This is a genomic window from Nocardia brasiliensis NBRC 14402 (assembly GCF_000308475.2).
GTDB lineage: Bacteria > Actinomycetota > Actinomycetes > Mycobacteriales > Mycobacteriaceae > Nocardia > Nocardia brasiliensis.
Genome location: NZ_BAFT02000109.1, coordinates 1 through 44,683 on the forward strand (window position 1 = coordinate 1; position 44,683 = coordinate 44,683).

Annotated in this window: 37 protein-coding genes; 18 read left to right on the forward strand and 19 right to left on the reverse strand. The window is 69.0% G+C overall.

Going from position 1 to position 44,683, the window contains the following annotated elements:
- Nucleotides 1-181 precede the first annotated feature (181 nt).
- The gene (locus TY25_RS36085) at nt 182-1,633 is read right to left on the reverse strand and encodes a phytoene desaturase family protein (RefSeq protein WP_042264100.1); all 1,452 of its coding nucleotides are present in this window, start codon (nt 1,631-1,633) and stop codon (nt 182-184) included.
- Nucleotides 1,634-1,707: 74 nt separating this feature from the next.
- Nucleotides 1,708-2,298, reverse strand: coding sequence for a TetR/AcrR family transcriptional regulator (locus TY25_RS36090; protein ID WP_042264102.1), 591 nt, complete (start codon nt 2,296-2,298; stop codon nt 1,708-1,710).
- Between the two features lie 106 nt (nt 2,299-2,404).
- Here TY25_RS36090 and TY25_RS36095 point away from each other — a divergent pair, with 106 nt between their 5' ends.
- The 3 genes from TY25_RS36095 (at nt 2,405) to TY25_RS43040 (ending at nt 4,780) form a co-directional block, all read left to right on the forward strand.
- Nucleotides 2,405-2,830 carry a DUF4267 domain-containing protein gene (locus TY25_RS36095; RefSeq protein WP_042264103.1) on the forward strand — a complete coding sequence of 142 codons (426 nt, stop codon included), beginning with the start codon at nt 2,405-2,407 and terminating at the stop codon, nt 2,828-2,830.
- A gap of 164 nt (nt 2,831-2,994) precedes the next feature.
- Complete coding sequence (locus tag TY25_RS36100) at nt 2,995-3,210, forward strand: DUF4287 domain-containing protein (protein WP_042264105.1); 216 nt, start codon at nt 2,995-2,997, stop codon at nt 3,208-3,210.
- Between the two features lie 973 nt (nt 3,211-4,183).
- On the forward strand, nt 4,184-4,780 hold the full coding sequence (locus TY25_RS43040) for a hypothetical protein (protein ID WP_146154149.1): 597 nt from the start codon (nt 4,184-4,186) through the stop codon (nt 4,778-4,780).
- Between the two features lie 101 nt (nt 4,781-4,881).
- Here TY25_RS43040 and TY25_RS36105 read toward each other — a convergent pair whose 3' ends face one another.
- Nucleotides 4,882-6,249: a cation:dicarboxylate symporter family transporter gene (locus TY25_RS36105; RefSeq protein WP_042264139.1), complete on the reverse strand. Its 1,368-nt coding sequence runs from the start codon at nt 6,247-6,249 to the stop codon at nt 4,882-4,884.
- Nucleotides 6,250-6,439: 190 nt separating this feature from the next.
- Between TY25_RS36105 and TY25_RS36110 the strand changes: the two genes are divergently transcribed.
- On the forward strand, nt 6,440-7,927 hold the full coding sequence (locus tag TY25_RS36110; protein ID WP_042264141.1) for a sensor histidine kinase: 1,488 nt from the start codon (nt 6,440-6,442) through the stop codon (nt 7,925-7,927).
- Nucleotides 7,924-8,622 carry a response regulator gene (locus TY25_RS36115; protein WP_014987843.1) on the forward strand — a complete coding sequence of 233 codons (699 nt, stop codon included), beginning with the start codon at nt 7,924-7,926 and terminating at the stop codon, nt 8,620-8,622. Before TY25_RS36110 ends, TY25_RS36115 begins: the two co-directional genes overlap by 4 nt.
- A 47-nt stretch (nt 8,623-8,669) precedes the next feature.
- Here TY25_RS36115 and TY25_RS36120 read toward each other — a convergent pair whose 3' ends face one another.
- The 3 genes from TY25_RS36120 to TY25_RS36130 all read right to left on the reverse strand — a co-directional run bounded on the left by TY25_RS36120 (nt 8,670) and on the right by TY25_RS36130 (nt 12,386).
- Nucleotides 8,670-9,977 (reverse strand): cytochrome P450, encoded by a 1,308-nt coding sequence (locus TY25_RS36120; RefSeq protein WP_042264107.1) that lies wholly within the window; start codon nt 9,975-9,977, stop codon nt 8,670-8,672.
- Nucleotides 9,978-10,169: 192 nt separating this feature from the next.
- On the reverse strand, nt 10,170-10,892 hold the full coding sequence (locus tag TY25_RS36125; RefSeq protein ID WP_042264143.1) for a TIGR03089 family protein: 723 nt from the start codon (nt 10,890-10,892) through the stop codon (nt 10,170-10,172).
- 18 nt (nt 10,893-10,910) lie between these two features.
- Complete coding sequence (locus TY25_RS36130; protein ID WP_439650351.1) at nt 10,911-12,386, reverse strand: LCP family protein; 1,476 nt, start codon at nt 12,384-12,386, stop codon at nt 10,911-10,913.
- A gap of 259 nt (nt 12,387-12,645) precedes the next feature.
- Here TY25_RS36130 and rfbD point away from each other — a divergent pair, with 259 nt between their 5' ends.
- The 4 genes from rfbD (at nt 12,646) to TY25_RS36150 (ending at nt 16,193) form a co-directional block, all read left to right on the forward strand.
- A complete protein-coding gene (gene rfbD / locus TY25_RS36135; protein WP_042264147.1) occupies nt 12,646-13,557 on the forward strand; it encodes a dTDP-4-dehydrorhamnose reductase in 912 nt (303 codons plus the stop codon).
- Nucleotides 13,511-14,452, forward strand: a complete 942-nt coding sequence (locus TY25_RS36140) for a glycosyltransferase family 2 protein (protein ID WP_042264109.1) — start codon at nt 13,511-13,513, stop codon at nt 14,450-14,452. Before rfbD ends, TY25_RS36140 begins: the two co-directional genes overlap by 47 nt.
- Before the next feature lie 180 nt (nt 14,453-14,632).
- Nucleotides 14,633-15,712, forward strand: coding sequence for a mannose-1-phosphate guanylyltransferase (gene manB / locus TY25_RS36145; protein ID WP_042264111.1), 1,080 nt, complete (start codon nt 14,633-14,635; stop codon nt 15,710-15,712).
- 148 nt (nt 15,713-15,860) lie between these two features.
- Nucleotides 15,861-16,193: a hypothetical protein gene (locus tag TY25_RS36150; protein ID WP_042264112.1), complete on the forward strand. Its 333-nt coding sequence runs from the start codon at nt 15,861-15,863 to the stop codon at nt 16,191-16,193.
- An 18-nt stretch (nt 16,194-16,211) separates the two neighbouring features.
- On the opposite strand, the gene TY25_RS36155 is transcribed toward TY25_RS36150, so the two are convergent.
- Entirely contained in the window at nt 16,212-17,810 is a 1,599-nt protein-coding gene (locus TY25_RS36155; RefSeq protein ID WP_081869334.1) for a carboxylesterase/lipase family protein, read from the reverse strand.
- Nucleotides 17,811-18,008: 198 nt separating this feature from the next.
- Between TY25_RS36155 and TY25_RS42235 the strand changes: the two genes are divergently transcribed.
- On the forward strand, nt 18,009-18,185 hold the full coding sequence (locus tag TY25_RS42235; RefSeq protein ID WP_228832546.1) for a zinc ribbon domain-containing protein: 177 nt from the start codon (nt 18,009-18,011) through the stop codon (nt 18,183-18,185).
- Between the two features lie 18 nt (nt 18,186-18,203).
- Here TY25_RS42235 and TY25_RS36165 read toward each other — a convergent pair whose 3' ends face one another.
- From TY25_RS36165 to TY25_RS36180, 4 genes are read right to left on the reverse strand one after another with little or no spacing between them, the layout of a single operon-like run.
- Nucleotides 18,204-18,479 carry an Rdx family protein gene (locus TY25_RS36165; protein ID WP_042264152.1) on the reverse strand — a complete coding sequence of 92 codons (276 nt, stop codon included), beginning with the start codon at nt 18,477-18,479 and terminating at the stop codon, nt 18,204-18,206.
- 16 nt (nt 18,480-18,495) lie between these two features.
- Nucleotides 18,496-18,885, reverse strand: a complete 390-nt coding sequence (locus TY25_RS36170; RefSeq protein ID WP_029901494.1) for a YchJ family protein — start codon at nt 18,883-18,885, stop codon at nt 18,496-18,498.
- 26 nt (nt 18,886-18,911) lie between these two features.
- A complete protein-coding gene (locus TY25_RS36175) occupies nt 18,912-19,388 on the reverse strand; it encodes a hypothetical protein (RefSeq protein ID WP_042264114.1) in 477 nt (158 codons plus the stop codon).
- A gap of 13 nt (nt 19,389-19,401) precedes the next feature.
- Nucleotides 19,402-21,945 carry an AAA family ATPase gene (locus TY25_RS36180; RefSeq protein ID WP_063602791.1) on the reverse strand — a complete coding sequence of 848 codons (2,544 nt, stop codon included), beginning with the start codon at nt 21,943-21,945 and terminating at the stop codon, nt 19,402-19,404.
- Nucleotides 21,946-22,408: 463 nt separating this feature from the next.
- Between TY25_RS36180 and TY25_RS36185 the strand changes: the two genes are divergently transcribed.
- The 4 genes from TY25_RS36185 to TY25_RS36200 are packed head-to-tail and all read left to right on the forward strand — an operon-like array spanning nt 22,409 to nt 29,941.
- Nucleotides 22,409-25,282: an SWIM zinc finger family protein gene (locus TY25_RS36185; protein WP_042264116.1), complete on the forward strand. Its 2,874-nt coding sequence runs from the start codon at nt 22,409-22,411 to the stop codon at nt 25,280-25,282.
- Nucleotides 25,279-26,379, forward strand: a complete 1,101-nt coding sequence (locus tag TY25_RS36190; protein ID WP_042264118.1) for an ATP-binding protein — start codon at nt 25,279-25,281, stop codon at nt 26,377-26,379. Before TY25_RS36185 ends, TY25_RS36190 begins: the two co-directional genes overlap by 4 nt.
- 38 nt (nt 26,380-26,417) lie before the next feature.
- Nucleotides 26,418-28,778 carry a DUF5682 family protein gene (locus tag TY25_RS36195; protein ID WP_042264155.1) on the forward strand — a complete coding sequence of 787 codons (2,361 nt, stop codon included), beginning with the start codon at nt 26,418-26,420 and terminating at the stop codon, nt 28,776-28,778.
- Nucleotides 28,775-29,941, forward strand: a complete 1,167-nt coding sequence (locus TY25_RS36200; RefSeq protein ID WP_042264120.1) for a VWA domain-containing protein — start codon at nt 28,775-28,777, stop codon at nt 29,939-29,941. Before TY25_RS36195 ends, TY25_RS36200 begins: the two co-directional genes overlap by 4 nt.
- Nucleotides 29,942-30,197: 256 nt before the next feature.
- Here the strand turns inward: TY25_RS36200 and TY25_RS36205 are convergent, their stop codons facing one another.
- The 4 genes from TY25_RS36205 to TY25_RS36220 form a co-directional block, all read right to left on the reverse strand.
- Nucleotides 30,198-30,968, reverse strand: coding sequence for a phosphatase PAP2 family protein (locus TY25_RS36205; protein ID WP_042264160.1), 771 nt, complete (start codon nt 30,966-30,968; stop codon nt 30,198-30,200).
- Between the two features lie 215 nt (nt 30,969-31,183).
- A complete protein-coding gene (locus TY25_RS36210) occupies nt 31,184-33,715 on the reverse strand; it encodes an ABC transporter permease (RefSeq protein ID WP_042264122.1) in 2,532 nt (843 codons plus the stop codon).
- The gene (locus tag TY25_RS36215; RefSeq protein ID WP_014987863.1) at nt 33,715-34,491 is read right to left on the reverse strand and encodes an ABC transporter ATP-binding protein; all 777 of its coding nucleotides are present in this window, start codon (nt 34,489-34,491) and stop codon (nt 33,715-33,717) included. Before TY25_RS36215 ends, TY25_RS36210 begins: the two co-directional genes overlap by 1 nt.
- 80 nt (nt 34,492-34,571) lie before the next feature.
- Nucleotides 34,572-35,009, reverse strand: coding sequence for a MarR family winged helix-turn-helix transcriptional regulator (locus TY25_RS36220; RefSeq protein ID WP_042264124.1), 438 nt, complete (start codon nt 35,007-35,009; stop codon nt 34,572-34,574).
- Nucleotides 35,010-35,060: 51 nt separating this feature from the next.
- Between TY25_RS36220 and TY25_RS36225 the strand changes: the two genes are divergently transcribed.
- The 4 genes from TY25_RS36225 to cqsA all read left to right on the forward strand — a co-directional run bounded on the left by TY25_RS36225 (nt 35,061) and on the right by cqsA (nt 39,246).
- Entirely contained in the window at nt 35,061-36,155 is a 1,095-nt protein-coding gene (locus tag TY25_RS36225; protein WP_042264126.1) for a substrate-binding domain-containing protein, read from the forward strand.
- A 94-nt stretch (nt 36,156-36,249) separates the two neighbouring features.
- On the forward strand, nt 36,250-36,528 hold the full coding sequence (locus TY25_RS36230) for an FmdB family zinc ribbon protein (protein WP_042264129.1): 279 nt from the start codon (nt 36,250-36,252) through the stop codon (nt 36,526-36,528).
- Between the two features lie 17 nt (nt 36,529-36,545).
- Nucleotides 36,546-37,799 (forward strand): formamidase, encoded by a 1,254-nt coding sequence (gene fmdA / locus TY25_RS36235; protein WP_042264131.1) that lies wholly within the window; start codon nt 36,546-36,548, stop codon nt 37,797-37,799.
- A gap of 223 nt (nt 37,800-38,022) precedes the next feature.
- The gene (gene cqsA, locus TY25_RS36240) at nt 38,023-39,246 is read left to right on the forward strand and encodes an alpha-hydroxyketone-type quorum-sensing autoinducer synthase (RefSeq protein WP_052383423.1); all 1,224 of its coding nucleotides are present in this window, start codon (nt 38,023-38,025) and stop codon (nt 39,244-39,246) included.
- A gap of 19 nt (nt 39,247-39,265) precedes the next feature.
- On the opposite strand, the gene tuf is transcribed toward cqsA, so the two are convergent.
- The 4 genes from tuf to TY25_RS36260 all read right to left on the reverse strand — a co-directional run bounded on the left by tuf (nt 39,266) and on the right by TY25_RS36260 (nt 44,471).
- Nucleotides 39,266-40,444, reverse strand: a complete 1,179-nt coding sequence (tuf, locus tag TY25_RS36245; RefSeq protein WP_042264133.1) for an elongation factor Tu — start codon at nt 40,442-40,444, stop codon at nt 39,266-39,268.
- Between the two features lie 316 nt (nt 40,445-40,760).
- Complete coding sequence (locus tag TY25_RS36250) at nt 40,761-41,684, reverse strand: hydroxymethylglutaryl-CoA lyase-like TIM-barrel protein (protein WP_042264135.1); 924 nt, start codon at nt 41,682-41,684, stop codon at nt 40,761-40,763.
- Nucleotides 41,685-41,835: 151 nt separating this feature from the next.
- Complete coding sequence (locus TY25_RS36255; RefSeq protein WP_042264137.1) at nt 41,836-43,056, reverse strand: CaiB/BaiF CoA transferase family protein; 1,221 nt, start codon at nt 43,054-43,056, stop codon at nt 41,836-41,838.
- A gap of 485 nt (nt 43,057-43,541) precedes the next feature.
- On the reverse strand, nt 43,542-44,471 hold the full coding sequence (locus tag TY25_RS36260; RefSeq protein ID WP_042264163.1) for a TauD/TfdA dioxygenase family protein: 930 nt from the start codon (nt 44,469-44,471) through the stop codon (nt 43,542-43,544).
- Nucleotides 44,472-44,683 lie beyond the last annotated feature (212 nt).

A 44,683-nucleotide genomic window follows, 5' to 3' on the forward strand; every position in this document is an offset into this window, starting at 1 on the left:
ATCCAACCCAACCAACCCGGTGTTGCAATAACCGCCTGAATCCGCCCCGCTACGGCGGGTCGTACCGGGTGCGGGAACGCAGAACTGGTGCGGCAACGCAGAACTGGTGCAGCAGCGCAAAACCGGTCCGACGGCGCAGAACCGTTGTGACGGAGCAGAACTGGTGCGGCGCTCAGGCCGGCTACGCGCGGAGCAGGTCCAGTGGGTCGGTCGTGATGCCGAAGCGCTGACGCAGCGCGTGCCTGGCGGCGTGCACGCCGGACATACCGTGCACGCCGGGGCCGGGCGGGGTCGACCCGGAACACAGGTAGACGCCGGGAAGTGGTGTCGCGTACGGGTTCCAGCCGGCGATCGGGCGGAAGGCGAACTGGCGCAGCGTCATCGCGCCCGCCGAGATATCGCCGCCGACGTAATTCGCGTTGTGCGAGGGCATCTCGGCCGCCGTGTAGACGTGCTTGGCCAGGATCAGGTCGCGGAAGCCGGGCGCGAAGCGTTCGACCTGCGCGATCACCGTCTCGCTGACATCCCGCGTGGAGCCGTTCGGCACGTGCGCGTAGGTGTAGAAGGTGTGCTGTCCGGCGGGGGCGCGCGACGGATCGACCACGCCGGGCTGAATAGACAGCACGTAGGGCCGCGCCGCGTGCTGCCCCGCGGCCACCGCGCGTTCGGCGGCCATCGCCTCGGCCCGCGTGCCGATCAGGTGCGCGGTGCCCGCCTGCGCCATCCCTTCCGCCTGCCAGGGCACCGGCCCGGCGAGCGCGAAGTCGACTTTGCAGGCGGCGCCCCCGTAGCGAAACTTGTTCAGCCGCTGCACATAGCGGTCCGGCAACCGATGCCCGGCGAGCCGGATCAACTCGGCGGGCGCGAGGTCGAGCAGCACGGCGCGGGCGCTGTCGAACTCGCCGAGCGAGTCGATCCGGGTCTTGGTGTGCACTCGGCCGCCGAGGCGTTCGAGTTCGGCGCTGAGCGCGTCGGGAATCGCCTGGCTGCCGCCGCGCGGGATCGCCCAGCCACCGGCATGCGCCAGCGTGCCGAGCATCAGCCCGGCCCCCGCGGCGGGGATGGCGCGCGGCGGCGTGATGGCGTGCGTGGCCACGCCGGTCAGCAGCGCGGCGGCGGTCTCCTCGTGAAACCTGATGTTCCACAACGGCGTTCCCTGTTCCAGGGTGCGCAGGCCGAAACGGGTCGCGGTCAGCAGATCCTTCGGCAGCCGGCGCAGGTCCGACATCGCCAGGTCGACCACCGAGTCCCAGTTTTCGACCAACGGACCGAACAGTTTTCGCCAGGTCGAGCCGTCCCGGCCCAGGCCCGCGGCGGTGCGGTCGAGATCGCGCCACGCGATGCCCGCCGTGCCGCCGTCCATGGGGTGCGCGTAGGACGCCTCCGGGATCAGCAGCTCGACGCCGTGCGCCGCGAGGTCGAACGCGCGAAAGAACGGTGACGCCAAGGCCATCGGATGCGCACCGGCGCAGATGTCGTGCCAGAAGCCGGGCAGGGTCAGTTCCGCCGTGCGCGATCCGCCGCCCGCGGCGTCCTCCGCCTCGTACACCTCCACCGCGAGCCCGGCTTTCGCCAGGATCACCGCGGCGGCGAGTCCGTTGGGTCCGGAGCCGACTACCACAACATCAGGCATGCCTCCACGCTACCGGCCCGGGAATCGGGCGCACGGAATCGTGTTTCGGCACACCGTCGCACTCGACGCGGCGGCTACGCCGAATCGGCGCCCACCGCGCTCAGCCATTCGGCGACGAGAATCTCGAGCCGCTGATCGCGCAGCTCCGGCCGCAGCCGATGGCCGCGGTCCAGGGTCGCCAAACCGTGGATCGCGCTCCAGGCCACCTCCGTGCGGGCGCCGAGTTCGGCGTCGTCGACGAATGGCCGGAACATCGCCTCCAGTTCGGCGAACGCGTCCTTGAGCGGCTGCGGGGCGTCGAGGCCGAAGACCAGATCGATGTTCATCGAGAACATGGCGTCGTAGCGGGCCGGGTGGGCGGCCGCGAAATCCAGGTACGCGCGGGCCACTCGGGCCATCGCGTCGGCGGGGCCGGCGGCGGCGGCGTGGGCCCGGCGCATCTCGCCGGTCAGGTCGATGATGCCCTGCTCCGCGACCGCGGCCACGATCGCCGACTTTCCCGCGAAGTGGCTGTACAGCACGGGCTGGCTGTATTCGATGCGCTCGGCCAGCCTGCGCACCGTCACCGCCTCCCAACCCTGCGTTTCCGCCAGCTCACGCGCGGTGTCGATGATCCGCTGATGGCGTTCGGCTCTTTCACGTTCCTTGCGCGTCTGGGGGCTCACAAACAGAAATCCTAGCAGCGCTAGACAAGCTCGGCGGGAATACTCTATCGTCGCTATTGGATCTAGCGACGCTAGACTTCAGAGCATCACCAAGGAGTCACCCGCCATGACCATCTCCCGCATCGCCACCGCGTTCTCGCTCGCCGGCGCGGCGTTCATCCTCTACATCGGGATCAGCTACCTGTTCACGCCCGGCGTCATCGCCCCCGGCTTCGGCCTGCCCGCCTGGCCAGACGGCGAGGAGGCCGCGTTCCTGAACCTGAAAGGCGTGCGCGACACCGTGTTCGGCGTGCTCATCCTGGTGCTGCTCGCCATGCGGCAGCGCTACGCGCTCGGCATCGTCACGCTGGTCGTCGCCTTGGTCCCGGTCGGCGACATGCTCACCGCGCTGCGCTGGCACGGTTCCACGGCCGCGGCCTTCGGCATCCACGGTCTCACCGCCGTCTTCGTCGCGGCCACCGGCGCGCTGCTGTTGCTCGAGCACCGGCTCGCGCGCCGCTCGGCCCCGGCGCGCGCACTCGTCACCGCCTGACCCCGCACACAACAGCCCGGCACCGCGCGGTGCCGGGCTGTTGTGCTCGCGCAGAACAGCATTCGACGCCGCGGTGACCCGCACCACAATCCGCACCCCGGCGATGAATTCCGCAGGTCTCCCCCGTCCATACCTTCGAACACCGCACGAGCCCAGGAGAGACCATGGCAACCAAGCCGCACGGCCCCGCGTCCTACTTCCCCTCGATCGAAGCCAAGTACGGCCGCAGCATCGACGAGTGGCTGAGCACCCTCCGCGATTCCGGCATCACCGCACACAAGGCCCTGGTCGAATGGCTGAAGTCGGAGCACGCCATGGGCCACGGCCACGCCACCGCGCTCGCCCAGTACCACCTCAACCCGGCGAAGTGGGCCTCCTGAACCACCCTCGGACAGCGCGTTGTCAGCACGCAGGCGCTGCCAACTGCGGCCGCACAGCTAAACCCTCGCAACGGCAGGGAAGTTCGCGCGAACAGTAAGATTGCCTAAGCGTCTGACAAATTGAGATACACCACAACCTTTTAGCAATCAAATGGCTACTGCCAGACCAGCATTAACCCTTTGCAGCTTCCTCCCTTCAGGCTAGCGTAGATTGCACGCGATGGTTCGCACGACCGGGGGTTTACATATTCACCAGTTGAAATACGCCGATCACGGCGCCCAGCGCAGCACTACTTCATCGAAGCGCAATTTCGCAAGGTAGATGCGTCAACGTCGAGCAGGACTCGAAACCCTTGCCTTGACTACGTACACAGGTGGTTGATACGGAATGACACGCACATTTTCCATCAAGGCCAAACGAGCAGCACTAATTACCTTTACATTCTTTACGCTTTCTCTGGGGATTAGCACCGGCGTAGGACACGCCGGGTATGTCCCATACGGCTATTACCCAACGAGTTTGGAATGCAACAACGCCGGCCTGGCGTTTATCGAGGGAGGACCACATGAATTTAACGGATATCACTGCTATCTTGAACGAAATGGCCTCTATCACTTGTACATGGACGAGCGAGACTGATATCAATTCAAACCCGCGAATCCCACTCGAAGGATGATATATTCAGATGACTCGTCTTATCAGAATAGCGACCGGCGCACTGCTTATCGCTTCCGCAGCTACGATATTCAACGCTGGAACCGCTTCGGCGTCTACCGTCTGGAAAGGCAACTACCCTGACGCCAGGAGCTGCGCATACGCAGGCGTCGCTTTGAATACCGTATACTGGCGGTGCCACGAAGATACGCGGGACGGGTCGTATAATCTTTGGGCAGACGATGGTGTCACAGATTAAATACATACCTTCCTGAGCACCTATAAATACACAATACCGCCGTTTGTGGGAGGAAAGAGATGCTGGAAGAAATGATTTTCGCAGATCTCGACCATGTTTTCGCCACGGGGTCGGTCATCGCAGATTCATCCGGCATCTTTTTCTGTCCCGCGACACCACTACTCCCCACGGAAACTCCGGAGTATGCCGTACGACTTGCCGGAGTGAACGCTAAATTACTTCGGCCTGAACGAAAGAGCGTTGCGTCATGGTTCACCGTGTCAGGCAGGTGGGAAGATGGGATGATCTTCGCCGAGGATTTCCAACCACTGGATTCATCACCAGTCGAGACTGCAATGAGCATCACCTCGGCCTACAGGCCCGATACTGGTCCGCCGATCCCTTCCGGCAAGCTCGGGACGTCCCATGACGATTTCAGGGGAATAGCCGCACAGAAATGGTCAGAGGACCAGGTATCCGATGCGTTGAATGACATCACGACCGAATATTCGTGGCACAGGTGGGTCTATGGGTCCGGCCGGAGCATTGACCCTACCGGACTGTTCCACGTCGACATATCGGTTGTACGTCTGACACGTGAACTTCTCGACTGGATACAGAGCCAGCCCCAAGACATGGTCCGTCCGAGAATATCTATCGTGAAAAAGAGTAACTAGGCCTGCCTCATTATCGAGCCGACCTCGGAAACCGTTCCCTAATTCCTGTGAAACACGAAGGACCCGCAGATCCTGCGGGTCCTTCGTGTTTCACAGAGCAACTACGCCCGTACCAGGTCATTGGTGCCGGGCTCCTGCTGCGGCTGTGCATCGTGGTCGTTGTCGACCATGGTCTTCTCATCGAAAGGCAGTTTCCGGTCAAGGACCTCCCTGACGCGGTCAGTATCGATCGTCTTGGTCCAGGTTCCGATTAGTACGGTGGCGACCGCATTACCGGAGAAGTTCGTGAGGGCTCGAGCTTCAGACATGAAGCGGTCGATACCGACTATGAGACCCACCCCGTCCAGGAGCTCTGGGCGGTGGCTCTGCAAACCACCAGCCAACGTGGCAAGACCCGCACCGGTCACCCCCGCCGCTCCCTTGGAGGCCACAATCATGAACAGCAACAAGCCGACCTGTTCCCCGAGATTCAGCGGTTTGCCCATTGCATCGGCGATGAAGAGCGAGGCCATTGTCAGGTAGATGGCCGTACCATCGAGGTTGAATGAATACCCTGTTGGCACAACAACACCCACGGTTGTACGTTCGATGCCTAGATGCTCCATCTTGGCGATCAGTCGCGGCAATGCGGGCTCTGAAGATGAAGTCGCTACGATCAACAAGTACTCACGCGCCAGATAGCGGCACAACTTCAGTATCGAGACTCGTGATACTGCCCAAATCAGAACGCCGAGGAGACCGAATACGAACACCAGGCAGGTCAAATAGAACGCAAGCATCAGTGTCGCTAGCTTCACCACCGCATCGAGCCCTGTCTTGCCGACTACGTTTGCGATCGCTCCGAAGGCACCGATGGGGGCCAGCCAAAGAACCATCGACAAGATGCGGAACACGAGCTTCTGGATAGTGGACACCGCACGGATTACCGGCTCACCGGCCTTGCCCATAGCCTGCACCGCGAACCCGACCAGCAACGCAACGAACAGAGCCTGAAGCACGCTGCCTGCAGTCAAGGAAGAGAGCAGCGACGTGGGGACAATGCTCTGGATGAAATCCCACGTTCCACCCGCGCTGTGCGCCGTCTTGGCGAGATCCTGGCCAGCTTTCGCAGAGCTCGCGATGTTTAGGCCGGTGCCCGGCTGTACCAGATTGCCGACCACCAGACCTATGCCGAGCGCTGCGGTCGACATGATGAGGAAGTACCCGATGGTCAGTCCGCCCACCTTGCCGACTGTGGCAGCGGTGCGGATCGAACCGATCCCTAGAACGATCGTGCAAAAAATGACCGGCGCGATCATCATCTTGATCAAATTGATGAACATGCTGCCGAGCGGAGCAACAGCCACCCCGAAGCCGGGCGCCAGCCAACCGACGAGAATGCCCGCGACGACCGCCACGATGACGGCCAGGTACAGCCAGTGGGTACGGTCGCGCTTCTTCGGTGCTGCTTGTGGTGTTGCTTCGCTCATGCGATTGGTGTCCTCCGAGGTGGTGCCGACGTGAGGTGCCTCACGACCCCCAGGCAGAATGATGGCCGTGCAGGTGACACCGGTCACGGTTTGGTGCATTACGTTCAGCGGCGGAAGGCAGTAATTGAGACGCGGTCGGCTATCCCTGGCCGGTCAGGCCTTCGCGCTGCAGCTGATCGTGTTGACCCTGATGGTCATCGTCGGCGCGGTGCTCGCGGTCGTCGACGCGCGCCATCACAGCGACGTGACCACCACCCGCGAGGTGAGGGATGTCGCGGTGAGCATCGCTGAGGCACCGTCCACGCTCTCCGCTGTCTACACCACCGACCCGCCCCGGTTACTGCAGCCGGTCACCGAGCGGATCCGGCGGGCGACCGGAATGGACTTCATCGTGGTGATGGCGCCGGACCGGACGCGGTACACCCACACCAACCCGGACATGATCGGCAAGCCGTTCAGCGGGAACATCGATCGCGCGCTGGCCGGGGAGACCTTCACCGAGACGTTCACCGGCACCCTGGGCCCCTCGATCCGCGCGGTGGCGCCGGTCTACGACGGCAACCGGGTGGTCGCGCTGGTGTCGGCCGGGGTGACCCGGGCCAAGATCGGCGATCAGGTCGCCACGCAGCTGCCGCTGATCCTCGGCGTCGCCGCGGCGGGGCTGATCGTCGCGGGCAGCGGCTCGTTTCTGCTGAGCCGCAGGCTGCGCAGGCAGACCCACGGACTCGCACCCGCCGAACTGCGCGCACTCTACGAACAGCACGACGCCGTACTGCACTCGATCCACGAGGGTCTCGTGGTGTTCGGCATGGCGGGCGAACGCGCGGAGGTGGTGAACGATCAGGCCCGCGAGCTGCTCGGGCTGCCGGCTGGCGAGGTGCGCCGCGCTGACCTGCCGGTCTCCATGCAGCAGATGAGCTGGGGCGTGGTACGCGACGAGATGCACGTGACCGGGGACCGCATCCTGCTCATCAACCAGGACATCGTCACCTGGGAGGGCAGGCCGATCGGCACCGTGATGACGATCCGCGATCACACCGAATTGCGGGAGGTGATGGGCGAACTCGACTCGGTGCGCAGTTTCGCCGAATCACTGCACGCGCAGGCGCACGAATCGGCCAACCGGCTGCACACCGTGGTCACCATGGTGGAGCTCGGCCGCTACCGGGAGGCCGTCGCGTTCGCCACCTCGGAACTCGAACTCTCCCAGACCCTCATCGACCGGCTGTTCGCCGCGGTGGGCGCGCCCGCGCTGGCCGCGCTGCTGCTCGGCAAGGTGAACCAGGCCAACGAGCGCAGCGTCGAATTGACCGTCACCGAGGAGACCGCGCTGGACTCGATCGAGCCGCTCTCGCCGCAGGAGATGGTCACCCTGGTCGGCAACCTGACCGACAACGCCATCGACGCCGCCGCGGAGAGTCCGAACGGCTGGGTGGAAGTCACCCTGCGGCAACAAGATTCGGCACTGTACCTGCGGGTCGCGGACAGCGGCCCCGGCATGTCCGAGGAGATATTCAACCGCGCGTCCCAGCGCGGCTATTCGACCAAGGCCGACCATCACGGACTCGGCCTCGCGCTGGTGCACCGCCTGGTGGCCCGGCACGGGGGGACCATTCGTACCGACCTAGATCCGGAAAGCGCGGTTACCGTGACGATTCCGCGAAAGGACGCACAGTGATCCGAGTGCTGATCGTCGAGGACGAGCCGCTCATCGCCGAGGCGCACCGCGCCTACGTGGACCGCATCGAGGGCTTCGTCCCCGTCGGCGTGGCGCACACCGGCCGGGAGGCGATGCGGGCCGCCGCCGACAACGCGGCCGAGGGCACCCCGATCGACCTGGTGCTCATGGACATCGGCCTACCCGACGCGAGCGGTCTCGATGTCGCGGCGGCGCTGACCGGCCTCGCGCCGCGTCCGGACGTCATCGCCATCACCTCCGCTCGCGACCTCGCGATGGTGCGCACCGCGGTCTCCCACGGCGTGGTGCTGTATCTGCTGAAGCCGTTCACCTTCGCGGCCTTTCGCGACAAGCTGGACCGCTACCGGGAATTCCGCACCGCGCTGCCCGCCGGCGAGACCGCGGTGTCCCAGCACGACATCGACCGGGCGCTCAGCGCCCTGCGCACCCCGGACCAGCGCGCGACCACGCCCAAAGGCGTTGCGCCGCAAACACTCGACGAGATCTCCCGGACGGTGCGCGCGGCCCCGGAGGGCATCACCGCCGCGGACACCGCGACCACCATCGGCGTCTCCCGCATCACCGCGTGGCGCTACCTGGAGAAGCTCGCCGACGACGGCCTGGTGACCCGCCGCTCCGACTACGGCCGCGCGGGCCGCCCCAAGACCCGCTACGTCTGGAAATCCAAGACCTGAAACGGGTTTCGCCGACCAGACCGGCGCGACACGCTTTCTCGATGACCTCAGACCGCCGCGGGTTCCGTGGCGGAGACGCTGCGGCCGAGGCGGACCGGCAGTTGCTCGTAGCCGTGCAGCGTGAACAGCTCCCTGCGCTGCGGCGTGCCGTCCAGCCGCAGGTCGGGAAAGCGTTCGAACAGGGCGCGCAGGGCGTGCACCCCTTCCATCCTGGCCAGGCTCGCGCCGAGACAGACGTGGATGCCGCTGCTGAAGGTCAAGTGCTCCTTGGCATTCGGCCTGCCCACATCGAAGCGCTGCGGTTCGGTGAACATCGCGGGATCGCGGTTCGCACCCGCGAGCGACAGCACGATGGTTTCGCCCGCCCGGATCGGCACGCCGCCGACCTCGGCGTCGCGCACCGCGGTGCGCGCGGTGGTCTGCACCGGGGCGTCGAAGCGCAGCACCTCTTCGACGGCGTTGGGCCACAGCTCCGGCTCCTCGCGCAGCCGGGCCAGCTGGTCGGGGTGGGCGATCAACTGGACCACGCCGTTGCCGATGAGGTTGACCGTGGTCTCGAAGCCCGCGCCCATCAGCAGGCTGGCGGTGGCCTTGAGTTCCAGGTTGTTCAGTTCGCCCGCGCTCACCAGGGTACTCAGGATGTCGTCGCCGGGTGCGCGGCGCAGCCGGGCGATGTGCTCGTCGAGGTAGCTGTTCATCACCTCCATCGCCGCCATCGCGCGCCGGTGCGCGCGCCAGGAGATGCCGAGGTCGAGCAGCGGAGTCGTCAGGTCGCCCCAGCGCAGGAACAGTTCCCGGTCCTGGTCGGGGAAGCCGAGCATCTCGGAGATGATCGCGATCGGCACCTGCGCGGCATACGCGCCGATCAGGTCGGCGGACCCGCCGGAGGGCAGCGTCGCGAGCAACTCCGCGGTGACCGTCTCGACGCGCTCGCGCAGTCTGGCGATGGCCCGCGGCGTGAACGCGGAGGCCACCGGCTTGCGCATCCGGGTGTGTTCCGGCGGGTCGATCACCAGCATCGAGGGCGGCTCCACCGGATTCGGCGGCAGCGGGAAATACTTGGCCAGCTTCTGGATCGGGCCGGGGATGTCGAAGTTCTCGGTGGTGCGCACGCCGAATCGGCTGTCGCGCAGGACGCCTCGGCACAGTTCGTAGTCGAAGGTGGCCCAGGACAGCGCGGTGCGGATGATCCGGCCCTCGCCGCGCAGCTGTTCGATCAGCGGATACGGATTGCCGAAGCCGGTGGGCCCGCCGAGCAGTTCGGCGAACGGCTCGCCGCGTTTGGCCTGCCTGCGTAGCACCAGGCGGGGCGCACCCTGCACGGACAACCAGCGGAACCAATACTGCGGCTTCATAGTTCACCAACTCCGTCGTTGTGCCTGAGGACCACCGTACGGAACCCGGTCAGAATGTGGAACGTGCCCCAGTCGGACTTCGACCTATACCGCGGTAGGAGTCCATCGACAGCAGAGCGCCAGATCCCGCAGAACCACACCCAAAGTACTGCGCCCACCCCGCGCCGCGCACCGGTCCGGCGAAATCCGGGCTCACCCCCGCTGCGCGGTGACCTTCTCCGCCTCGATGCGCCGCTCGCGCAGCGCCGGATCGGGATTGGCGACCTGGACCAGGCTCGCGCCCGCGGCCAGCACGGCGACGAAACCGTCGATCAGCTCGACGGGGGTGTCCCACGGCGTGCTGGACAGCACCCGGTCCCCTTCGGAAATGCCTTGGCGCATAGCGGATTTCTTCGCCTCGGCGAGGACCTCCGGGACGGTCATGCCATCGAGCGCCGCGCCCGCGCCCGCGGGCCGGAACTGGTCGCCGTGCACACGCACCGAGGTGGCGAAGTCGGTCACGCCGATCGGCAGGTCGCGCACCGGGGCGCCGAGCGCGTCCAGCGACAGCGCCGCGACCTCGGCCACCTGCTGGGTATCGTCGAGCCGATCGGGCGTCACCAGGGCGAGTTCGGCGTCGTCGTCCGGGCGCAGCACCACCTCGGTACCCGCCCACCAGCAGCCGAGCAGAACGGCGGCGGTCTGCCAGTGCGCGGGCAGCAGCACCGCGATCCGGGCGCCGGGGCTGAGCCCGAATTCGTCCCTGATCAGGTTGGCCGTCTTGGCGGCCCAGTTCGCCAGGGTCAGCCCGGACAGTTCGATCCGGGCGCCGGTGGCGTCGTCGTAGTAGGTCACGCGCGGGCCGGCCGGCTCACGCTCGAGAATCGGGTCGAGCACCCGCTCGGTCAGGGTGAGCGACTCTTGGAATTCACGCATCGACTGATTCACGCCTGTCTAGTTCACGCATTTCGGTCCGTTCTGGCCTGCGTCGATCGGTGGGGCGGGCGGGACTGGCGTGGCGGTGGCGCTCGACGTTCCGGAGAAGTCGAACATGCTCCCAGCCGCCGAACCCGGACCAGAATAGTCGCTCGCCAGCACGACGCTCACCGAATCCGGGGACAGGGAGGTGTCGGCCAGCACCGGCAGACCGCCGAGTGCCTTCGCCACCGCCTTGGCCTTGGCGTCGCCGGCGTTCGCGGCGAGCACCCGGCTGCCCGTCACGTTCGGGCCGGTGTAATTGCCGACCAGCCCCTCGTGAAACCCCTTGCCGGTCAACGCCTGTGCCACCTTGCCCGCCAGGCCGCCGATCCCGCTGGCGTTGTACACGCTGACGGTCACCGTGGCCGGATCCAGGGCGGGCTCGGCGGCCGCCTCGTCGGCCTTGCCGTCGACCAGCGAGGACACATACGACTTGACCGCGGCGGGATCGACCCGCACCACCGATTCACCGCCCGAGGTCATGTAGTTCAGATCGGTGACCGGAATGGTCTCGAACTTCACCTGACCACCCGAAAGATCTTGCAGCTGTTGCAGGAACGCGAGCACGTCCCAGTCGTCGTCGAGCACCACCGTGCGGCCGACGGCGTCGCTGAGCTGCTTCATCCGTCCCGGATTGCTGAGCGTCTTGGCGCTGAGCACCTGACCGACCAGCTGGGCCATGAACACCTGCTGGCGCACGATCCGGTCCAGGTCGCCGCGCGGCAGATTGTGCCGCTGCCGCACGAAACTCAACGCCGCGGGGCCGTCCAGGCGCTGGCGTCCGGCCGGGAAGTCGGCGCCCGACATCCACTCGTCGACCGGGTTGTTCAAACAGACCTCGACGCCGCCGACGGCATCGGTGAGCAGCACGAAGCCGAGCAGGCTCACCTCGGCGTAGTGGTCGACGCTGATGCCGGTGAGATTGGCCACGGACTTGATCAGTGCCTGCCGGCCGGCCTTGGTGGACTGCTTGTCCGCCTCGTCCTCCGCGACACCCTGGTTGATCAGCTTCAGCCGCTGGGTCTCCTTGGTGGCGCCGTAGGCCGAATTGATCTTGCCCTTGCCCAGATCGGGGATGTCGACGTAGGAGTCGCGCGGGATCGAGATCGCGGTCGCGGAGCGCCCGTCGTTCGGCACCCGGATCAGCACGATGGTGTCGGTGTTCGTGCCCACCTCGTCGCCCGCGTGCAGCATCGCGCGTTCCCGCTCGCTGAGCGGATTGCCGTGCGCGTCGGTGCGACTGTCCACGCCGACGAGCAGGATGTCGACGGCGCCGTCCCGGCCGCCGCCGAGCCCGAGTCCGCCGATGCGCTCGATATTGGAGATCAGGCTGTCGACGCTGTGCCAGGCGAAACCGGTGATGACGAACACCACGGCGGCGACCACCGCGGCCAGCGCGCGCAGCGGACCGCCGGCGGGCAGCGGCGATTCAGCGCCGCGCGGCCGGGTCACCGTGCACCTTCCGCGCCGCGGCTAACCTGCAACCTCTCGACAACTCGACATCCTTTCGACACGCTCTGGGTCTGCTTCCGCCACGCGGTGTGCTCGACCACCCCACCTTTCCATAACCCCCGCAACCATTTGGCAAACATCGCCGCGCCACGCACGCGAGTCGGGGGCGCCTGTTCGAAGGCTAACGAATACCGCCGGTCCGACCGGCAATCCGCAGGTGTGGCGGCGTGCCCGCGCCCGCGTGCCAGACTTGACAACTGTGACGACCTCGACACCGCCCGGCCCCGTCGCACCCGCGAGTCTGGTCGTGACGGGAGCCCGCGGACAGCTCGGGCGGGAACTGCTGCGGCTCGCGCCCGGCGCTCGCGGCCTGAGCCGCGCCGATCTGGACATCACCGACCCGGACGCGGTCGCCGCCGCGCTCCGGCCGGGGTCGGTGGTGCTCAACTGCGCCGCCTACACCGCGGTCGATCAGGCCGAGACCGAGATCGCCGCGGCGTTCGCGGGCAACGAGACCGGACCGGCCGTGCTCGCCGCCGCCTGCGCCCGGGCCGGGGCGCGGCTGATCCACGTCTCCACCGACTACGTTTTCGCGGGGACCGGCGAGCGACCCTACGAGACCACCGACCCGACCGGGCCGGTCACGGTCTACGGACAGTCCAAACTCGCGGGCGAAAAGGCTGTGCTGGCGCTCGCGCCGCAGGCGCACGTGGTGCGCACCGCATGGGTATACACCGGGCACGGGAGCGATTTCGTCGCCACCATGCGCCGGCTGGAACGCGAACGCGACACCGTCGACGTGGTGGACGACCAACTCGGATCCCCCACCTACGCCGCCGATCTCGCCGCCGCGCTGCTGGAACTGGCCGGGCGGCCCGACGCTCCGCGCCTGCTGCACGCCACCAACGCCGGGCAGGCCAGCTGGTTCGAGCTCGCGCGCGCGGTGTTCGCGGCGGTGGGCGCCGATCCGGCCCGGGTGCGCCCGTGCGATTCGTCCGCGTATCCGAGACCCGCACGGCGCCCGGCATATTCGGTGTTGTCGCCGCGGGCCTGGCACGACGCGGGGCTCACCCCGCTGCGTCCGTGGCGAGCCGCGCTGGACGAGGCGCTGTCCCGCTCGTCCGATGGACTGGGTCCGGCCGCGACCACTAGGCTCAGCGGCCGTGAGTGATTCCGATTCCGCCAGCGCGGGCCTGGCCGTCGTCACGGTGACCTATTCACCCGGCGAACACCTCGAGCACTTCATCACCACGCTGGCCGACGCCACGACCGAGAAGCCACAGGTGATCCTCGCCGACAACGGCTCCACCGACGGGGTGCCGGAGCTGGTCGCCGAGGCCAACTCGCATGTGCGACTGCTACGCACCGGCGGCAACATCGGCTACGGCGGCGCGATCAACCGCGCTGTCGCCGAGATCGATCCGGCCATCGAATTCATCGTGATCGCCAACCCCGACATCCGCTGGGGCACCGACGCCATCGACCAGCTGCTCGCCGCCGCGCAGCGCTGGCCGCGGGCCGGTGCGGTGGGCCCGCTGGTGCTGGAACCGGACGGCAGCGTCTACCCGTCGGCGCGCCGGGTGCCCGGACTGCTCGACGGCGCGGGGCACGCGATCCTCGGCACGGTGTGGAAGACGAACCCGTGGACCCGTCGTTACCGGCAGGAGAACGAAGAGATCTCCGAGCGCGCGGTCGGCTGGCTGTCCGGCTCCTGCCTGCTGGTGCGGCGTGCGGCCTTCGACTCGATCGAGGGTTTCGACTCGCGCTACTTCATGTATATGGAGGACGTCGACTTCGGCGACCGCATGGGCAAGGCGGGCTGGCACAACGTGTTCGTGCCCTCGGCCGAGGTCACCCACGCCAAGGGGCACGCCGCGGGACGGCACCCGGAGAAGATGCTGCCCGCCCACCACGCCAGTGCCTACCGCTTCCAGGCCGACCGGCACCCGCACTGGTGGCAGCTGCCGCTGCGGCTGGCGCTGCGCGCCGGACTTGCGGTGCGCTCCCGGATTGCGGTTCGATCGGCGCTGCGCCAACAGGCGCGGGAAGCGGGACACCCGGCCTAGCGCGCGAAACGGGTATCCCGATACCGGGCAGCTGAGCGGCAGGCCTGGGAAAACTCATCGATTCGGCGGTTGCTGAGCGACAATGGCGCAGGGCCGTCGTGCACGGCGGCCCGGTGCACCCTAGGCGGGCCGAACCTCGGCGCGCGCAATACTCGATCCACTGTGAACAGGGGACCTTGAATGGCAGGAAATGCAGGCACCGACGCCGTGATCCTGGTGGGCGGGCAGGGGACGCGGCTGCGCCCGCTGACCCTCTCGGCACCGAAGCCGATGCTGCCGACGGCCGGGCTGCCGTTCCTGACGCATCTGCTCGCCCGCATCGCGGACGCAGGCATCACCCACGTCGTGCTCGGCACCTCGTTCAAGGCGGAGGTGTTCGAGGAGCATTTCGGTGACGGCGCCGAGCTCGGCCTCGACATCGAATACGTCACCGAGACCGAGCCGCTCGGCACCGGCGGCGGCATCCGCAACGTGCTGCCCAAGCTGCGCGCCGACACCGTGATGGTGTTCAACGGCGACGTGCTCGGCGGCACCGAACTCGGCGCGGTGCTGGACACGCACGAGTCCACCAATGCCGACGTGACGCTGCACCTGGTCCGGGTCAGTGATCCGCGCGCGTTCGGCTGTGTGCCGACCGACGCGGACGGCCGGGTCACCGCGTTCCTGGAGAAGACGCAGGATCCGCCGACCGACCAGATCAACGCGGGCTGCTACGTCTTCCGGCGCGAATACATCGAGAAGATCCCGTCCGGACGCCCGGTGTCGGTCGAGCGCGAGGTGTTCCCCTCGTTGCTCGCCGAGGGCGCGCGCGTGCAGGGCCATGTCGACTCCTCCTACTGGCGCGATATGGGCACCCCCGAGGACTTCGTGCGCGGCTCCGCCGATCTGGTCCGCGGTATCGCCCCCTCGCCCGCGCTGCCAGGCCAGCGCGGCGAATCGCTCGTCCACCCGGGCGCGGGGGTCGCACCGGGCGCACTGCTCATCGGGGGCACCGTCGTCGGTCGCGGGGCCGAGGTCGGCGCGGGCGCCCGGCTCGACGGCGCGGTCATCTTCGACGGTGCGGTCATCGAAGCGGGAGCGACGGTCGAGCGCTCGATCATCGGCTTCGGCGCCCGGATCGGTCCGCGCGCGCTGGTGCGCGACGGCGTCATCGGTGACGGCGCGCAGGTGGGTGCCCGCTGCGAGCTACTACGCGGCGCCCGGGTCTGGCCCGGCGTCGAAATTCCCGACGGCGGTATCCGCTTCTCCACCGACGTCTGATCCTCCGGCCCGAAAAGCTACCGGCCGGAAACGGTTCCGCGGCGACGGCCGGTCTGGCAGGGTGCAGCGCGGGGTCTCGTGGCGCGCGCCGCGGGATCACCGCGTGTGCGCACTGTTCACCGACCGCAAGAGCCGAGGAGAGACATCGATGGGGAAATTCGCCCACCGCGTGCTGGCCGCCGCCGTATTCGCCGGCTGTGCAATAGGATTCGCGCCGACCGCCGTGGCGGCGCCCTCCATCTACGAACCGAGCATCACCCCGTGCAGCCACCTGTTCCGCACGCCGCTGGAATTCGGCCGCCCGGGCACGAGCACGTATTGGAGCCCGTTCGGCACCGCCGACATCGTCTGCTACGACGCGGGCGCCCTGGGCGTGAGCTACTACCAGCGCGATCCCGGCGGCCAGTGGCACGCCATGAACCAGCTGATCCCGGGCAACTACTTCATCAACGTGTTCGGGTACAACCAGTTGCCCGCATAGCGGGGTACGGACACACGATCAGCTGAAGCCGACGGCCTGTTCGCCCCACGCGGTGTGCAGGTCGCGGTCCGGGTTGTCGACCACCCGGTCGACGGTGTCGATCAGCAGCGTGGTCCGGTTCGACGGACGGTACGGCGGCCAATGCTTGGAACCGTCGAGCGCGGCCGGGACGCCGTGCGTGGCGAACGCGAGCCAGCGCCGCATCATCCGCCCCGACACCTCCATGGCCACCTTGCGGCCGCCGAGCCAGAACGTCGGATCATGATTGAACGAGCCGAAATTGCCGAACACATAAGGCAATTCGGTGGCATGTCCGGCGCCGACCCGGGCCGCGCGCAGCATCGGCGTCGCATGGTCGAACCGGTACATCCAGGTCGGCGAGTGCTGGGCGTGCGCGTCGGCGACCCAGTGCGCCGGCATCCGGAACGCGGCGTCGCCGGACATGGCCAGCGCGCCACGGGTCTTGTCGAGATCGGGGTAGGCCGAGGTGATCTCGGCGATCCGCTCGTGTGACCATTCGGGGTGGGCGGCCGCCACGTCGTTGAGCATCGCGTTCACCGCGTCCGGGGTCACCGGCATGATCGGCGAGCGGAACACCCGGAACAGCGAGGCCTCGTCCTTGTTGGTGCCGATCATCAGCGGCACCCGATGCGAGCGGCCGTGCTGGAACCGATCGATCGGATAGGTCGGCAGCAGATCGCCGTCCACCACCGGCGCCGCGGCCAACCGGCCCGGCTCCTTCAGCGGAATCTCGTCCAGCAGGATCCCCGCCACCTCGACGATCTTCTCGATCGGCCAGTCGAGCAGTTCGACCGCGCGCGAGGCGGGCAGCTCCAGCAGTTCCAGGAAGCGCCGGGCCACCCCGGCCGCCCGGTCCTTACCGAACACCGTGGTCGCGGGCGGGCTCTGCGCGATCGCCTTGTGGAACAGCCCGGCCGCGCTCGGTGAGGTGAGCAATGCCGTGACACAGCCCGCGCCGGAGGATTCGCCGAACAGCGTGACGTTGCCCGGGTCGCCACCGAACGCGGCGATGTTGTCGCGCACCCAGGCCAGCGCGGCGATCTGATCGTGCAGGCCGAGATTCGGGGTGAACGGGCCGGGCAGCGAGGACAGATCGAGGAAGCCGAGCGCACCGAGCCGATAGTTGACCGTGACCACCACGACGTCACCGGTCTCGGCGAGTTTGCGGCCGTCGTAGATGCCCTGGGCCGCGGTGCCGAGGCAGTAGGCGCCGCCGTGCAGCCAGACCAGGACCGGACGCGGTTCACCCGAATCGAACGGCTCGATCGCCTCGCCCGCCGCGCCTCCGGGCGCCCACACGTTCAGCCACAGGCAGTCCTCGCCCATCCGCAGGTCCGAATCGACCGGGACCATATTGCCCATGGTCTGCGGTGCGATCTCGCCGAACGCGGCGCAGTCGCGGATGCCGTCCCAGCTCGGCGCGGGCCGGGGCGGCCGGAAGCGGTCGGCCCCGCTCGGCGCGGCCGCGTAGGGGATGCTGCGCCAGTAGGCGACCGGTCCGTCCCAGCGTCCGCGCACTTTTCCCGCGGCCGTAGCGACCACTGGCTCGGCGCCGCGCACCTCCCAGTCCGGTGCTGTCTCGAACTGTGTGGCCATGTTCGCACCTCCCACCAGCGACCCGTTGGTGTGCTGCCGGTTTGCTCCAGCGGGTCCCGCACCTCGTGATCTCTTCTTCGAGAGTACGTCCATCCTGACGGTGTAAACGTGCGACGCACCATTATGAGACCGGGGCGGTACGCTTTACCGATGCCGAGTTACAGCTATCGGTGCCGCAGTTGCGGGGACACCTTCGAGATGAACCGCCCGATGGCGGAGTCGTCGGCGCCGGCGTCCTGCCCGAGCGGCCACGCCGACACAGTCAAGCTGCTGACCACATTTGGCACGGTCAGCCGGGGTGGCGCGGCGGCGACGCCGAGTCCGGCGCCCGGGCCGTCCGGCGGCGGCTGCTGCGGCGGCGGTTGCTGCGCCTGAACCCGGCGCGGCGGCGGTTCAGTCGCGGCGATCGACGTGGCCGAGATCACGTTCGGGCGCGACGCGGTCGCGTACCCGTTGCTTGAGCACCGCGATATCGGGAAAACCGCCGTCCGCCTTGCGTTCCCACACCTGAGCACCGTCGACGGTGATCCGGAAGACGCCGCCGGTACCCGGAATCAGCGCCACCTCACCGAGTTCGGCCGCGAAGGTGGTCAGCAGTTCCTGTGCCATCCAACTGGCACGCAGCAACCAGCGGCACTGGGTGCAGTATTCGATCGCGACACGCGGCATGCCGGTCACCGTACCCTCAGGCCTCGATCTCGCCGTCCAGGTAGACCCAGGCCCCGTCGGCGCGCAGGAACCGGCTCACCTCGTGCAGCGAGCCGCGGGTGCCGTCCGCGCGGTAGTGCGCGACGAACTCGACCAGCCCGGACTCGTCGAACAGCCCGCCGTCCGCGGTGCGCAGGATCTCCAGGAACAGCCACCGCTGTCCCGGATCCAGGTCCACCTCGGCGGGCCGGGTACGCGGATGCCATGACTGCTTCAGATATTCGGTGTCCCCCACCGCGAATGCGGTGTAGCGCGAACGCATCAACGCCTCGGCGGTCGCCGCCGCACGTTTCCCGTTCAGCACCGGCCCGCAGCAGTCGTCGAAGGCTTCGCCTCGGCCACACGGACACATCCGCGTCCCACTCATCCCTTGATTCTCGCGCGTCACCCTGATCACAGCTCACCCCGGGGTGGCCTCGACGCGGACGCACCGGCCGCGGCCAGGTCCGCGGCGAGCGCCACGGTCTGTTCGCGCCAGCGGCGCAGATCGGTGACGCTCGGCGCGAGTTCGTAATCGTGGTGGTGCGCGGCGCGTGACAGCGCGGCCCACAACACGCCCACCTGGGCCGCCACCTCCGGACCGGCGAAGGCCCGCAACGCGATCAGCTGCGCGCGCATCGGACAGCGCATCAGGGCGGGCGCCACCCGGGCCCACAGCTCGTCCACGGACTGTTCCAACGCGATGCGCAGGATCCACGCGGTGGCCCGCGACCACAGTCCGCCCGCGTCGGTGACCGCGCCGGAGAGCAGCTTGTCGACCGTGTCCAGTCGCTCGGCCACCGACGGCCGCGGTCTCGGCTTCGGTTGTCCCGGTTTGCCATTGCGCCGCGGGCCGCGGCGCGGGCCGCGCGGGGTGCGCCGCTCGGTCATCGGCACACCTTCGTCATCGAGCCAGCCAGGCGACGAATCGCTCGGTCTCGGTGATCAATTCGCGCATGCTGCGGCCGATCGGCACGTGCGCGCCCGCGGTGGCGTCGCGCAGCGCCTCGACCACCCACTTGCCTTCGCGGGCGACGAGATGCTTGTTGAGATCGTCCACCTTGCCGCCGACCCCCATCACCGCGAGCGCGACCTTCGCCCGGGTGGAGTGGGCGGAGTCGATGTAGCGTTCCACTTCCCGGTGATTCATGCCGTCGGCGAGCAGGGTGCGCCGGGCCCGGGACAGACTGGCCGCCTCCACCGCCGACCGGCAGCAGGTGGCGACGAGTTCGTCGGCGATGGCCTGCGGCAGTTGCGGGGTGCGCACGAGCGCGCGGGCATCGTCGAGATAGCGGCGGACCGGATCGCTGGACACGCGCACCTCGACCACCGATCGATCGCGCCGCTGCACCTCCAGCACGGTGGCGTCGAGCTCCATCCGGCGCACCGCCTCGGCGAGCCGCTCGTCGTGGGTGAACACCACCACCTGCCGCGTCCAGGCGACCGCGGCGAGCACCCGGGCCAAGCCGTCCACCTTGGCCGGGTCCATGGCCTGCACCGGGTCGTCGATCATGACGAAACGGAACGGGCTCTCCTCGACCGTGGCCCGGGGCAGGAACAAGGACAGGCCGAGCGCGTGCAACTCCCCCTGGCTCATCACGCCGAGCGCGGCGCCGTCCACCTCGTCGACGGTGACGTCGAGCAGCACCCGGCGCGCCGTTCCGGCGTTGCCCTGCAAGCGAATCGCGCCGAGCTCCACGTTGCTCTGCTGGCGCAGCGTCTGCCAGACCCAGCGCGCCGTGGTCTCCAGCGGCGTCATGCGCTCCCCGCGCAGGCCCGCGGTGGCCGACTTGAGCCACTCCTCGGCCTTCTTGGTGGTGCGCAGTTCCGCGGCGTGCGCGGCGACCTCGCGCGCGCCTTCGAGCCAGCTCACGATGCGCGGCACCAGCGGGGTCCACACCTCGTCGAGCCGGTCGAGCTCCTTGCGCGTGCCCTGCTGCACCTGCTCGAGTTCGTCGACCAGCCTGGCGTGCGCGCCGCGCAGCCGGTCCGGCAGCTCGGCGCTGTAGTCGGCGGCGGTGAGCGCGGCCCAGTCGGCCCAGGCCCGGCGCACCGCCGAGGTGTCCACCGAGGGCGGGTTGCGCGGATCGTAATCCAGTTCCGGCGGCACGAGATCGGGCAGCGCTCGCGCGGCCTGCAACGCGCGGCCGAGCTCGGTGCGCGCGGTGGTCAAGGCGTCGACCCGCGCGGCCAGCGTCGCGATCGAATCGTCGGCCTGCCTCAGCCACGCGTCGTCCAGCGCACCGCGACCGCACACCGGGCACGGACACTCACCGCTGGCCGCGTGGTGCGCACGGGCCCGGCGCAGCAGCTCGAGCACCCGCAGGTCGGCCTCGGCGTCGGCGGTGGTGCCCTCGGTCAGCGCGGTGCCGCACTCGGCGAGCCGGGTGGCCACCGCCGCCACTTCCGCGGCGCTCGGCAGGGTGAGCCGCACGATCGCGCGCAGACCCGCCGGGCCGCCGGGATCATCGAAGGTGCCGATCACCTCGTTGCCCACCGCGTTGAGATCCGGTTGCGCGGGCCGCAACAGTCCGGTGACCCGCACCGCGCGGTCGTCGGCCACGCCGTCGAGCGCCTCCAGCAGTTCGAGCCGCTCCTGCCGGGAATCCCGCACGGCGCGTTCCAATTCCAGGCGGCGCATCCGAATCCGCTCCTGCGCCAACGTCAATTCGTCGAGGCCGAGCAATTGGTGCAGCGCGTCGAACAGGTCACTCGGTTTGCCGTCGACCAGTGCGCCGAGTTCGCTGTAGGACAGGAACGGGCGGTACAGCTCCAGCCGTCCCGCCCAGCGATCGATGTCGAATTCCGTTGGCGCGGCAGGGGGACGCTGTTCGGTCCAGTGCGCGTCGGGCAGGTCGGCGTCGGCCGCCCACTCCTTGGCGATGGTAAGCATCGCGGAGCGATTCCGTGGGGGGTGGCGGTCGGGCGTGGGGTGGGCCGGCATCGCGGAGCGATTCCGTGAGGGGTGGCGGTCGGGCGAGGGGTGGGCCGGCTGCGGGTGACTGCCCGCGCTGAACAATTCGACCTCGATGCGTGCCGCCTCGCCGGCGTGCAGGTTGCGCCACCCCTCGCGCCAGGCCGCCGACCGGCCGTCCCAGCGCCGGTTCCCGCCGGTGAACGCCAGTTCCGCCGCTTCGGCGAAACTGGATTTGCCGCTGCCGTTGCGACCCACCACCAGGGTGAGCCCGGGCCCCGGCGGCAGTTGCAGCTCCGCCTCCGGGCCGATCCCGCGGAAACCGCGCACCCGGATGGCCCGCAGAAAGATCCCGCAGTCATCGAATACCGGTGCGCGGTCGTCGTTTTCGCTGCCGCCGAGGGCGCGCAGGACGGTGCGTGCCACCGAAGGGGTCACCGCGGGGTCCGCGGCGAGCCTGCGGGTGACCACCTCGCTCAGCCGCGGCACCGGATCGGCGTCGGGACGCATCTCGTCGGGAACCCCCTCCACCACCGAGCCGCTACAGGTCCTTTCGATCCCGTGCGCCCGCCTGACGCGCAAGCGCTTCCAGCGGCGCACTGTCGAAGCTGTGCGAAACGCTACCCGATCGGGCCGCTTTCGCCCACCGGAGACGGCGGTGGCGAACCTGGTGCGAATCTGCCCGCGGGGATGGATATGGCCATCGAATCGGCTGGGGCCGCGCTTCGATGTCCACCCCTCGCCAGCCCCGGCGGGCAGCTCGATGGTGTAACACCCGATTTGGGTGGCTCGGTCGAGCCGAACAGGACAGAATGCCAGACAACACCCACCTATGCAAGATGTTTTGGGTATCGAATCCATCGACGGCACAGTATTTTCCGTGCCACCGGCCCCACCCGTCGGGTCGTCGCGCGCCCGCGCGAACCGCCGCCGGGGCGACGGCACACTTGTCGGTGGGCTGCGGTAGAAATCCGTCAACCGAGGAACGGGGGAACACATGCCGCGCTGGAGCGAGGACCAGGTCACGGCGCTCGCACCGGACGCGAGCTCGCTGTCCGCCGCGCGGGGGTTGGCCGGGCGCTGGCGCGGTACCGGGCGGCACGACACCGCGCTGTGGGGGCTGTGCCAGGGCAGCGGCGCCAAGCCGTATCAGACCGTCGTCGATCTCGACGGTCCCGCCTGCAAATGCTCTTGCCCCAGTCGCAAATTCCCGTGCAAGCACGCGCTGTCGCTGTTGCTCGAATGGGCGGCGGGCCGCGTCGAGGACGTGCCGATGCTCGCCGACTTCGCGGCCGCGTGGATCGACGGCCGGGCGGCCCGCGCCGCGCGCCCCGCAGCGGCCACGGCCGGCCGCACGACGAATCCGGCGACGGCCGAACAGCGCCGGGTCCGGGTCACCGCGGGGCTGGCGGAACTGGAGGTCTGGCTCGGCGACCAGGTCCGCACCGGCCTCGCCCAGACCGACCGCTCGTTCCGCGCGTTCGAGACGATCGCCGCCCGCATGGTCGACGCCCAGGCCCCCGGTGTCGCCGCCGCGTTGCGTCAGTTGCCGGTCACCGTGGTGACCAAGCCCGATTGGCCGGACGCGGTGCTGCGCGAATACGCGCGGCTGCATCTGCTGATCGCCGCCCATCGCAGGCTCGACGAACTGACCCCTGCCCTGCAGGCCAGCGTCCGCACCCATATCGGCTATCCGAACCCGGCGGAGTCGGTGCGCGCCGAACCGGCGGTCCGGGACCGATGGATGGTGCTCGGCGTCCGCATCACCGAGGAGCAGCGCCTCTACACCCGGCGCACCTGGCTGTACGGGCGGGCGTCACGGCGCTGGGCGCTGGTGGTGGACCATTCGTTCGGGTCGCCCGGCTTTTCCGGCGAGGTGCCGACGCTCGGCCTGCTCGCCGAAGCGGAGCTGCACTTCTACCCGAGCGCCGCGCCGCTGCGCGCGCTGTGGGGTGAACGGCACAGTGCGCCAGAGCCTTTCACGACGCTGCCGGTTTCCCCGGACCGGCCGGGCACCATCGCGGCGGCGCTGGCCGAGCACGCCGCGGCCCTCGGCGCCGACCCCTGGCTGCGCGGCTGGCCGGTGCTGCTCGTCGACGTCGTGCCGGTCCATACCGAAAGCGGTTGGTACATAGTCGGATCCGATGGAGCGGCGCTACCGGTGTCGAGTACCGAGCAGCCGTGGCGGCTGCTGGGCGTCTCCGGCGGGCACCCGGTGACCATCGCCGCCGAATGGACCATCGCCGGTTTGACGCCGATCTCGGTGTGCACGGCGGGCGAGGTCCTCGATCTGGCGCGGATCGATCCCGCCGGTCGCGGGGCGGTGAATTCCCCGGTGCCGCAGGGTGCGAGCGGAAACGACCTGACGTCGGTCGCGTTGCTGGGCACCGCCCGACGGGCGCCCGACCTCGCCCAGCTCGCCGCACCGGTCGCCGAAATGGCCGCACACCTGGCCACCGACCCGGCCGTGCGCCTGCTCGAATCCGCCGCACTCCAGGATGTTTTCGCCCGCGGTGGCGCGCGGGCGAGCACCGCGACCACGCCGGAACCCGCCGCCGACGACACCCGATCCCTGCTGCCGCGCCCGGCGGCGTCCCGCCTCGCGCGCATGCTGCGCGAGCGCTCCCCCTTCCTGCCCGAATGGTTCGCCGCCGCCACGCCGCACGACTACCGCGCCCCGGACGCGCTGTGCGCCCAGTTGCTGGATCAAGCCACGAGCAACACCGAACTCCGGCAGCCGCTGCTGCGCCTCGCGGGCACCCGCGGCCGATGGCTCGCCGCCCAGCATCCGCAATGGCGAAGCCTGGTGAGCGCCCAGCCCGCCGCGACCTCGGCGGCGCAGCTGTGGCAGTACGGCCAACCGCCGCAACGCCTGGCCTGGCTCGCCGAACTCCGTCGCACCGATGCCGACGCGGCGCGCGAGACGCTCGCGACGGCCTGGCCCAAGGAATCCGGACCGCTGAAAGCCGAACTGCTCGCGGTGCTCGCCGACGGCCTCGCGCGCGCCGACGAGCCGCTGCTGGAGGCGGGGCTGGACGACCGGCGCGCCGATGTGCGCCGCACCGCCGCGGGACTGCTTGCGCTACTACCCGATTCGGCCTTCGCCCAGCGCATGATTCGGCGCGCGGGGGCGTGGATCCGGGTGGAGCACCGGCTGCTGCACACCGAACTCGTGCTCGCCCTGCCGGAGACGCTCGATCAGGCGGCGCAGCGCGACGGCATCAGCGACCGCGCGGTCGAGTTCAGTTACCGGTGGGGCGGCGCGCCCGACAGTGCCGCGGGCCGGCTCCGCCAGCTGGTCGCCGCGACGCCGCTGGCGCACTGGGCGAGCGTGCTCGGCGCCCCGGGCAAGGTCGTCAAGGCCAAGATCGACGACCGCTTCCGTCAGCCGATCTTCGACGGCTGGGTGGACGCCGCACTGGCACAGCATGATTCGACCTGGGCGCGGGCCCTGTTCGACGCGGGCGTGCCGACCGACCTCGCCATGCTGCGCAGGCGCGAGCTGTTCGCGCTGCTGCCGCTACCCGACCGCACCAGGCATCTGCTCGATCTGGACGGATCCTGGCTCTCCGAGATCGAGGCCCTGCTGCCCGCCATGGGACATCCGTGGCCGGAACCGCTGGCGCAGCACATGATCCTGCTGCTGTTCGAGCGGGCCCGCGCGGCAGCACGACGACCCGAGCCGCACGGCACCAGCCCCAGCGCGCACCGCTCGTTGCTGTCCGCGGCTGCGGTGCACCTGCCCGTTTCCGCGGCCGGCGCGGCGAGCGTCTCGGCGCGGCGCTGCGGCGACACCGCATGGGAGCGGGCCTTCGAGAAACTCGCCGATGACCTCAACCACCGCTCGATGATGCTCGAGGAGTTGCAGTGACCACCGACAATCTGGCGCCTGATCTGCTGCGTCCGCACGCCGAACAGTCCTACGCCGCGGAATTGCGCGCCCTCGCGGCCGCCGACGACCGGCCGCGACCCCCGTCCTGGCGGCTCTCGCCCTGGGCGGTGGTCACCTACCTGCTCGGCGGCACCCTCGACGACGGCACCGTGATCAGCCCGAAGTACGTGGGGCCGCGCAGGCTCATGGAGGTCGCCGTCGCGACCCTGGCCACCGATCGCGCGCTGCTGCTGCTCGGCGTCCCCGGCACGGCGAAAACCTGGGTCTCCGAACATCTTTCGGCCGCCATCAGCGGCGCCTCGACGCTGCTCGTGCAGGGCACGTCGGGCACCGCCGAAGAGGCGATCCGGTACGGCTGGAACTACGCTCGACTGCTCGCCGAGGGTCCGAGTGCGGGCGCGCTGGTGCCGTCGCCGGTGCTGACCGCGATGCGCACGGGCGCCATCGCCCGCGTCGAGGAACTCACCCGCATCCCGTCCGATGTGCAGGACGCGCTGATCACGGTGCTGTCCGAGAAGACGCTGCCGATCCCCGAACTCGGCACCGAGGTGCAGGCGGCGAAGGGCTTCAACGTCATCGCCACCGCCAACGATCGCGACCGCGGCGTGAACGAGTTGTCCTCCGCGCTGCGCCGCCGGTTCAACACCGTGGTGCTGCCGCTGCCCGCCGGCGAGGACGAGGAGGTCGAGATCGTGAGCCGCCGGGTGGCCCAGCTCGGCGCCGCACTGGAGCTGCCGACGGTGCCCGCCGCGGCCGAGGAGGTGCGCCGCGTGGTGCGCGTCTTCCGTGAGCTGCGCTCCGGCATCACCGCCGACGGCCGGACCAAGCTCAAATCGCCCTCCGGCACCCTGTCCACTGCCGAGGCGATCTCGGTGATCACCAACGGGATCGCGCTGTCGGCCCACTTCGGCGACGGCGTGCTGCGCGCCGCCGATATCGCGGGCGCGGTGCTCGGCTCGGTGATCAAGGATCCGGTCGCCGATGCCGTCGTGTGGACCGAGTACCTGGAAGCCGTGGTCCGGGAACGCCCGGAGTGGTCGGACTTCTATCGCGCCTGCCGCGAGATCAGCGGGTAGGCGTGCGAGATTCGACCGGCGCGGCCGGAGGCGACACGATGACCAGCAGCGCGGTGACCGACGGCGCGGCAGCCGATCCGGTCACGCGGGTGTTCGGCATCCGGCACCACGGGCCGGGCTCGGCGCGGTCGCTGCGCTCGGCGCTGACCGAATTCCGGCCCGACACCATTCTGATCGAAGGCCCGGCGGACGCCGATCCCTTGGTCGGCTACGTTGCCGCGGCGGGGATGACGCCGCCGGTCGCGTTGCTCGCCTACGTGCCCGACGCGCCGGCCAAGGCGGCGTTCTGGCCGTACGCGGTGTTCTCGCCGGAGTGGCAGGCGCTGTCGTACGCGGCGGAACATCAAGTGCCCGTTCGTTTCTGCGATCTGCCCGCCAGCACGGTGCTGGCCGCCGAGGACGAGCCGGGCGAGCGATTCGACCCGCTCACCGCGCTGGCCACGGCGGGCGGCTACGACGATGCCGAGCGGTGGTGGGACGCGGTGGTCGAATCCGCGCCGGACGCCGACGCTTTCGACGCGATCACCGAGGCGATGGGCGCGCTGCGCGAGGCGGCGGATCGGGCCGAGGCACCGGCGCTCGACCTGTGGCCGGCGGAAACCGAACGTGCCGAAGCGGATTCGGTCGACGAGGCGATCGCCGACGTGCTCGAACCGGACCCCGCGCCGCTCGGGCCCGCCCGGATCGACGCGCACACGCTGCGGCGCGAGGCCTACATGCGCCAGACCATGCGCAAGGCGGTGAAGGCGGGTTCGCGGCGGCTCGCGGTGGTCTGCGGCGCCTGGCACGCACCCGCGTTGGCGGGCAAGCTAGGCCCGGCGACGGCCGACGCCCGGCTGTTGAAAGGTTTACCGAAGACGAAGGCCACGCTGACCTGGGTGCCGTGGACACATTCGCGCCTGTCCAGCCGTTCCGGCTACGGCGCGGGCATCACCTCGCCGGGCTGGTATCACCATCTGTTCGCCGAAACCGAGCGCCCGATCGTCCGCTGGCTCACCAAGGTGGCCGGCGTGCTACGCGCGCACGACCTGCCGGTCTCCAGCGCGCACATCATCGAGGCGGTCCGGCTCGCCGATACGCTGGCCGGCCTGCGCGGCCGGCCGCTGGCCGGGCTGTCCGAGGTCACCGAGGCCACCCGTGCGGTGATGTGCGGGGGCGACGAGACGATGCTGCGCTGGGTGGTCGAGGAACTGGTCGTCGGCGAGGCCCTGGGCACTGTGCCCGAGGGCACGCCGACCGTCCCGCTGGACGCGGATCTGCGCGCCCGGATCCGGACGCTGCGGATGAAGCAGGAACCCTCGGCCCGCACCGTCGACCTCGACCTGCGCAAGGAGCGCGAGGTCGAACGCTCCCGGCTGCTGCATCGGCTGCGGGTGCTCGAGATCCCCTGGGGCACTTTGACCACCAGCGAGGTGCGCAGCACCGGTACCTTCCGGGAGACCTGGACGCTGCAATGGCGGCCGGACTACGCGATTTCGATCATCGAGGCCTCGCGCTGGGGCACCACCGTGCGTACCGCCGCCGCGGCGAAGATCCTCGACACCGCCCATCGTGCGGACAGCGGCGTCGGCGACCTCACCGCCGCACTGGAGGTGGCGCTGCTGGCCGACCTCGGCGACGCCACCGACGGCTTGATCGCCCGGCTGGCCTCGGTCGCCGCGCTGGATCACGACATCACCCATCTGCTCGCGGCACTGCCCGGCCTGATCCGGACCCTGCGCTACGGCGATGTGCGCGGCACCGACGTGCAGGCGCTCGCGCACGTCGCGGACGGCCTGCTGGTCCGGGTCTGCGCGGGCCTGCCCGGTGCGGTGACCGGTCTGGACGCCGACGCGGCCACCGAATTCCGCACACTGCTCGACGCGGCGCACACCGCGATCAACACCCGCGACGACGGCTGGGCCACCGGCGAATGGCTGGGCGCGCTACGCCGCCTCGCCGATCGAGACGACGTGCACGGCGCACTCGTCGGCCGCGCGGTCCGGCTGCTCTGCGACGGGGGCAGCATCGATGACACCGAATCCGCGCGCCGGCTCGCCGCCGCGCTGTCCGTCGGCAATACCGCCGCCGCGAAGGCGGCGTGGATCGACGGGTTCCTCGGCGGCCGCGGACTACTGCTGGTGCACGACCGAGAGTTGTTGCGCCGCATCGACGACTGGCTGCGCGAGCTCCGCGAGGATCAGTTCGTCGAAACCTTGCCCCTGTTGCGCCGGACCTTCGCCGCGTTCGAATCGGGCGAGCGCCGGGCGATCGGTCAGGCGGTGCGCGACGGCGGCCCGGTCGCGGCCGGCGCCGGCGCCGGCGGGGATTTCGATGTCGAGCGCGGCACCCGCGCACTGTCCACCGCCGCGGCGATCCTGGGCGTCCCGATCCCCCACCCGCAGGAGGCGAAGCGATGAGCGCGGTCGATGAAACACAGGCGCGCCGTTGGCGTCTGGTGCTCGGCACCACCGCAGAAGCGGGGCTCGGCGGGCTCGACTCGGCCGACGACGTCGCCATGGACCGGGCGCTCTCGGCGCTGTACAACGACGACGAGCAGGACCGGACCTCCGGCAAGCGATCCGGCGGCCTGCAGAGTTCCGCGCCGCGGGTGGCCCGCTGGCTCGGCGATATCCGCAGCTACTTCCCGTCGACCGTGGTCGAGGTGATGCAGCGCGACGCGGTGCAGCGGTTGAACCTCACCCAGTTGCTGCTCGAGCCGGAACTGCTGGAGGCGGTGGAGCCGGATGTGCACCTGGTCGGCACCCTGCTGAGCCTGAACCGGGTGATGCCCGAAACCACCAAGGCCACCGCGCGTCTGGTGGTGGAGAAGGTGGTGCGCGAGATCGAACAGCGCATCGCCGCACGCACCGTCGCCGCCGTCTCGGGCGCGTTGCACCGGGCCGCCCGGGTGGCCCGGCCCCGGCTGCGCGATATCGACTGGGACCGAACGATTCGCAAGAACCTGGCCAACTATCTGCCCGAGCAGCGCACGGTCGTACCGCAGCGGTTGGTCGGTTACGGCCGCAAAGCCCAAGCGGTGCAACGCGATGTGGTGCTCGCCATCGATCAATCCGGTTCGATGGCATCGAGCGTGGTCTACGCCTCGGTGTTCGGCGCGGTGCTCGCCTCGATGCGCTCGCTGCGCACCTCCCTGGTGGTCTTCGACACCGAAATCGTCGATCTCACCGACAAACTCGACGACCCGGTGGAGGTCCTCTTCGGCACACAGCTCGGCGGCGGGACCGATATCAACCGCGCCATCGCCTATGCCCAATCCCTGATCACCCGCCCCACCGACACCTTGTTCGTGCTCATCTCCGACCTCTACGAGGGCGGCGTCCGGGACGAGATGTTGCGGCGGATCAATGCGATGAAGGAATCCGGCGTCCAGATCGTCGCCTTGCTCGCGCTCTCCGACGAAGGCGCGCCCGCCTTCGATCACGAGAACGCGGCCGCCCTGGCCGCGCTCGGCGTGCCCGCCTTCGCCTGCACCCCGGATAGGTTTCCGGACCTGCTGGCCGTCGCGCTGGACCGCGGCGATCTCCGGTCGTGGGCCGAGGCGAACACCGGCCGGGGTTAGCGATGCCGGTCATGCATCCCCGTGCACATGACCGACATCGCCCGCCGGGACGAAAGGGGGCCGGGCTCAGCCGGAGAGGGTGGCGATGCCCTGGATCAGGCCGATGAGATTCGAGGCGATGCCGAGCAGCGTACCGAGCGAGCTGAGCAGCTCCATGGAACTCCTATCTGAACGGGCGACCGGACAGCTCAGCAGATCGTACGACAGGGGTGCGGCACGGGAGATCAGTTCGGCGACACGGTTTCGTGACGACTGCTCAGCTGGTCAACACCGGTTTCCGTGGCGCGGGACCCATGCTGCCCCAGGCCGTCGCGGCCGCGGGGACGAGCTTGGGATGCAGCAGCGCGGCCAGGGCCAGCAAACCGACGGCGACGAGAATATCGAGCCAGTAGTGGTTGCCGGTGCCGACGACCACCACCGTGGTGATCGCCGGATGGGCGAGGGCGAGCCAGCGCCACGCCGTGCGGGCCGCGGCCACGATCGCGACGGCGAGCAGCAGCGCCCAGCCGACGTGCAGGGACGGCATCGCGGCGAATTGGTTGGACAGACCGCCGGATTCGGCGGAGCCGTAGACCGAGGGGCCGTACCGCGCGGCCAGGTCGACGAAGCCGTACTCGGCCAGCATGCGCGGCGGCGCGAGCGGCACGAGCATGTGCACGACCAGGGCGGCGCCGGTCAACGCCGCCATCAGGTTCCGGGTCCACCGATAGTGCTCGGGCCGAAACACCCACAGCCACAGCAGCACCGCGACCGCGACGGTGAAATGCGCCGTGGCGTAATAGAAATTGGCGGGCACCGCGAAGAACTCGCGGTCCACGAAGATCGACTGCACCACCCGCTCGCTGGACATGCCGAGCCGGTGTTCCAGCCCGAGCAGCTCGCGCGCGTTGTCCAGGGCGCGCACCGTGTCGTCGGCGGTGTACAGCCGCCCGACGCGATAGCCGAGGTAAAGCACGGTGATCAGCGCGAGTTGCCCGATCGCTTCCCGACCGCGACCACGTACCGCCGCGAGACCCACAGCCAGCATCGCCTGCGGCTCCTTCCCCATCCGCACCGGCCGGTGCCGGGCCATTAAGTGGAGTTACAACCTCCGTTTAACTTAGCATCACCCCCGGTTCACCCCGCGTTCCTGTGACCGGATCGACATAGGAGCCGAATACTCACCCTCCCAGCAGATTTCGCGCGCGTCGACACACGAGAACGGCGGGCCCCGAAAATCGGGGCCCGCCGCAAGGACTCGGATCAGAGGTCGGCGATCGCCGCCAGCGGCGGCGTGCGCGCCGCTCGTATGCCCGGCCAGAGCGCGGCCAGCACACCCACCACCCCCGAGCTGATCAGGACGAGCACCAGCTGCGACCACGGGATCGCGATCTGGTCGAGTCCGAGATCACGCAACGTGCGCAGGAAGCCGACGCCCCGACCCAGCCCCAGCAGCATGCCGACGATCGCACCGAACACGGCGATCAACATCGACTCCAGGTAGATGGTCCGGCGCACCTGCGCCCGTTGCATGCCGACGGCACGCAGCATGCCGATCTCCCGCCTGCGCTCCACCACCGACAGCGCCAAGGTGTTCACGATGCCGAGGATCGCGATCACCACCGCCAGCGCGAGCAGCCCGTACAGAATGGCGAGCAGCGTGTTGATCTGTTTGCCCTGCGCGCCTTTGAACTGCTCGTGATCCTGCACCTGGACCACCGGGAACGGCTCAGCCGCCCGCTCCAGATCCATGCGCATCTGTGCCAGATCCGCGCCCGGTTGCGCGGTGACCAGCACCACCACATTGCTCTGGAAGCTGACCGGCACCACGTCCTTGTAGATCGCGGGCGACACCACCAGCGCACCGAGCAACGGGGTCTTGCGGTAGACGCCGGTGACGGTCAGCGGCACCTTCTTGCCGTCGAAGCTGGTGAGCGTGACCTGCTGGCCCACCTTCCAGCCGCGTTCGTCGGCCTCGTCCTCGGACACCAGCATGTCCTTGTCACCGAGAGTGTCGGTGCCGCGCAGGATCTCGTAGTTCAGCGCCCGATCGAGCCTGCCGTCCGGTGACGTACCGCCGATCTGGTCGTCCTCGCCCAGTTTGAAGCCGACGCCGCGGATCCCGATCACGTCCGCCACATTGGGCACCGACTTGCGCACCGCCTCGGCCGCGCCGAAGGGCACACCGATGAATTGCTGACTGGACAGCACGTATTCGGACTTCACCCCCTTGTCCACCAGCACGCCCACACTCGCCTTCGCCGAGGCGCCGAGCATGCCGATCGCGGTCACCAGCATCAACCCCAGGGTGAGCGCGAAAGCCGTTGCCGCCGTACGCCGCGGATTGCGCGCGGCATTGTTGCGCGCCATCCGGCCGATCGGCCCGAACGGCCGCACGAACGCGCCGAGCCCGGCGACCACCGGCCGCGACAGCGCGGGCGCGCACAGCAGCACCGCGAGAATCAGGGCGAGCGCGCCGATCCCGACGGTCAGCGCGGCGTTGCCACCGGTGGACTGCGCGCCGAGCACGACAAGGACGGTCCCGGCCACCGCGAGCAGCGCGCCGACCAGCGTCCGCACCCGCAACGAGTCACCGGCCGAGGCGAATTCCTCGCGCATCGCCTCGACCGGCGGAATCTTCGCGGCGCGGCGCGCGGGTGCGTAGGCGCTGACCATCGTCACCGCGAGGCCGACCAGCAATCCGACGCCGATGGTGCGCGGCAGTACCGCCATCGAACCGGTCGGCAGGCCGAGATCGAAGGCGTTGAGCACCCCGGCCAACCCGTACGCCAGTCCGATACCACCCGCCAAACCCAGTGCGCTGCCGATCAATCCGATGACGAACGCCTCCGCGACCACGGACCGGCCCACCTGCTGCCTGCTCGCCCCGACCGCGCGCAGCAGCGCGAGTTCGCGCAGCCGCTGCGCCACGATCATGGAGAAGGTGTTGTAGATGATGAACGTGCCGACGATCAGCGCGATCGCGCCGAAGGCGAGCAGGAAGTAGTTGATGAAATTGAGCGCGTTGGAGATCTCCTTCTTCAGGTCCTCGCGCACCTGATCGCCGTTCTGCACCTTCAGGCTCGGCAGCGCCTTGGCCAGGTTGTCGCGCAGTTCATCGCCGGGGATGCCGGTGGCCGCGATATCCACGTAGGCCACGTGCAGTCCGTCGGTGAACAGCTTGCGCGCCTGGGTGTCGTCGAACAGCAGACTGATCAAACCGCCGGTGTCCGAAGGCATCTGGTAGAGGCCGGTGACCGTGACGTCGATCGGGTCGCGCGCGGACGGGACCAGGATCTTGGTGCGGTCACCGACCTTCAGCCCGGCCCGCTCCGCACCGCCGGCGTTGATCGCGATCTCGCCGGGCTGGGTCGGCGGCACCCCGGCGACGAATTTGTTCGGCTCCGCGACCGCCCGATCCGGCGGTACGTAGGACTGACCGAACGTGGGCGCGCCGCCGGTCTGCACCGCCTTCTTGCCGTCGGGGGTGAGCAGCACGAGGACGCCGTTGACGCTCGGCGCGATGGTCCGCACGCCGGGATACTTGGCCAACTCGTCGACGATGTTGTTCGGCACGCCCAGCCCTTGCCGCTCTTTGGGGCTCACCCGCACGTCGACGCCCTTGGCCTGCCCGGCGAAAATACCGTCGAACGTGCGTTGCAGCGTGTCGGTGAAGACGAACGAGCCGGCGATGAACGCGGTGCCGAGCACCACCGACAGCAGGGTCAGCGCGAGCCGCACCTTGTGCGCGGCCAGGTTGCGCAGCGCAACCTTGCGCATCGGACTTGCGGCCATCACGCCTGCTCCAGTGCCTTCATCCGGTCGAGCACGGTATCGGAGGTCGGGTCCCGCAGCTCGTCGACCAGGCGGCCGTCGGCGAGGAACACCACCCGGTCGGCGTAGGCGGCGGCGTGCGGCTCGTGCGTCACGATCACCACGGTCTGCCCGAACTCGTCCACCGCAGCCCGCAGAATGGACAGCACCTCACCAGAGGCCCGGGAGTCCAGGTTGCCGGTCGGCTCGTCGCCGAAGATGATCTCCGGCTTGCCCGCGAGGGCGCGCGCGCAGGCCACCCGCTGCTGCTGCCCGCCGGACAGTTCGCTGGGCCGGTGGGTGAGCCGGTCGTTGAGGCCGAGCCGCTTCAGCACGGTGTCCAGCCAGGCCTGATCCGGTTTGCGGCCCGCGATGTCCAGCGGCAGCGTGATGTTCTCCAGCGCGGTCAGCGTCGGCACCAGGTTGAACGCCTGGAAGACGAAGCCGATCCGGTCCCGGCGCAGCCGGGTCATCTGCTTGTCCGAGAGCCCGGCCAGGTCGGTGTCGCCGATGCGCACGGTGCCGGCGCTGGCGCTGTCGAGTCCGGCCAGGCAGTGCATCAGCGTCGACTTGCCGGACCCGGAGGGGCCCATGATCGCGGTGAATTCCCCCTTCGCGAACTCGGCCGACACCCCGTCCAGCGCCCGGACCTGCGTATCTCCTGACCCATAGACCTTGACCAGGTCGATAGCGCGGGCCGCGACGGAGGCCGGGACCGCCACGTCGGCGGCGTCGGCGCCCAAAGCTTGCGAAGTCATGCACACCAGTCTTACCGCGTTCGCGCCCCCGCGCCATCAGGGAATTCCCCGAAACCCCGAGTATCGATGCGCCGCAGGTGCTAATGCACCGCGGGTTGAGCGTGCAACTGGCCGATCAGGGTGACCAGCGACTTGGCCAAACGTCCCTTGGACGCGGCGAGCGCGTCGAGGCCGCCGTCGGCTACCGCGCTGTTCATCGTCTGATACGCCAGCAAGCCGCGGCGGGTCGGGAACACCAGGACCCGGCGCCGGTCGACCTCGTCGACCTTGCGGTGCACGAGGTTGTCCGAAATCATGCCGTCGATCAGTCGGGTGAGGCTGGCACCGGTGAGCAGGGTCGCCTCGGCCAGATGCGACATCGGGTGGCCGGCACCGTCGGCCACCGTCGCCAGGACGTGCCAGCGCGCGACCGAGGCTTCGCCGAGACACGTCGCGATGGCCCGGTCGAGTTCCTGTGACGCCCGGCGCACGAGTCGCGCCAACTCCTCCAGCGCGGCGGGGGCGATGCTATCGTCCACCGGAGCACTATATCCAACGCCGCGCAGTAAATATTCAAGTGGAAATATACGGTGGTGATTCCGTTGCCGCTCTCGGGTTTTCGTCGCGCCACGGTGGACATCGCGCTCGTGGTGCCGCTCAGCGGACCGGCGGGGATGTTCGGCCCCTCGTGTGAGGCCTGCGCCGCCCTCGCCGTCGCCGATATCAATGCCATGGGCGGCATTCTCGATCGCCCGGTGCGGCTGCATCCGGTGGACGCGGGCGCGCCGCTGCCGGTGCTCGCCGCGACGATCGATCGCATGGTCGGCGCCGGACTGGTCGACGGCGTCGTCGGATGGCATCTGTCCAACGCGCGCAAGGTGATCACGCCGCAGACCGCGGGCCGGGTGCCCTATGTCTACACGACGTTCTACGAGGGCGGCGAGGACTCCGACGGCGTCTACATGGTGGGCGAAACGCCGGAACAGCAGCTGTTTCCGGCACTGCACTGGCTGCGCGCCGAGCATGGCATCCGCCGCTGGTGCGTGGTCGGCAACGACTACGTGTGGCCGCGCGAAACCGCCAGGGCCGCCCGGGAATTCGCCGCGACCACCGATATCGGCATCGTCGGCGAGACCTTCGTGCCGTTGAGCGGGCGCGACTTTCGCCAGGCCCTGGCCCTGGTCCGCGACTCGCCCGCGCAGGGCGTGCTGCTGTTCATGGTCGGCGCGGACTGCGCGGCGTTCAATCGCGCCTTCGCCAAGGCCGGGCTCGACGACGGCCGGGTGCGCCTGAGCATGATGATCGGCGAAGACGTGCTGTACGCGGGCGGCGCCGGAAGCACCCGTGGATTATTCACCGCCAGCGGCTATTTCGAGAGTGTGGTGTCCTCGGCCGGGATGGATTTCGGGGCCCGCTACCTGCAGGAGTTCGGACCCGCCGCGCCCGCGCTGAACAACATCGGCGAATCCTGCTACGAGGGACTGCTGCTGTTCGCCTCGCTGGCCGAATCCGCGCGCAGTCTCGATCTGCGTGCCATCGAACGCCACGCACCCCGGGTGAGCTACGGCGGGCCGCGCGGCGAGGTGCGGGTGCGCGGCGCGCACACGACGCAGCCGGTCTATCTGGCCGACGCCGACGCGCTCGAATTCAGCGTGCGGGCCGAGCTGAGCTCGTCGAACTCGTAACACGAACTTCACCACCCGGTTTCGCTGCGGCGACCTCGCAGCCTTTGTATCGTCGTCATACGAAACATATTCATATGAAAATAAAGAGGTACCCATGCCCCTGTATCGGTTCCACTGCCGGGCGTGCGGCGGCTTCGACCGCGCCTTCGCCATGGCCGACGTCCCCGCCGCCGCGTCCTGCCCGGCCTGCGCCGCGGACAGCAAGCGACAGTTCGGCGGCGGTGCGCTGATCCGCCCCGGCGCGGCGGCGACGCGGCTGCTCGACGCCACCCGGCGCACCGCCGCCGAACCAGCCGTCGTCGCTGCGCCACCCCCGCGCCGGTCGGCACCCGTGAGCCGAAACCCCTTGCACCGCAAGCTCCCCCGCCCCTGACCCCGAAGGACGAGACCGTGCCCGAACTGCTGTTTCCGCTCGACTCCACCAAACGGTTCACCGATCAGAAGCTCGTCGGCCACAACCGCTGGCACCCCGACATCCCCGCCGCGGTGACGGTCAAACCGGGCGACGAGTTCCGGGTACACGTGCGCGAATGGTTCGACGGGGCCATCCACAACGACGATTCCGCCGAAGACGTCCTGAACGCGCCGCTGCGTACGGTGCACTGCCTGTCCGGGCCGTTCGCGATCGAAGGCGCCCAGCCCGGCGATCTGCTGATCGTGGACATCTTGGACATCGGCCCTATCCCCCAAGAGGATTCGGGCCCGCTGGCCGGGCAGGGCTGGGGCTACACCGGCATCTTCCCCACCGACAACGGCGGCGGCTTTCTCACCGAGCATTTCCCCGACGCCTACAAGGCGATCTGGGATTTCAGCGGGCAGACCACCACGTCACGGCACATCCCCGGGGTGAAGTTCACCGGTATGACCCATCCCGGCCTGATGGGCACCGCCCCGTCGGCGGCACTGCTGGCGAAATGGAATGCCCGCGAGGGCGCGTTGATCGCCACCGACCCGCGGCGGGTACCGCCGCTCGCGCTGCCGCCGGAACCACGCGACGCCATCCTGGGCACCCTCACCGGCGCCGAGTTCGATCGCGCCGCCGCCGAAGCCGCGCGCACCGCGCCACCGCGCGAGAACGGCGGCAACCAAGACATCAAGAACTTCACCCGGGGCAGCAGGGTGTTCTATCCGGTGTTCGTGGACGGCGCCCACCTCTCGGTCGGCGACCTGCACTTCTCCCAGGGCGACGGCGAGATCACCTTCTGTGGCGCCATCGAGATGGGCGGTTTCATCGATCTGCGCGTCGATCTCATCAAGAACGGCATGGAGCTCTACGGTGTGGCGGAGAACGCCATCTTCGTGCCGGGCAATTCGGGGCCCATCTACTCGGAGTACCTCGCCTTCTCCGGCACCTCGGTCACCCTCGGCGGGGAGCAGCGTTACCTGGACGCGCAGCTGTCCTTCGAACGGGCCTGTCTGCACGCCATCGACTACCTCACGAAGTTCGGCTACACGCCGGAACAGGCCTACCTGCTGCTCGGCGCGGCGCCCATCGAGGGTCGCTTCTCCGGCGTCGTCGACATCCCCAATTCGTGCGCCACGGTGTACCTCCCGACCGCGATCTTCGACTTCCCGGTACTGCCTTCGACCTCGGGCCCGACCCGAATCGATCCGGGCGCCGGAGCGCCGCACGCCACCCGCTGAGCTGGCCGGATACGCTGAGCCGGTTGCGTTTCAGATTCTCGCGCAACCGGCTTTTGCGTACCGACCGGATCGCCCGTTGCCGAAGCATTGCGGAAACCCGCGCGCCGACGCGGCAGATAGTGGTCATCCGTCAAGTTATCGATTACGGTCCTGCATCGATAACGCGGTGGTTCAATAAAACTGCGTGTGCTCTGAAGTAGCTAATGCTAGCGAAAGGAGTTCCATGGATCTGACCATCGCCGAACGGATCCACCTGCGCGTCGACAGCTTTCATTCGGACAGAATCGCCGGTCGCTGGGGTGGGCGGCACATTCTGCACAGCCGCACCCCCAGATATGGCGATATCGTGCTGCGCAGCAACGACTATCTGGCACTCACCGGCGACCCCCGCATCGCGCACGCGGTGCGGACCGCGCTGCGCTCCGCGCCCACCTGCGGCGCCACCCCGAGCGTTTTCCTGCACGGCGCGCACCCGCAGGTGGTGCTCGAACGAGCACTCGCCGAACATCTCCGGGCGCCTGCGGGCGTGCTCTGCCAATCCGGCTGGGACGCGAGTGTCGGCCTGCTGCAAGCGATCTCGGACACCGAGACACCGGTCTACATCGATCAGTTCGCGAATATGTCGCTCTGGCACGGCGCGCGGGTCACCGGATCGCCGACCTATTCGTTCCGGCACAACTTCCCCGGGCACCTGCGCGAGCTGATTCGCGCGCACGGGCCGGGGATCATCGCGGTGGACGCCATCTACGGCAGCAACGGCAGCCGCTGCCCGCTGACCCAGTTCTGCGAGATCGCCGACGAGACCGACAGCGTGCTGATCGTCGACGAATCACACGCGGCAGGCACCGACGGGCCCGCGGGCGCGGGCATGGTCGCCGCGCTCGGCCTCACCGACCGGGTGCCCTACCGAATCATCAGCCTGTCCAAGGCTTTCGCCGGGCGGGCCGGTTTCGTCACCGCGAACAACCCCGACTTCGTCGACTACTTCAAGATGGAGTCGCACCCTTCGATGTTCTCCTCGACCCTGCTACCGCACGAAATCGCCGGTCTGGCAGCGACACTCGAGGTGATCCGGCTGGACAACTGGCGACGGCAACGACTGCGCGAACTCGCCACCACGATCCGGCGGGCGCTGACCGCACTCGAATTCGACCTGGAAGGTTCGGCGAGCCATATCGTCGCCCTGCAGGCCGGACCCGATCTGCGCGGTGCCGCGATCCGCGACTTCCTGGAGTCCCGGGGCATTTTCGCCGCGCTGCTGTGCCCACCGGCCACCTCCCGCGATCGCACGCTGGTACGGCTCTGCCTGCACGCGGGGCTCACCGACGCGCAGGTCGATCGAATCATGGCGGCCTGCACCGATGTTCGCACCCACTTCGGCGCGACGCCGCCCATGGACTCCCGGCCGATCCCGACCGCGGTGGTGGGATCGACCGGTCGTCCATGACGTCCGCGGGGCGGAGCCGCTAACCGACGGTCAGGACGGTGCCCGCGCCGACCGTGCGACCGCCCTCGCGGATCGCGAAGCCGAGGCCCGGCTCGAGCGGAACCGGACGACCCAGGCGGACGGTCAGTTCGACCGTCTCCCCCGGCATCGCCAGCCGCACGTCGCCGGGCAGCGACACGTCACCGACCACGTCGCCGGTGCGGATGTAGAACTGCGGGCGGTAGCCGGTGCCGATCGGCGTGCGCCGGCCGCCCTCCGCCGCACCGAGCAGGTAGACGCGGGCGGTGAAGCCGGTGTGCCCGGTCACGCTGCCCGGCTCGGCGACGACGTGACCGCGTCGGACCTGGTCACGCTGGACCCCGCGCAGCAGCAGGGCGACGTTGTCGCCCGCCTCCGCGTAATCCATGGTGCGACCGAAGGTTTCGACTCCGGTGACGACCGAGGTGAGTTCGTCGCCGAACCCGGCCACCGCCACCCGGTCACCCAGGCGTACCCGGCCGCGCTCCACCGCACCGGTGACGACCGTGCCTCGACCCGTGATGGTGAGGACGTTCTCCACCGGCAGCAGGAAGGGTGCGTCGGTGTAGCGGAACGGTATCGGCACATACGTGTCGATCGCGTCCAGCAGGTCGACCAGCGCCGCGGTCCACTGCGCGTCGCCGTTCAGCGCGCGCAGCCCCGACACCCGCACGACCGGTACCTCGGCGCCCGGATACCCCTGGGCCGTGAGCAGCTCACGGACCTCCAGCTCGATCAGGTCGAGCAGTTCGGGGTCCCCCGCGTCGGCCTTGTTCAGGGCGACGACCACGTGCTCGACGCCGACCTGCCGGGCCAGCAGCACGTGCTCGGCGGTCTGCGGCATCACGCCGTCCAGCGCGGAGACCACCAGGATCGCCCCGTCCAGCTGGGACGCACCCGTGATCATGTTCTTCACGAAGTCGGCGTGTCCCGGCATGTCGATGTGCGCGTAATGCCTTGTGGCCGTCTCGTATTCGACGTGCGCGATATTGATGGTGATGCCGCGCTGTGCCTCCTCGGGCGCCCGGTCGATCCGGTCGAACGGCACGAAGCTGCCGCCGCCACGCTCGGCGAGCACCTTGGTGATCGCCGCGGTGAGGGTGGTCTTGCCGTGGTCGACATGGCCCATGGTGCCGATGTTGAGATGCGGCTTGGTGCGGACATAAGCCTTCTTGGACATGTTCTTTCCTGGTTTCCCTGGCGGGCACGAGCGAATGTGCCCGACGGTGTCGAGCGGGACCTCTGCGGCGGGGCGACCTTCCCCGTCCGAGGTCCCGGGACATCCCGGGGAAGGTCAGCTTCGCGCGCCGTCGAGCTGCGCGGCAACCAGTGCCGACGCCGCCAGGACAGCAGCCATCGCGCCCGCGACTGCGGACGATGCGGCGATGGCGTAGCTGAACATGCCGAAAACGATAAATGCCGGAGCTGCTCGACCGCGACCGATTTTCCGGCCGATACGTGCCAGTACACGCATCGTCAGGTCGCTGAGCTGGAGCCTATCCGGGCTGCGGGATCACCCAGGGGAAAGCTTCGGCTTTGGAACGCGCGCCTTCGGCGGTACGCGATCGATTCGGCTCGCCGAGTTCGCTCAACAATCCTTCGGTCAATTCCACCAGGCTCGCAAGCGTCGGCGGAGTGAACCATTCGGGGCGGGTGGCGAAGAGAATATCCTCGGTGGAGGTATTGCCGCTCGCGCCCGGAGCGAACGGGCAGCCACCCAGGCCGCCGAGCGAACCGTCGACCATTGTCGCGCCCGCGCGCACCGCGGCCAACGTATTCGCGACACCCATTCCCCAGGTGTCGTGGCCGTGGAAGACAATGCGACGCTGCGGGGTTCGCGTGCGCACCGCGGAAATCAGCGCGGCCACCTCGGCCGGGCCCGCTTGACCGAGGGTATCGGCGATCACGATATCCGCGGCGCCTGCCGTGCGCGGATCGGCGGCGATGGCGAGCACCCGCTCGGAATCGACCGGGCCGTCGAATGGGCAGGTGAAGCTGGTCGCCAGGCAGAGCTGGATCGAGCCGCCGACCGACTCGGCGAGGCGCACCGCGTCCGGCATGGCCGCGACACTGTCCTCGGTGGTGCGGCCGATATTGGCTTTGTTGTGCGCGTCCGACACCGAGAAGCAGTACTGGAAGTTGCGCACTCCCGCCGCGGCCGCCTTTTCCACGTGCCGCGGCGTCGCCACCCACACCCAACAGCGTTGCAGCTCTTCGGGAGTCAGCGCGGCCACCAACTCCATGGTGTTCGCCATCGGCGGCACCAGATCGGGGCGCGCCATGGAGCCGATCTCCAGTTCCGGCACGCCGAGCGCGAACAGTCGCCGGACCACCTCCACCTTGCGCTGCACCGGCAGCACCTTGCCGGTGAGCTGTAAGCCGTCGCGCAACGTCACGTCCCGCAGCACCGCGGCGGTCATCGCTCGTCTCGTTCCTGCCGCGGCGCGCACATCACGCCGCCCCAGGGCTTTTCGTGCCCGCCCGCCGGATTCGGATGCACCGTCGGCCGAGTGAAACCCGGCGACCGCAGATCACCGGGACCGCGCCCCGGCGGACGCCTGCGACCTTTCCTCATGAGGCCTCCAGAGCGTCGATCTCGGCGTCGCTCATGCCGAGCAGCCCGGACAGCACCTCGCGGGTGTGCTCGCCGAGGTCGGGGCCGACGTTGCGGATGGGCAGCGATTGCTCGCCGATCACCGGGACGATGCCGGTGAACCCGACCGTCTTCGGTTCCGGCGCACCGACATCCACCGAAAAGGACTGAATCATGTTGCGAGCCTTGTACTGTTCGTCGGCGACGATATCCGCCGCGGTATAGATGGGGCCGCACGGAATGCCCGCGGCCTCCAGTGATTTCAGCGCGTCGGCGCGGGTGTGCCGGCTGGTCCAGGCGGTGATCGCGGCGTCGAGCCGTTCATGCTGCCGCCAGCGGCCCGCGTTGTCCTGTAACTCCGGGTCGGCCGCCAGGTCCGGTCTGTCGATCACCTGCATATAGCGCTGGAAGATGGCGTCGCCGTTGCCGCCGATGATGATGCTGACGCCGTCGCTGCACGGGTAGGCGTTGCTCGGCGCGATGCCCTCCACCAGACCGCCGACGCGCTCGCGCTGGATACCGTACGCCAGATAGTCGGGGACCAGCGATTCCATCATGGACAGGATCGTTTCGTTCAACGCGACATCGATGATGCGCTCCCGCAACGGGATCGGCGTCTCCGCCGTGGACGCCCGCTCCCGCTGGAACAGCGCCATCACCGTGCCGAACGCGGCGTACACTCCCGCGATCGAGTCGCCGATGGACACGCCCGTGCGCACCGGCGGCCGATCCGGTTCCCCCATCAGCTCACGTAATCCGCCGACCGCCTCGGCGACCGCGGCGAAACCGGGACGGGACGCGTGCGGGCCGGTCTGCCCGTAGCCGGAGATCCTGGTGATCACCAGATTCGGGTTGATCCGATCGAGGACCTCCGGGCCGAGCCCCCACTTCTCCAGCATGCCGGGACGGAAATTCTCCAGCAGCACATCGGAGCAGCGCAGCAGCTCCAGCACCACGTTCCGCCCGGCCTCGCTGCGCAGATCCAGCGTGATCGACTTCTTGTTCCGGTTCACCGTGCGGTACAGCATCGACGTGTCGCCGCCGTAGAGCCGCCAGTTCCGCAGCTCGTCCCCGGCCTTGGGCCGCTCCACCTTGATCACCTCGGCGCCGAAATCGCCGAGGATCCGCCCGGCGGTCGGCGCGGCAATGTAATTGCCCAGCTCCAGGACGCGAACCCCATCCAACGGCCGAATACTCATCGCACCAGTATGAAGGTCCCCTACGACACCGCTCAGCCCGCCGGGGGCCCGTCGCCATCGGCTAGGGGTAAGCGTTCCGGTGCTGCCTCACCACGAAGCGCGAACGGTGGCCGACGGGAGTACTCGACGACAAGCCGATCCGAGCACGAGTCCGCGGGCCGATCCGGCGGCCGGCGAAGTCGCGGCCGACGGCCCTGCCACCACCCCGGACCACTGCGGTCCGGTTCCACAGCCACCCGGGTCCGCGACAGTCGGGGTGTGCAACACCCGGACCCGCAACCGTCAGGGTCCGCAACGCCCGGACCCGCAACAGTCAGCGTTCGCAACGGCCGGGCCCGCAACCGTCAGGGTCCGCAATAGTCAGGGGCCGCAATAGTCAGGGGCCGCAACGGTCGGGGTGTGCAACCGTCAGGGTCCGCGACGGTCGGGGTGTGCGGGGAGTTGCCTGTGGTGGGCGACGCGCACGGCGGGGCGGGCGGGACCGATCAGGAGGCGAGGCGGGTGGGTTGGTCGAGGACGGAGTAGTGCTCGGCGTTGCCGGCGATGATCTTGCTAGGGGTGCCGTCCACGGCTACCGGGATGTCGCCGGCCAGGGTGATGCGGGTGAGTTTGCGGGGCTGGTCGTCGTAGTCGTCGATGGCGTAGTGCTGGGTGGCGCGGTTGTCCCAGATAGCGACGTCGCCGGGGGCCCAGTTCCAGCGGGCGGTGTTCTCCAGGCGCGTGACACGATCCTGGAAGAGGCGGAAAAGGGCCTGCGATTCGCCGGTGGACAGGCCGACGAAATGCTTGACGAAATGACCGAGCAGCAACGCGCGCTCACCGGTCTCCGGATGCACCCGGACCACCGGGTGTTCGGTCTCGTAATAGCTGGATTCGAACTCGGCGCGATACGCCTGGGTGTTCGGGCGCAGGGGTTCCACGTTGCGGGCCGCATAGTCGTAGACGTTCGTGTGCACCGCGCGCAGGCTCTCCGCGAGCCGCTGCAACGGTTCCGGCAGCGACTCGTAGGCCGCGACCGTGGACGCCCACGTCGTCGACCCGCCGTAGGTCGGCAGGTGCACCGCCCGCAGGATCGACGCCTTCGGGATACGGTCGACGAACGTCACGTCGGTGTGCCAGCTGTTGGCGCGACCGTGCTCGGAGTCGATCGCCAAACTCTTGACGCCGTGCGAGGTGACCGTGGGGTGCGGCGTCGTCGGGCTGCCGAGCAGTTGCGCGAACGCGTACTGCCCGTCCTCGTCCAGGTGGTCCTGTCCACGGAAGAAAATCACCTTGTGCGCCGATAAGGCTCGCCGGATCGCCGCGACGGTCGTCGCATCGAGGTCACCCCCGAGCCGGACATTGTCGACCCGAGCTCCGATACGTGCGCCGAGTTTCGTCACCGCGACAGTGGAATGAGCAGGTGCAACCGTCATGGAAATCAGCACACCACCCACCCCTCGCGGTTTACACCCTTTCCGTCGCCCTGATCCCAACCCACCCAAATCGCCCACCCAACACCTCCGACTCGATACTCCCCCGCTCCCACACCCCTTCTGCGCCCCGCACCCCATACACCCCGCCACAGCGAGTGCGAAACCCCAAAACCCGTGCGGCAAACCAACACCTACCCCACGCGGCTGGAAGC

Excerpts from the sequence above, each read along its gene's own strand:
- TY25_RS36260 (WP_042264163.1), bottom strand. The coding sequence starts at position 44,471 with ATGACGGTTGCACCTGCTCATTCCACTGTCGCGGTGACGAAACTCGGC.
- TY25_RS36165 (WP_042264152.1), bottom strand. The coding sequence starts at position 18,479 with ATGCCGCGTGTCGCGATCGAATACTGCACCCAGTGCCGCTGGTTGCTG.
- TY25_RS36255 (WP_042264137.1), bottom strand. The coding sequence starts at position 43,056 with ATGAGTATTCGGCCGTTGGATGGGGTTCGCGTCCTGGAGCTGGGCAAT.
- TY25_RS36200 (WP_042264120.1), top strand. The coding sequence starts at position 28,775 with ATGAGCGCGGTCGATGAAACACAGGCGCGCCGTTGGCGTCTGGTGCTC.
- TY25_RS36230 (WP_042264129.1), top strand. The coding sequence starts at position 36,250 with ATGCCCCTGTATCGGTTCCACTGCCGGGCGTGCGGCGGCTTCGACCGC.
- manB (WP_042264111.1), top strand. The coding sequence starts at position 14,633 with ATGGCAGGAAATGCAGGCACCGACGCCGTGATCCTGGTGGGCGGGCAG.
- TY25_RS36150 (WP_042264112.1), top strand. The coding sequence starts at position 15,861 with ATGGGGAAATTCGCCCACCGCGTGCTGGCCGCCGCCGTATTCGCCGGC.
- TY25_RS36210 (WP_042264122.1), bottom strand. The coding sequence starts at position 33,715 with ATGGCCGCAAGTCCGATGCGCAAGGTTGCGCTGCGCAACCTGGCCGCG.
- TY25_RS36100 (WP_042264105.1), top strand. The coding sequence starts at position 2,995 with ATGGCAACCAAGCCGCACGGCCCCGCGTCCTACTTCCCCTCGATCGAA.
- cqsA (WP_052383423.1), top strand. The coding sequence starts at position 38,023 with ATGGATCTGACCATCGCCGAACGGATCCACCTGCGCGTCGACAGCTTT.
- tuf (WP_042264133.1), bottom strand. The coding sequence starts at position 40,444 with ATGTCCAAGAAGGCTTATGTCCGCACCAAGCCGCATCTCAACATCGGC.
- TY25_RS36110 (WP_042264141.1), top strand. The coding sequence starts at position 6,440 with ATGGTCATCGTCGGCGCGGTGCTCGCGGTCGTCGACGCGCGCCATCAC.
- TY25_RS36185 (WP_042264116.1), top strand. The coding sequence starts at position 22,409 with ATGCCGCGCTGGAGCGAGGACCAGGTCACGGCGCTCGCACCGGACGCG.
- TY25_RS36170 (WP_029901494.1), bottom strand. The coding sequence starts at position 18,885 with ATGAGTGGGACGCGGATGTGTCCGTGTGGCCGAGGCGAAGCCTTCGAC.
- TY25_RS43040 (WP_146154149.1), top strand. The coding sequence starts at position 4,184 with ATGCTGGAAGAAATGATTTTCGCAGATCTCGACCATGTTTTCGCCACG.
- TY25_RS36120 (WP_042264107.1), bottom strand. The coding sequence starts at position 9,977 with ATGAAGCCGCAGTATTGGTTCCGCTGGTTGTCCGTGCAGGGTGCGCCC.
- TY25_RS36250 (WP_042264135.1), bottom strand. The coding sequence starts at position 41,684 with ATGACCGCCGCGGTGCTGCGGGACGTGACGTTGCGCGACGGCTTACAG.
- TY25_RS36155 (WP_081869334.1), bottom strand. The coding sequence starts at position 17,810 with ATGGCCACACAGTTCGAGACAGCACCGGACTGGGAGGTGCGCGGCGCC.
- TY25_RS36095 (WP_042264103.1), top strand. The coding sequence starts at position 2,405 with ATGACCATCTCCCGCATCGCCACCGCGTTCTCGCTCGCCGGCGCGGCG.
- TY25_RS36105 (WP_042264139.1), bottom strand. The coding sequence starts at position 6,249 with ATGAGCGAAGCAACACCACAAGCAGCACCGAAGAAGCGCGACCGTACC.
- TY25_RS36125 (WP_042264143.1), bottom strand. The coding sequence starts at position 10,892 with ATGCGTGAATTCCAAGAGTCGCTCACCCTGACCGAGCGGGTGCTCGAC.
- TY25_RS36195 (WP_042264155.1), top strand. The coding sequence starts at position 26,418 with ATGACCAGCAGCGCGGTGACCGACGGCGCGGCAGCCGATCCGGTCACG.
- TY25_RS36140 (WP_042264109.1), top strand. The coding sequence starts at position 13,511 with ATGGACTGGGTCCGGCCGCGACCACTAGGCTCAGCGGCCGTGAGTGAT.
- TY25_RS36205 (WP_042264160.1), bottom strand. The coding sequence starts at position 30,968 with ATGCTGGCTGTGGGTCTCGCGGCGGTACGTGGTCGCGGTCGGGAAGCG.
- TY25_RS42235 (WP_228832546.1), top strand. The coding sequence starts at position 18,009 with ATGAACCGCCCGATGGCGGAGTCGTCGGCGCCGGCGTCCTGCCCGAGC.
- TY25_RS36215 (WP_014987863.1), bottom strand. The coding sequence starts at position 34,491 with ATGACTTCGCAAGCTTTGGGCGCCGACGCCGCCGACGTGGCGGTCCCG.
- TY25_RS36085 (WP_042264100.1), bottom strand. The coding sequence starts at position 1,633 with ATGCCTGATGTTGTGGTAGTCGGCTCCGGACCCAACGGACTCGCCGCC.
- TY25_RS36175 (WP_042264114.1), bottom strand. The coding sequence starts at position 19,388 with ATGACCGAGCGGCGCACCCCGCGCGGCCCGCGCCGCGGCCCGCGGCGC.